General features: G+C 69.8%; 53 protein-coding genes and 3 pseudogenes. 26 read left to right on the plus strand and 30 right to left on the minus strand.

The features are described 5' to 3' along the window. Positions 1–174: 174 nt before the first annotated feature. Genes ACZ7HT_RS22140 through ACZ7HT_RS22150 form a run of 3 tightly spaced genes read left to right on the plus strand, consistent with a single transcriptional unit; the run spans position 175 to position 3,602 of the window. Positions 175–1,197 carry a carbohydrate ABC transporter permease gene (locus ACZ7HT_RS22140; RefSeq protein WP_471168408.1) on the plus strand — a complete coding sequence of 341 codons (1,023 nt, stop codon included), beginning with the start codon at positions 175–177 and terminating at the stop codon, positions 1,195–1,197. A 32-nt stretch (positions 1,198–1,229) separates the two neighbouring features. Next, complete coding sequence (locus ACZ7HT_RS22145; protein ID WP_471168822.1) at positions 1,230–2,066, plus strand: carbohydrate ABC transporter permease; 837 nt, start codon at positions 1,230–1,232, stop codon at positions 2,064–2,066. 9 nt (positions 2,067–2,075) lie between these two features. Continuing rightward, the gene (locus ACZ7HT_RS22150) at positions 2,076–3,602 is read left to right on the plus strand and encodes a glycoside hydrolase family 3 protein (RefSeq protein ID WP_471168411.1); all 1,527 of its coding nucleotides are present in this window, start codon (positions 2,076–2,078) and stop codon (positions 3,600–3,602) included. 105 nt (positions 3,603–3,707) lie between these two features. Here the strand turns inward: ACZ7HT_RS22150 and nagB are convergent, their stop codons facing one another. Both nagB and ACZ7HT_RS22160 read right to left on the minus strand, forming a co-directional pair. Next, entirely contained in the window at positions 3,708–4,493 is a 786-nt protein-coding gene (gene nagB / locus ACZ7HT_RS22155) for a glucosamine-6-phosphate deaminase (protein WP_471168414.1), read from the minus strand. Between the two features lie 330 nt (positions 4,494–4,823). Next, complete coding sequence (locus ACZ7HT_RS22160) at positions 4,824–5,588, minus strand: SDR family oxidoreductase (protein WP_471168417.1); 765 nt, start codon at positions 5,586–5,588, stop codon at positions 4,824–4,826. An 83-nt stretch (positions 5,589–5,671) separates the two neighbouring features. Between ACZ7HT_RS22160 and ACZ7HT_RS22165 the strand changes: the two genes are divergently transcribed. Continuing rightward, positions 5,672–6,268 (plus strand): TetR/AcrR family transcriptional regulator, encoded by a 597-nt coding sequence (locus ACZ7HT_RS22165; RefSeq protein WP_471168420.1) that lies wholly within the window; start codon positions 5,672–5,674, stop codon positions 6,266–6,268. A 385-nt stretch (positions 6,269–6,653) separates the two neighbouring features. After that, entirely contained in the window at positions 6,654–8,120 is a 1,467-nt protein-coding gene (locus ACZ7HT_RS22170; RefSeq protein ID WP_471168824.1) for a sensor histidine kinase, read from the plus strand. A gap of 149 nt (positions 8,121–8,269) precedes the next feature. Here ACZ7HT_RS22170 and ACZ7HT_RS22175 read toward each other — a convergent pair whose 3' ends face one another. Further along, positions 8,270–8,527 (minus strand): WhiB family transcriptional regulator, encoded by a 258-nt coding sequence (locus tag ACZ7HT_RS22175; RefSeq protein WP_003953983.1) that lies wholly within the window; start codon positions 8,525–8,527, stop codon positions 8,270–8,272. A 317-nt stretch (positions 8,528–8,844) separates the two neighbouring features. Beyond that, complete coding sequence (locus ACZ7HT_RS22180) at positions 8,845–9,813, minus strand: diacylglycerol/lipid kinase family protein (protein ID WP_116158909.1); 969 nt, start codon at positions 9,811–9,813, stop codon at positions 8,845–8,847. Between the two features lie 243 nt (positions 9,814–10,056). Here ACZ7HT_RS22180 and ACZ7HT_RS22185 point away from each other — a divergent pair, with 243 nt between their 5' ends. Continuing rightward, a complete protein-coding gene (locus tag ACZ7HT_RS22185; RefSeq protein ID WP_471168423.1) occupies positions 10,057–10,473 on the plus strand; it encodes a hypothetical protein in 417 nt (138 codons plus the stop codon). A 1-nt stretch (position 10,474) separates the two neighbouring features. On the opposite strand, the gene ACZ7HT_RS22190 is transcribed toward ACZ7HT_RS22185, so the two are convergent. From ACZ7HT_RS22190 to ACZ7HT_RS22200, 3 genes are all read right to left on the minus strand, one after another. Beyond that, positions 10,475–11,428 carry an RNA polymerase sigma factor SigF gene (locus ACZ7HT_RS22190; RefSeq protein ID WP_471168425.1) on the minus strand — a complete coding sequence of 318 codons (954 nt, stop codon included), beginning with the start codon at positions 11,426–11,428 and terminating at the stop codon, positions 10,475–10,477. Positions 11,429–11,505: 77 nt separating this feature from the next. Then, the gene (locus ACZ7HT_RS22195) at positions 11,506–11,919 is read right to left on the minus strand and encodes an ATP-binding protein (RefSeq protein ID WP_019889334.1); all 414 of its coding nucleotides are present in this window, start codon (positions 11,917–11,919) and stop codon (positions 11,506–11,508) included. 218 nt (positions 11,920–12,137) lie between these two features. After that, complete coding sequence (locus ACZ7HT_RS22200) at positions 12,138–12,398, minus strand: UBP-type zinc finger domain-containing protein (protein WP_471168428.1); 261 nt, start codon at positions 12,396–12,398, stop codon at positions 12,138–12,140. A gap of 39 nt (positions 12,399–12,437) precedes the next feature. Between ACZ7HT_RS22200 and ACZ7HT_RS22205 the strand changes: the two genes are divergently transcribed. Then, a complete protein-coding gene (locus ACZ7HT_RS22205) occupies positions 12,438–14,030 on the plus strand; it encodes a Na+/H+ antiporter (protein WP_471168431.1) in 1,593 nt (530 codons plus the stop codon). 30 nt (positions 14,031–14,060) lie between these two features. Here the strand turns inward: ACZ7HT_RS22205 and ACZ7HT_RS22210 are convergent, their stop codons facing one another. After that, positions 14,061–14,954, minus strand: a complete 894-nt coding sequence (locus ACZ7HT_RS22210; protein WP_471168433.1) for a 1-aminocyclopropane-1-carboxylate deaminase/D-cysteine desulfhydrase — start codon at positions 14,952–14,954, stop codon at positions 14,061–14,063. Positions 14,955–15,083: 129 nt separating this feature from the next. Then, on the minus strand, positions 15,084–15,674 hold the full coding sequence (locus ACZ7HT_RS22215) for an N-acetylmuramoyl-L-alanine amidase (RefSeq protein ID WP_471168436.1): 591 nt from the start codon (positions 15,672–15,674) through the stop codon (positions 15,084–15,086). A 264-nt stretch (positions 15,675–15,938) separates the two neighbouring features. Here ACZ7HT_RS22215 and ACZ7HT_RS22220 point away from each other — a divergent pair, with 264 nt between their 5' ends. Further along, the gene (locus ACZ7HT_RS22220; RefSeq protein WP_471168440.1) at positions 15,939–17,354 is read left to right on the plus strand and encodes a family 2B encapsulin nanocompartment shell protein; all 1,416 of its coding nucleotides are present in this window, start codon (positions 15,939–15,941) and stop codon (positions 17,352–17,354) included. Between the two features lie 113 nt (positions 17,355–17,467). Continuing rightward, the gene (locus tag ACZ7HT_RS22225) at positions 17,468–18,511 is read left to right on the plus strand and encodes a family 2 encapsulin nanocompartment cargo protein polyprenyl transferase (protein ID WP_471168443.1); all 1,044 of its coding nucleotides are present in this window, start codon (positions 17,468–17,470) and stop codon (positions 18,509–18,511) included. Here the strand turns inward: ACZ7HT_RS22225 and ACZ7HT_RS22230 are convergent, their stop codons facing one another. Beyond that, positions 18,512–19,087 carry a TetR/AcrR family transcriptional regulator gene (locus tag ACZ7HT_RS22230; RefSeq protein ID WP_471168446.1) on the minus strand — a complete coding sequence of 192 codons (576 nt, stop codon included), beginning with the start codon at positions 19,085–19,087 and terminating at the stop codon, positions 18,512–18,514. A gap of 148 nt (positions 19,088–19,235) precedes the next feature. Here ACZ7HT_RS22230 and ACZ7HT_RS22235 point away from each other — a divergent pair, with 148 nt between their 5' ends. From ACZ7HT_RS22235 to ACZ7HT_RS22245, 3 genes are read left to right on the plus strand one after another with little or no spacing between them, the layout of a single operon-like run. Next, positions 19,236–19,817 (plus strand): dihydrofolate reductase family protein, encoded by a 582-nt coding sequence (locus tag ACZ7HT_RS22235; RefSeq protein WP_471168449.1) that lies wholly within the window; start codon positions 19,236–19,238, stop codon positions 19,815–19,817. Between the two features lie 42 nt (positions 19,818–19,859). Further along, positions 19,860–20,099 (plus strand): hypothetical protein, encoded by a 240-nt coding sequence (locus tag ACZ7HT_RS22240; protein WP_471168451.1) that lies wholly within the window; start codon positions 19,860–19,862, stop codon positions 20,097–20,099. A 42-nt stretch (positions 20,100–20,141) separates the two neighbouring features. Continuing rightward, entirely contained in the window at positions 20,142–20,561 is a 420-nt protein-coding gene (locus ACZ7HT_RS22245) for a DUF6304 family protein (protein WP_471168454.1), read from the plus strand. 43 nt (positions 20,562–20,604) lie between these two features. Here ACZ7HT_RS22245 and snpA read toward each other — a convergent pair whose 3' ends face one another. Beyond that, positions 20,605–21,240 carry a snapalysin gene (gene snpA, locus ACZ7HT_RS22250; RefSeq protein ID WP_471168457.1) on the minus strand — a complete coding sequence of 212 codons (636 nt, stop codon included), beginning with the start codon at positions 21,238–21,240 and terminating at the stop codon, positions 20,605–20,607. A gap of 184 nt (positions 21,241–21,424) precedes the next feature. On the opposite strand from snpA, the gene ACZ7HT_RS22255 reads away from it, so the two are divergent. Both ACZ7HT_RS22255 and ACZ7HT_RS22260 read left to right on the plus strand, forming a co-directional pair. After that, a complete protein-coding gene (locus ACZ7HT_RS22255; RefSeq protein WP_471168460.1) occupies positions 21,425–22,393 on the plus strand; it encodes a LysR family transcriptional regulator in 969 nt (322 codons plus the stop codon). Continuing rightward, positions 22,390–22,866: a GNAT family N-acetyltransferase gene (locus ACZ7HT_RS22260; protein WP_471168463.1), complete on the plus strand. Its 477-nt coding sequence runs from the start codon at positions 22,390–22,392 to the stop codon at positions 22,864–22,866. The genes ACZ7HT_RS22255 and ACZ7HT_RS22260 overlap by 4 nt, the downstream gene beginning before the upstream one ends. A gap of 362 nt (positions 22,867–23,228) precedes the next feature. On the opposite strand, the gene ACZ7HT_RS22265 is transcribed toward ACZ7HT_RS22260, so the two are convergent. The 4 genes and pseudogenes from ACZ7HT_RS22265 to ACZ7HT_RS22280 all read right to left on the minus strand — a co-directional run bounded on the left by ACZ7HT_RS22265 (position 23,229) and on the right by ACZ7HT_RS22280 (position 26,344). Next, a complete protein-coding gene (locus ACZ7HT_RS22265) occupies positions 23,229–24,143 on the minus strand; it encodes a hypothetical protein (RefSeq protein WP_150503086.1) in 915 nt (304 codons plus the stop codon). Continuing rightward, a complete protein-coding gene (locus ACZ7HT_RS22270) occupies positions 24,133–24,372 on the minus strand; it encodes a hypothetical protein (protein ID WP_471168466.1) in 240 nt (79 codons plus the stop codon). The genes ACZ7HT_RS22265 and ACZ7HT_RS22270 overlap by 11 nt, the downstream gene beginning before the upstream one ends. A gap of 398 nt (positions 24,373–24,770) precedes the next feature. Then, positions 24,771–25,865: a DUF4238 domain-containing protein gene (locus ACZ7HT_RS22275; RefSeq protein WP_150503081.1), complete on the minus strand. Its 1,095-nt coding sequence runs from the start codon at positions 25,863–25,865 to the stop codon at positions 24,771–24,773. A gap of 67 nt (positions 25,866–25,932) precedes the next feature. Beyond that, positions 25,933–26,344 (minus strand): annotated as a pseudogene (locus tag ACZ7HT_RS22280) (ASCH domain-containing protein). A 303-nt stretch (positions 26,345–26,647) separates the two neighbouring features. Between ACZ7HT_RS22280 and ACZ7HT_RS22285 the strand changes: the two are divergent. Continuing rightward, positions 26,648–27,778: a DUF5677 domain-containing protein gene (locus ACZ7HT_RS22285; protein ID WP_150503079.1), complete on the plus strand. Its 1,131-nt coding sequence runs from the start codon at positions 26,648–26,650 to the stop codon at positions 27,776–27,778. Positions 27,779–27,997: 219 nt separating this feature from the next. On the opposite strand, the pseudogene ACZ7HT_RS22290 reads toward ACZ7HT_RS22285, so the two are convergent. Then, positions 27,998–28,128: pseudogene (locus tag ACZ7HT_RS22290) on the minus strand (IS5/IS1182 family transposase); the annotation flags it as partial. 262 nt (positions 28,129–28,390) lie between these two features. Between ACZ7HT_RS22290 and ACZ7HT_RS22295 the strand changes: the two are divergent. Next, positions 28,391–29,365, plus strand: a complete 975-nt coding sequence (locus ACZ7HT_RS22295; protein WP_471168471.1) for a hypothetical protein — start codon at positions 28,391–28,393, stop codon at positions 29,363–29,365. Between the two features lie 181 nt (positions 29,366–29,546). Here the strand turns inward: ACZ7HT_RS22295 and ACZ7HT_RS22300 are convergent, their stop codons facing one another. From ACZ7HT_RS22300 to ACZ7HT_RS22315, 4 genes are all read right to left on the minus strand, one after another. Then, positions 29,547–30,101, minus strand: coding sequence for a DUF5753 domain-containing protein (locus ACZ7HT_RS22300; RefSeq protein WP_471168473.1), 555 nt, complete (start codon positions 30,099–30,101; stop codon positions 29,547–29,549). Positions 30,102–30,269: 168 nt separating this feature from the next. Further along, positions 30,270–30,623 carry an ASCH domain-containing protein gene (locus ACZ7HT_RS22305; RefSeq protein WP_471168476.1) on the minus strand — a complete coding sequence of 118 codons (354 nt, stop codon included), beginning with the start codon at positions 30,621–30,623 and terminating at the stop codon, positions 30,270–30,272. Then, positions 30,620–31,735, minus strand: a complete 1,116-nt coding sequence (locus ACZ7HT_RS22310; protein WP_471168479.1) for a hypothetical protein — start codon at positions 31,733–31,735, stop codon at positions 30,620–30,622. Before ACZ7HT_RS22310 ends, ACZ7HT_RS22305 begins: the two co-directional genes overlap by 4 nt. Beyond that, entirely contained in the window at positions 31,732–32,232 is a 501-nt protein-coding gene (locus ACZ7HT_RS22315) for an ATP-binding protein (protein ID WP_471168482.1), read from the minus strand. The genes ACZ7HT_RS22310 and ACZ7HT_RS22315 overlap by 4 nt, the downstream gene beginning before the upstream one ends. A gap of 104 nt (positions 32,233–32,336) precedes the next feature. Here ACZ7HT_RS22315 and ACZ7HT_RS22320 point away from each other — a divergent pair, with 104 nt between their 5' ends. Continuing rightward, positions 32,337–33,674, plus strand: coding sequence for a helix-turn-helix domain-containing protein (locus tag ACZ7HT_RS22320; protein ID WP_443051646.1), 1,338 nt, complete (start codon positions 32,337–32,339; stop codon positions 33,672–33,674). Continuing rightward, positions 33,671–34,489, plus strand: coding sequence for a class I SAM-dependent methyltransferase (locus ACZ7HT_RS22325; protein ID WP_471168485.1), 819 nt, complete (start codon positions 33,671–33,673; stop codon positions 34,487–34,489). The genes ACZ7HT_RS22320 and ACZ7HT_RS22325 overlap by 4 nt, the downstream gene beginning before the upstream one ends. 2 nt (positions 34,490–34,491) lie before the next feature. Here ACZ7HT_RS22325 and ACZ7HT_RS22330 read toward each other — a convergent pair whose 3' ends face one another. Continuing rightward, positions 34,492–35,568, minus strand: coding sequence for a hypothetical protein (locus ACZ7HT_RS22330; RefSeq protein WP_150503062.1), 1,077 nt, complete (start codon positions 35,566–35,568; stop codon positions 34,492–34,494). Positions 35,569–35,737: 169 nt separating this feature from the next. Here ACZ7HT_RS22330 and ACZ7HT_RS22335 point away from each other — a divergent pair, with 169 nt between their 5' ends. Then, positions 35,738–36,547 (plus strand): leucine-rich repeat domain-containing protein, encoded by an 810-nt coding sequence (locus tag ACZ7HT_RS22335; RefSeq protein WP_329872585.1) that lies wholly within the window; start codon positions 35,738–35,740, stop codon positions 36,545–36,547. A 26-nt stretch (positions 36,548–36,573) separates the two neighbouring features. On the opposite strand, the gene ACZ7HT_RS22340 is transcribed toward ACZ7HT_RS22335, so the two are convergent. From ACZ7HT_RS22340 to ACZ7HT_RS22355, 4 genes are all read right to left on the minus strand, one after another. After that, a complete protein-coding gene (locus tag ACZ7HT_RS22340; protein WP_471168489.1) occupies positions 36,574–38,286 on the minus strand; it encodes a relaxase/mobilization nuclease domain-containing protein in 1,713 nt (570 codons plus the stop codon). Next, positions 38,276–38,851, minus strand: coding sequence for a MobC domain-containing protein (locus tag ACZ7HT_RS22345; protein WP_471168491.1), 576 nt, complete (start codon positions 38,849–38,851; stop codon positions 38,276–38,278). Before ACZ7HT_RS22345 ends, ACZ7HT_RS22340 begins: the two co-directional genes overlap by 11 nt. Before the next feature lie 319 nt (positions 38,852–39,170). Next, positions 39,171–40,313 (minus strand): DUF3631 domain-containing protein, encoded by a 1,143-nt coding sequence (locus ACZ7HT_RS22350; protein ID WP_471168493.1) that lies wholly within the window; start codon positions 40,311–40,313, stop codon positions 39,171–39,173. Between the two features lie 661 nt (positions 40,314–40,974). Further along, on the minus strand, positions 40,975–41,169 hold the full coding sequence (locus ACZ7HT_RS22355; protein WP_471168496.1) for a helix-turn-helix transcriptional regulator: 195 nt from the start codon (positions 41,167–41,169) through the stop codon (positions 40,975–40,977). A 121-nt stretch (positions 41,170–41,290) separates the two neighbouring features. Between ACZ7HT_RS22355 and ACZ7HT_RS22360 the strand changes: the two genes are divergently transcribed. Next, on the plus strand, positions 41,291–41,791 hold the full coding sequence (locus ACZ7HT_RS22360) for a helix-turn-helix transcriptional regulator (protein WP_471168498.1): 501 nt from the start codon (positions 41,291–41,293) through the stop codon (positions 41,789–41,791). 24 nt (positions 41,792–41,815) lie between these two features. Further along, a pseudogene (locus tag ACZ7HT_RS22365) lies at positions 41,816–42,968 on the plus strand (tyrosine-type recombinase/integrase). Positions 42,969–42,975: 7 nt separating this feature from the next. On the opposite strand, the gene sodN reads toward ACZ7HT_RS22365, so the two are convergent. Continuing rightward, positions 42,976–43,371 (minus strand): superoxide dismutase, Ni, encoded by a 396-nt coding sequence (sodN, locus tag ACZ7HT_RS22370; RefSeq protein WP_041131199.1) that lies wholly within the window; start codon positions 43,369–43,371, stop codon positions 42,976–42,978. A 161-nt stretch (positions 43,372–43,532) separates the two neighbouring features. Between sodN and sodX the strand changes: the two genes are divergently transcribed. Further along, positions 43,533–43,970, plus strand: a complete 438-nt coding sequence (gene sodX, locus ACZ7HT_RS22375; RefSeq protein ID WP_471168501.1) for a nickel-type superoxide dismutase maturation protease — start codon at positions 43,533–43,535, stop codon at positions 43,968–43,970. Here sodX and ACZ7HT_RS22380 read toward each other — a convergent pair. Continuing rightward, a complete protein-coding gene (locus ACZ7HT_RS22380; RefSeq protein WP_471168504.1) occupies positions 43,874–44,503 on the minus strand; it encodes a CGNR zinc finger domain-containing protein in 630 nt (209 codons plus the stop codon). The two genes, sodX and ACZ7HT_RS22380, sit on opposite strands and share 97 nt — an antisense overlap. Before the next feature lie 94 nt (positions 44,504–44,597). Here ACZ7HT_RS22380 and ACZ7HT_RS22385 point away from each other — a divergent pair, with 94 nt between their 5' ends. Then, on the plus strand, positions 44,598–45,347 hold the full coding sequence (locus ACZ7HT_RS22385) for a class I SAM-dependent methyltransferase (RefSeq protein ID WP_471168507.1): 750 nt from the start codon (positions 44,598–44,600) through the stop codon (positions 45,345–45,347). Positions 45,348–45,411: 64 nt separating this feature from the next. On the opposite strand, the gene ACZ7HT_RS22390 is transcribed toward ACZ7HT_RS22385, so the two are convergent. The 3 genes from ACZ7HT_RS22390 to ACZ7HT_RS22400 are packed head-to-tail and all read right to left on the minus strand — an operon-like array spanning position 45,412 to position 48,120. Continuing rightward, positions 45,412–46,179, minus strand: coding sequence for an amino acid ABC transporter ATP-binding protein (locus ACZ7HT_RS22390; RefSeq protein ID WP_471168510.1), 768 nt, complete (start codon positions 46,177–46,179; stop codon positions 45,412–45,414). After that, positions 46,176–47,126: an amino acid ABC transporter permease gene (locus ACZ7HT_RS22395; protein ID WP_471168512.1), complete on the minus strand. Its 951-nt coding sequence runs from the start codon at positions 47,124–47,126 to the stop codon at positions 46,176–46,178. Before ACZ7HT_RS22395 ends, ACZ7HT_RS22390 begins: the two co-directional genes overlap by 4 nt. Positions 47,127–47,157: 31 nt before the next feature. Continuing rightward, positions 47,158–48,120 (minus strand): ABC transporter substrate-binding protein, encoded by a 963-nt coding sequence (locus ACZ7HT_RS22400; RefSeq protein WP_471168515.1) that lies wholly within the window; start codon positions 48,118–48,120, stop codon positions 47,158–47,160. A gap of 535 nt (positions 48,121–48,655) precedes the next feature. Between ACZ7HT_RS22400 and ACZ7HT_RS22405 the strand changes: the two genes are divergently transcribed. The 3 genes from ACZ7HT_RS22405 (at position 48,656) to ACZ7HT_RS22415 (ending at position 52,479) form a co-directional block, all read left to right on the plus strand. Next, positions 48,656–49,864 carry an NAD(P)-dependent malic enzyme gene (locus tag ACZ7HT_RS22405; RefSeq protein ID WP_471168517.1) on the plus strand — a complete coding sequence of 403 codons (1,209 nt, stop codon included), beginning with the start codon at positions 48,656–48,658 and terminating at the stop codon, positions 49,862–49,864. Positions 49,865–50,053: 189 nt separating this feature from the next. Further along, positions 50,054–51,019, plus strand: a complete 966-nt coding sequence (locus tag ACZ7HT_RS22410) for a zinc-binding dehydrogenase (protein ID WP_471168520.1) — start codon at positions 50,054–50,056, stop codon at positions 51,017–51,019. Between the two features lie 89 nt (positions 51,020–51,108). After that, the gene (locus ACZ7HT_RS22415; RefSeq protein WP_471168523.1) at positions 51,109–52,479 is read left to right on the plus strand and encodes a cellulase family glycosylhydrolase; all 1,371 of its coding nucleotides are present in this window, start codon (positions 51,109–51,111) and stop codon (positions 52,477–52,479) included. Positions 52,480–52,590: the final 111 nt, after the last annotated feature.

Genomic DNA, 52,590 nt, shown 5'->3' on the forward strand with positions numbered 1-52,590 from the left:
GAAGCCCACAACAATCCCCACCCCCCCCCCCCCCCCCCCCTCCCCCCCCCCCCCCCCCCCCCCCCCCCCCCCCCCCCCACCGGCGCGTTGCAGCGATGCAGTGATCAGCGGCCCGCTCCCCCCGGGCCGTGCCCCGGTGGGCGCGGGAGCCCCAGAACCGCGAGGAATAAGACCATGACCGTGGACTCCCAGGGGACGGCGACCGCCGGTCCCCAGGACGCGCCCGGGAGGGCGGCAGGGAAGTCTCAGACTCCGCCACCCTCTTCGGGCCCGAAGGAAGTCCTTCAGCCTCCACGCGGCAGACGCTCCCTGCCCAGCGGGGTGCTGCCGTACCTGCTCGTCGCGCCGGCCCTGCTGTCCATGGCGGTGCTGCTGCTCTACCCGCTGATCCGCAATGTGATCCTCTCCTTCCAGCAGGTCAACCGGAAGGAGTTCATCACCCGCGAGACGGTCTGGACCGGCTTCGACAACTACACGGACCTCCTCGGCGACGGGGACTTCTGGACCGTCGTCGTCCGAAGCGTCGTCTTCACCGCCGTCAACGTCGCGCTGATCATGGCGATCGGCACGGCCATCGGCCTGCTGCTCAACCGCCTCGGCAAGAAGATGCGACTGGTCCTCTCGCTGGCCCTGATGTTCGCCTGGGCCATGCCGATCGTCGCCTCCGTCACGGTCTTCCGCTGGCTCTTCGACGAGCAGTTCGGCGTCGTCAACTGGCTGATGCGCACGCTGGGCTTCTCCGGCTACGACCAGCACAACTGGTTCGAGACCGGCTTCTCCACCCTGGTCATCGTCCTGATCCTGCTCGTCTGGGGCTCCGTCCCCTTCGTCGCCCTCAACATGTACGCCGGCCTGACCACCATCGGCTCCGAGCTGTACGAGGCCGCGAAGATGGACGGCGCGAGCGGCTGGCGCACCTTCTGGGCCGTGGTCTTCCCGAACCTCCGGTCCTTCTTCATGATCACGACGTTCCTGGAGATCATCTGGATCTTCAAGGCGTTCGCCCAGGTCTACGCCATGAACCTCGGCGGTCCCGACCGCGGCTCCGAGACCCTCCCGGTCTTCGCCTACATCGAGGGCGTCGGCCAGTTCCACTACGGCGTCGCCGCCGCCATCTCCATCCTGACGATCGTGATGCTCATCGCGGTCATGTCCTTCTACTTCCGCCTGATCCTGAAGGACGAGGAGGAGCTGTGAGCGCCGCCACCACCACCCCGACTCCGCAGAAGCTGCGCACCCGCAAGCCGCTCACGGTCGGTGCGGTCGCCAAGAACCTCGGCGCCCTCGTGATCGCCGTCGTGTTCGTCTTCCCGGTCTACTGGATGTTCTCGTCCTCGCTGAAGCCGCAGCACGAGATCATGACCAAGGACCCGGTCTTCGTCTTCACCCCGACGTTCGAGAACTACAAGACCGCGACCGGCGTCGACCTCTTCTGGACGTACGTCACCAACAGCCTCACGGTCACCATCGGCGCCGTCCTGCTCGCCCTGGTCGTCGCCCTCGCCGCGAGCTTCGCGATCGCCCGCCTCAGGTTCAAGGGGCGCAAGGGCATCGTCCTCATCGTGATGATGGCGCAGATGGCCCCCTGGGAGGTCATGGTCATCGCGATGTACATGATCTCCCGCGAGAACGACCTGCTGAACAGCATCCCCATGCTGACGCTCATCTACTTCGTCATGGTCCTCCCCTTCACGATCTGGACCCTGCGCGGCTTCATCGCCGCCGTCCCGGTCGAACTGGAGGAGGCCGCCCAGATCGACGGCTGCACCCGGGGCCAGGCCTTCCGCAAGGTGATCTTCCCGCTGCTCGCGCCCGGCCTGATGTCGACCTCGCTCTTCGGCTTCATCACCGCCTGGAACGAGTTCGCCATGATCCTCATGCTGAACAAGGAGAAGGAGTCGCAGACCCTGACGCTCTGGCTGACCCAGTTCCAGACCGCGTTCGGCAGCGACTGGGGCGCCACCATGGCCGCCTCCACGCTCTTCGCCCTCCCCGTGCTCATCGTCTTCCTGTTCCTCCAGCGCAAGGCCGTCGGCGGCATGACCGCCGGCGCGGTGAAGGGATAACGGACCCCCATGACCACACTCGTACACGGCTCGGACACCCTGACCCGTGACGCGCTCACGGTCCTCCAGCCGGGCTTCGTCGGCACCACCGCCCCCGACTGGCTGCTCCGCCGCATCGGCGAGGGCCTGTCCTCGGTCGGCCTGTTCGGCCGGAACATCGTCAGCCCCGAGCAGCTGGCCGCCCTCACCGCGCAGCTGCGCGCCGAGCGGGACGACGTCCTCGTCGCCATCGACGAGGAGGGCGGGGACGTCACCCGCCTGGAGGTCAAGCAGGGTTCGTCCTTCCCCGGCAACTACGCGCTCGGCAGCGTCGACGACGTCGAGCTCACCCGGGCCGTGGCCCGCGAGCTCGGTCGCCGGCTCGTGCAGTGCGGCGTCGACCTGAACTGGGCGCCCTCCGCGGACGTCAACTCCAACGCCGAGAACCCCGTCATCGGCGTCCGCTCCTTCGGCCCCGACCCGGACCTCGTCGCCCGGCACACCGTGGCGTACGTCGACGGCCTCCAGGGCGTCGGGGTCGCGGCCTGCACGAAGCACTTCCCCGGACACGGCGACACGAACGTGGATTCCCACGACGCGCTGCCCCGGATCGATGTGGACCTCGCCACACTGCACGCCCGTGAGCTGGTACCTTTCCGCGCGGCCGTCGCCGCGGGTACCAAAGCGGTCATGAGCGCGCATATTCTGCTCTCCGCGCTCGACCCCCACCGTCCGGCCACCCTGAGCCCGCAGATCCTCACCGGTCTGCTCCGCCAGGAGCTGGGCTTCGAGGGGCTGATCGTCACCGACGGCATGGAGATGCAGGCCGTCGCGGCGACGTACGGCATCGAGCGCGGATCCGTCCTCGCCATCGCCGCGGGCGCCGACGCCATCTGCGTCGGCGGCGGGCTGTGCGACGAGGACACCGTGCTGCAACTGCGCGACGCGCTGGTGAACGCGGTACGGACCGGTGAACTGCCCGAGGAGCGGCTGGCCGACGCCGCGGCGCGCGTGCGCGCCCTGGCGGCCTGGACCCAGGCGCACCGGGCCAGGGGGGCTGGATCGGTGCCGGGCGCGGCAGTGCAGGAGGGGACCGCGCCCGGCACCGACATCGGACTCGTGGCCGCCCGCCGGGCCCTCAAGGTGACCCGCGGGGAGCACCACCCCCACACGCCGATGACCGACGCCCCCTACGTGGCCTCCTTCACCCCGGTCGCGAACTTCGCGGTCGGCGACGAGACGCCCTGGGGCATCGCGGCCGAGCTGGAGCGCCTGCTCCCCGGCACCGAGACCGGCTCGTACGACGAGCCGTCCGTGGACGCCGTCCTGGCCGCCGCGGGGGAGCGGCGCATCGTCGCGGTCGTACGGGACGCCCACCGGCACCCGTGGATGATCCAGGCCCTCGACGGCCTCCTCGCGGCCCGCCCCGACACCGTCGTGGTCGAGATGGGCCTCAACGAGGCGGAGCCCCGCGGGGCCCTGCACATCGCCACGCACGGTGCGGCCCGGGTCTGCGGCCGCGCGGCGGCGGAGGCCGTGGTCGGCACCGGCGCCTGACGGGACGGGGGGCGAAGGGGGCCCGGCACCTGGAGGTGGATTCCAGGTGCCGGGCCCCTTCGCGCGCGTCCGCCGTACGTATCTCTACGTACCTCTACGGACCCCTTAGATGCCCTGCCAGGAGGGCTTGTTCGCGAAGGTGTGGCGGAAGTAGTCCGCGAGCTTCAGCTTGGAGGCGGCCGCCTCGTCCACGACCACCGTGGCGTGCGGGTGCAGCTGGAGCGCGGAGGCTGGCACGAGCGCCGCCACCGGGCCCTCGACGGTCTGCGCCACGGCCTCCGCCTTGCCCTCGCCGGTGGCGAGCAGCACCAGGTGGCGGGCCTCCAGGATGGTGCCGATGCCCTGGGTGATGACGTGGTGCGGCACCTGCTCTATGTCGTTGTCGAAGAAGCGAGCGTTGTCCACGCGGGTCTGTTCGGTGAGCGTCTTGATGCGGGTGCGGGAGGCGAGCGAGGAGCACGGCTCGTTGAAGCCGATGTGTCCGTCGGTGCCGATGCCGAGGATCTGCAGGTCCACGCCACCGGCCTCGGCCAGCGCCCTGTCGTAGGCCTCGCAGGCCGCCAGGACGTCCTCGGCGGAGCCGTCGGGGCCCATGAAGGCCTCGGGGGAGAGGCCGAGCGGCTCGACGACCTGGCGGAGCACGGTGGAGCGGTACGACTCCGGGTGGCCGGTGGGCAGGCCGACGTACTCGTCCAGCTGGGCGATCCGCGCCCGGGAGGCGTCCACGGCGCCGGCGGAGACCTGGGCGACAAGGGCGTCGTAGATCGGGATCGGGGTCGAGCCCGTGGCCACGCCGAGCAGCGCGTCGGGCTTGCGGCGCAGGAGGTCGGCGATGCCGTCCGCGATGAGTTCGCCGCCGGCCTTGGCGTCCTTGACGATGACAACTTCCACGCTGTGCCTGCCGATCTGGTGAGGGGCTGCTGAAAGGACCGTGTGGTATAGACCAATCTAAGTCCAAATCTAGCAGAGGGGAGGCCTTCCCCTCATGCCGTTCCGCCCCGCGGACGGCACCGCCTCCATCGTCGACCGCCCCCGCCCCACCAGCCACTCGAACCCCACCCGACCCCCCTGGTCGGACCGGTCGGGCCCCCGCACCGGACCGCCCCGGGCGCCTCGGGTCAGGTCGGTCTGGACCCCCGCGCCGGACCGCCCCGGGCACCTCGGGTCGGGCCGGTCTGGCCTCCCCTGCGCCCCGCGCCGGACCCCCCGGGTGCCGTGGTCTCAGGCCAGTGAGCCTCCCGTCGCGTCGATCCAGTCGCCCGTCACCCAGCGCGCTTCGTCGGAGGCCAGGAAGGCCACCACGTCCGCTATCTCCGGCGGCGTCCCGACCGCGCCCAGCGCCGACATCGCCGCCGCCCCGGCCCAAGCCTCCTCGTTCCCCCGCAGCCACCCCGCGTTGATGTCCGTGTCCACGATCCCCGGCGCCACCGCGTTGACCGTGATCCCGCGCGGACCGAGCACCTTCGACAGATAGCGCGTGAAGACGTCGAGCGCGCCCTTCGACATCGCGTACGCCATCAGGTCCGGCATGGCCGCCGCCCTGCTCAGGCCCGTCGAGATGTTGATGATCCGGCCGCCGTCCCGCAGCCGCTCCGCCCCCAGCTGCGCCAGGAAGAACGGCGCCTTCGTGTTCACCGCGAAGATCCGGTCGTACTCCTCGTCACCGATCGTCGCGAACGGCTGTGACGCCCCGATCCCCGCGTTGTTCACCAGGATGTCCAGGCCGTCCGCGTGGGCGTCGAAGGCGTGCCACAGCGCCGCCGCGTCCCCCGGCACCCCCAGCTCCTGCCCCATCGTGAAGGCCGAGCCGCCGGCCGCCTCGATCGCGGCGACCGTGTCCTTCGCCGCCGCCTCGTTCGTCCCGTAGTGCACCGCGACCCGCGCGCCCTCGCGGCCGAGCCGCTCGGCGATCCCGCGTCCGACGCCCCGGCTCCCGCCCGTGACCAGTGCCGTCTTCCCGGCCAGCCTTCCGTCGAGCACGCCCATGGCGACGCCCCCCTCTTTCTGTAGCGGTCGTTACGTAAAGACCGTACCCCAAGATTCATAGCGAGCGCTATAGAATTCACCCCATGGTGACGAGACAGCGCGGCCGCCCCCGCTCCTTCGACCGGCTCACGGCCCTGGAGCAGGCGACGATGGCCTTCTGGGAGCACGGCTACGAGACGACCTCCGTCTCCGACCTCACCCGCGTCATGGGCATCAGCGCGCCCAGCCTCTACGCGGCCTTCGGTGACAAGAAGACGCTGTTCGAAGAGGTCGTCGAGGCGTACGCGCTCGGTTACGGGGCCTACGGCAGCCGGGCCTTCGCCGAGGAGCCGACCGCCCGCGCCGCCCTGGGGCGCATGCTGCGCGAGGCCGCCGTGCTCTTCACCGAGCCCGGCCATCCGCACGGCTGCCTGATGATCTCGGCCGCCGTGAACTGCTCGACCCCGGAGGTCGAGGAGGCCCTGCGCGTCCGGCGCAACGACAATCTGGCCGCGTTCGAGAACCGCATCCACCAGGACGTGGAGGCGGGCGAGCTCCCGTCGGACACCGACCCGCACGCGTTGGCCCGGCTGACCGGCGCCGTCCTCCAGGGCATGTCCTTGCAGGCCCGCGACGGGGCGACGGCCGAGGAGCTGGCGGCGGTGGCGGATGCGGCGATGCGGGCCTGGCCCGCGGCTTGAGGCGGGGAGACCGAGAGGAAGCCGAGCCGAAAGCCCTGAAGCACTCGCGGGCCGAAAGGGCCCTGAAGCACCCGCGGGCCGCGGCGCCCGGCGGGACCCTCAGCCCGCCCGGCACCGCAGCCCGGAGTCGCCCGGCCGGGGGTGTGCGGTCCCTCGGCCGTGTGGGAGGTCTCGGCGCAGTCAGGGCAGAGAGCGCCGGGTACCTCGTTCCATCCTCCTGTGCGGGGAGGATGGAGGCTCTATGTTTTTCATTGTGGACTAGACCATTCTTGTCTGTCCATCCACAGGAACGCGGTGTTTCCCGGCCCATCCTCCAACACGCAGCCCCGGACATCCAGGTTCACGGCCGCTGTAATTCCGCAGGTACGCTCGCACCGTGCCCTCCATGAACGACCTCGTCCGCCAGCACACCGCCCTGAGCGACTCCGACCTCGAGTGGCTCCATCTGCTGGTGTCGGAGTGGCAGCTGCTCTCCGACCTCTCCTTCGCCGACCTCGTGCTCTGGGTCCCGACCCTCGACGGCACGCGGTACGTCTCCGTGGCCCAGATGCGGCCCAACACCGGCCCCACCTCCTACCAGGACGACATGGTCGGCCATCTGGTCCCGCGCGGCCGCCGTCCGCTGCTCGACGCCGCCCTCGACGAGGGCCGGATCGTCCGCGAGGGCGACCCCGAGTGGCGCGAGGAGGTCCCGGTCCGGGTCGAGTCCATCCCCGTGCGCCGCGAGGGCCGCGTCCTCGGCGTCATCGCCAGGAACACCAACCTGCTGACCGTCCGCACCCCCTCCCGCCTGGAGCTCACCTATCTCCAGTCGGCCTCCGACCTCGCGCAGATGATCGCTGCCGGAACGTTCCCCTTCTCCGGTGAGCAGGTCGACATGGACTCCTCGCCGCGCGCCGGCGACGGTCTCGTCCGCCTCGACGCCGAGGGCGTCGTCCAGTACGCCTCGCCGAACGCGCTCTCCGCGTACCACCGGCTCGGTCTCGCCGCCGACCTGGTCGGCCAGGACCTCGGTCAGATCACCGCCGAACTCGCCCCCTCCCGGGGGCCGGTGGACGAAGCCCTGGTCAAGCTGGCCTCCGGCTACGCGCCGCGCGAGTTCGAAGTCGAGGGCAACGGCGGGGTGATCCAGCTGCGGGCGATCCCGCTCAAGCCCAAGGGCACCCGGATCGGTTCGCTCGTCCTGCTCCGGGACGTCACCGAACTGCGCCGCCGCGAGCGCGAGTTGATCACCAAGGACGCCACCATCCGGGAGATCCACCACCGGGTGAAGAACAACCTCCAGACGGTGGCCGCCCTGCTCCGTCTCCAGGCCCGCAGGATGGACTCCGACCGGGGCCGCGAGGCCCTCAACGAGGCCGTGCGACGCGTCGGTTCGATCGCGATCGTCCATGAGACGCTGTCCCAGAACCTGGACGAGCGCGTCCAGTTCGACGAGATCGCCGACCGGGTCATCGCGATGGTCGCCGAGATCTCCCCGGGCAAGGTCAGCTGCCGGCGCAACGGCCGCTTCGGCATCCTCGACGCCGAGGTCGCCACCCCGCTCTCCATGGTCCTCACCGAGATCCTGCAGAACGCGCTCGAACACGCCTTCGCGCAGGGGGAGCAGGGCACGGTCGAGGTCAGTGCCGTCCGCGGCGAGAGCCGGACGGACGCCCGGCTCCTGATCACGGTCCAGGACGACGGCCGCGGCCTGCCCGAGGGCTTCGACCCGCAGCGGGCCGGCAACCTCGGCCTGCAGATCGTACGGACGCTGGTGGAAGGGGAGTTGGGAGGTTCCTTCGACATGCTGCCGGGCGCCGGGCGCGGCACGAAGGTGGTCCTCGACATCCCCGTGCAGTCGCAGAAGTAGTCGTACGCGCGCGTGCACAGCAGCGAGCCCCGGACCGAAGGGAATCGGTCCGGGGCTCGAATGCTGTGGGTTACTCTGCGTGCTGCGGCTCGAGCGCGGTGATTGCGTACGCGGTGTACGCGCCGCGCGCCTCAGGCTGTGCAGGTGGCTCAGGCGCTGGCGTTACGCGCCCGGTTGCGAGCGGCACGGCGCTTCATCGCGCGGCGCTCGTCCTCGCTGAGGCCACCCCAGACGCCGGAGTCCTGGCCGGACTCGAGCGCCCACTGCAGGCACTGCTCCATGACGGGGCAGCGGCGGCAGACGGCCTTGGCTTCCTCGATCTGCAGCAGCGCAGGACCGGTGTTGCCGATGGGGAAGAACAGCTCGGGGTCTTCCTCACGACAAACGGCGTTGTGACGCCAGTCCATGGCTGCTACCTCTCTCAGTGTTTCGTGCGAGTTGCTTGTGAATGTGAACGCTTTCACGAATCCCCCCGCAAGGGAAGGGCCGACTGCCAGGAGAACTGGTGTGGTCCTTGTGCTGAGGAGGGGTTCTGGCTCTCAGTGGAGGCCGGTCTTGCGGGCCGTCCCGATCGCCAAGAAGAGACTCCCAAACCCCAGCAACGGATACAACCCCTTCCGGAAAGTTTTTTTTGATTCCTCGGTGTCGGCTAGGTCACAGCCGTACTTCTAAGGGGTGGATGCGCGCCTAAACGTTCGAGTGAAAGGACTTTGGGCCCTTCCACTCACACAATCACACGCAGTGCACGGCGTACGCCTGTGAACGTCACGCTCGTACGCAGTCCGAGGTGGTCTCCGTCCATCTGCAGGGGGAGGGGAACCTTCGAATGCAAGGTGAAGTCGGTCAGGTCGTGCAGAGACACGGCATGCTTGCCGCGCGGACCCCGCTCCGGGGTCGAGGTGAGCAGCTGGGTGGCGTACCGGGCCACCGCCGGAGTGGAGAGCCGGCGCAGCCCGAGCACGTCGAGCGCCGTCTCGAAGGACGCCTCCGGGGACGCGTACACCGGACGATTGCCCAGGTAGGTCCAGGGGGAGGTGTTGCAGATTATGGAGAGGACCAGGTCCTCGACCGGCTCCGCGCCCGGGCGCTCCAGGGTGATCGTGCCGTGCCGGCGGTTCGGCTCCTCCAGGAACTGGCGCACCACCTGACGCAGATAGAGGGCGTGGGTCGATCTCTTCCCGCGCTCGCGCTGCTGTTCGACCCGGCCGATGACGCTCGCGTCGAAGCCGAGTCCGGCACAGAAGGTGAACCAGCGTTCGGGTACGGACTCGTCCTCGGTGCCGGGCGTCCCGGACGCGAGCCCGAGGCTCACCGTCCGTGTCCGCCGCTCACGCAGCGCGTCGAGCAGGGCGCCGGTCGCCTCCACGGCGTCGTTCGGCAGTCCGAGGGCGCGGGCGAAGACGTTGGTCGAGCCGCCGGGGACGACGGCGAGGCTCGGGAGCCGGTCCGGATCGGGGCCGCCGTGCAGCAGTCCGTTGACGACCTCGTTCACCGTGCCGTCCCCGCCGAGGGCCACTACCAGGTCGATGTTCCCGGCCTCGGCGGCCCGCCGGCCCAGGTCGCGCGCGTGCCCGCGGTACTCGGTGGTGACGGCCTCCAGCTTCATCTCGCTGGCCAGCGCGTGGATGAGCACGTCACGGGTGCGGGCACTGGTGGTGGTGGCTGCCGGGTTGACCACGAGAAGTGCGCGCATGAGCGCCAGCGTACCTACCCGGCGGTACCGGGCCCAGTCCAGGCCCGACGGGCGGACACGCCGGGCTGACTCGTACCCGGTGGTGGTCCGGCATCGGGGCAGGCGGCTGACTCGTACCCGGTGGTGGTCCGGCATCGGGGCAGGCGGCTGGCCCGTACCCGGTGGTGGTCCGGCATCGGGCCGGACGGCCGGCCCGTACCCGGTGCCCCCGGGGCACCAGGCGGCCCGGTTACCCTGCCCTCTATGAGCAGTGCGGAGCAGACCCCCCGGCCCACCCGTCTCGCCGCCGCGGCGGCCGTCGCCGGGATCGAGGCCCTCGGTCTTGTCGCCGGTGGTGTGTACATGGCGGTGAACGCCCTGACCGGGACGGCCGGCGACCTCACCGGTGCCGTCATGGGCGCGGTCACGCTCGTCGCCCTCGGTCTGATCCCGCTCGTGGCCGCGCGCGGCCTGTGGCTGCGCCGCTCCTGGAGCCGGGGCCCGGCCGTCATCACCCAGATCCTGGCCCTGCCCGTCGCCTGGCAGATGCTCCAGGCGAACAGCGCGATGATCCCCGTCGGCATCGCCCTGGGCGTCCTCGCCGTGACCGGGCTCGTCCTCCTCGTGAACCCGGCCACGACCGAGGCGCTCGGCATCCGGCGCCCCGGCCAGGAGGCCTGACCTACTCCTCCACCAGGAGCTTCTCCCGCAGCTGGGCGAGCGTCCGGGCGAGCAGCCGGGAGACGTGCATCTGGGAGATGCCCACCTCCTGCGCGATCTGCGACTGGGTCATGTTCCCGAAGAAGCGAAGCAGCAGGATCCGCTTCTCCCGCGGCGGCAGGTCCTCCAGGAGCGGCTTGAGCGACTCGCGGTACTCGACCCCCTCCAGGGCCTCGTCCTCCGCGCCCAGCGTGTCCGCCACCGCCGGCGACTCGTCGTCCGTGTCCGGGACGTCCAGGGAGAGCGTCGAGTAGGCGTTGGCCGATTCCAGACCCTCCAGGACCTCCTCCTCGGAGATCCCGAGCCGCTCCGCCAGCTCGTGCACCGTCGGCGAGCGGCCGTGCTGCTGCGAGAGCTCGGCCGTCGCCGTGGTGAGCGAGAGCCGCAGCTCCTGGAGGCGGCGCGGCACCCGGACCGCCCACCCCTTGTCACGGAAGTGGCGCTTGATCTCGCCGACGACCGTCGGCGTCGCGTACGTGGAGAACTCCACCCCGCGCTCCGGGTCGAACCGGTCGACCGACTTGATCAGGCCGATCGTCGCCACCTGGGTCAGGTCGTCCAGAGGCTCGCCGCGGTTGCGGAAGCGCCGCGCCAGGTGCTCCACGAGCGGCAGGTGCATCCGTACCAGACGGTTGCGCAGCTCCGCCTTCTCCCGGGAGCCCTCGGGAAGCTCGCGCAGCTCGATGAAGAGGGCGCGGGCGCCGCTCCGGTCGTGCGGGTCCGGGAGGGCGTCGTCCTCGTCGCCGTCCTCGGCCTTGTCCGAAGCGCCGGTCGGCGTCGCCCCGGCCTCGGCCTCGTCCGAAGCCCCGGTCGGCGTCGCCCCGGCCTCGTCAGGGATCCGCGGCCCGGGAGCCGCGGGGGCCTCGGAGGCCCCCGCTGTCCCGGGAACCTCGGGGTGCTGCTCGTGCTCGCTCATCTGGTCCGCCTGCTCCGTAGCGACCCTGTTCGGCCGCGCCTGCTGCTCAGGGATGCCGGCCGTCGCGTCCCCGCTCCTCACGCCGGGCCTGGCCCCGCGCCGCGCTGTTTGTACAGGCTGATCGAGACCGTACGGTCATCGGCGACCGACGACTCCACCTTTCCGGCCAGCGCCGACAGCACGGTCCACGCGAAGGTGTCCCGCTCCGGCGCCCTGCCGTCCGTCGTCGGGGCGGAGACCGTCACGTCGAGGGAGTCGTCGACCAGCCGGAAGACACAGCTGAGGACGGACCCCGGAACGGCCTGCTGGAGCAGGATGGCGCAGGCCTCGTCGACCGCGATCCGCAAGTCCTCGATCTCGTCGAGGGTGAAGTCCAAGCGCGCCGCGAGACCGGCCGTGGCCGTACGCAGCACGGACAGATAGGCACCCGCAGCGGGCAGCCGGACTTCCACGAAGTCCTGGGTCCCGGGCTCGCCTGCGATCTGGGACACCCTCACCTCCAAGGTGGCACAAGCTCATTCGGGGCTCGGGGGGAAAGCCCCCGAACCGGGCGGTACGCAGGGAGCCTGCGCGGTCCGCCGTGACGCTATCGCGATCCATCCTGCCGTGTCGCCGTGAGCCCCGGAGACAGAGGCTTCCTCGCCCCATCCCCAGTGCCCCCCGGCCCCGGCGGCCGCGGAGACCCGCGGAGGGTTGACGTACCCAGCCGTCAGACGATCGAACCGTCGACGAAGCACCAACGCCAGGCCTCGCCCGGCTCGAAGGTCCGCATCACCGGATGCCCGGTCGTGGAGAAGTGCCCCGTCGCGTGCCGCCCCGGCGAGGAGTCGCAGCAGCCCACGTGCCCGCAGCCCAGGCAGAGCCGCAGCTGGACCGGGTGCGTGCCGTCCGCCCGGCATTCGAGGCAGGTCTCGGCCAGCGGCTCCGGCTCCGGGCGCGGGATTTCGGCTACGTGCGGGCACTCGCTCATGATGGCCAGGTTACGTTGCGGCACGGGACGGGGTCAGGCATGGACGCACTACAGCTGGTGGCGCTGGTGGCGGCGAGCGCCGCCGTGGCCGGGTTCGCCCGCCGGTCCCCGGTGCCCGCTCCGCTGCTCCTGGTCGCCGTCGGTCTCGTCGCCTCGTACCTGCCGGGGGTCCCCGACTACACCCTCGACCCGCACATCGTGCTGCCGCTGATCCTGCCCCCGCTCCTCTACACGGCCGCCGTCGACTCCTCGTACCTCGACCTGCGGGCCAACATCCGGCCCGTCGCGCTGCTCTCCGTCGGGTACGTCCTCTTCGCCACCGTGGCCGTGGGCTGGCTCGCGTACGTCCTCGTGCCCGACCTGCCGCTCACCGCCGCCCTCGTGCTCGGCGCCGTGATCGCCCCGCCGGACGCGGTCGCCGCCACCGCCATCGCCCGCAGGCTCGGCCTGCCGAACCGGATCACGACGATCCTCCAGGGCGAGTCCCTCGTGAACGACGCCACCGCGATCACCGCGTACAAGGTCGCCCTCGCGGCCGCCGTGGGGGCGGGCATCAGCTGGGCCGGCGGCTTCGGGGAGTTCCTGCTCGCCGCGGTCGGCGGCATCGGCGTCGGCCTGGTCCTGATGGTGCCGATCCACTGGCTCCGCACGCACCTGCGTGAGGCCCTGCTCCAGAACACCCTTTCCCTGCTGATCCCGTTCATCGCGTACGCCGCGGCCGAGGAGGTCGGCGCCTCCGGCGTGCTCGCGGTCGTCGTCGTCGGCCTCTTCCTCGGCCACAAGGCCTGGAAGGTCGACTTCGCGACCCGGCTCCAGGAGGAGGCCGTCTGGAAGATGGTCGCGTTCATCCTGGAGTCCGCCGTCTTCGCCCTGATCGGCCTCCAGCTGCCCTTCGTCGTGCAGGGGCTCGGGCCGTACGGCGTGGGGGAGGCGGTCTGGTACGCGATCGGGGTCTTCGTCGCCGTGGTCGTCGTCCGGTTCGTCTGGGTCTACCCGGCGACCTTCCTGCCCCGCTGGATGTCCGCGCGCATCCGGGAGCGGGAGCCCGAGGTGGACTGGCGGGCGCCGCTCGTCGTCGGCTGGGCCGGCATGCGCGGCGTGGTCTCCCTTGCCATCGCCTTCTCCATCCCCGTCGTCACCGACGGCGAGGCGTTCCCGGCCCGGAACCTCGTCCTCTTCCTCACCTTCACCACCGTGATCGGCACCCTCGTCGTGCAGGGCCTCACCCTGCCGCCCCTGATCCGGCTCCTGAAGCTCCCCGGACGCGACCGGTACAAGGAGACCCTGGCCGAGGCGCAGGCCCAGAGCGAGGCCTCGCGCGCCGCCGAGGAACGCCTCGACGCGCTCCTCGCCGACGAGCGCAACGCCCTGCCGAAACCCCTCGCCGACCGGCTGCGCACGGTCCTGGAGCGCCGCCGCAACTCCGTGTGGGAACGCCTCGGCGCGGTCAACGAGGTCACCGGCGAGACCGCGGACGACACCTACCGGCGCCTCTCTCGCGAGCTGATCGACGCCGAGCGCGAGGTCTTCGTACAGCTGCGCGACGCCCGCCGCATCGACGACGAGATGATGCGCAGCCTGCTCCGCCGCCTCGACCTGGAGGAGGCGGCGGCCTACCGGGAGACGGACTGACGGACCAGGTCCTGACAGGTCCGACAGGCCCTAGGCGGCCTCCGGTGCTCCCGTGATCACCGCCGCGAGCCGGGTGCCGGCAGGGAAGGCGCCCTCCTCCGCGAGGGCCGTCAGGCCGTACAGCATTTTGGCGACATACAGCCGCTCGATGGCGAGTCCATGCCGCGCCTCGAAGTCCTGCGCGAACGCCTCCAACGCGGGGGACACGCGCGCGTAGCCCCCGCCGTGGAAGCGCTCGTCCAGGGACCAGTCCCCGCGCGGTCCGCCGAAGGCCGCCTCCTGGAGCGCCCGGACCTCCCCGCCGAGGAAGCCGCCCTTGAGTACGGGGACGCCGAGCGTCCGGCCGTCGAAGCCGGCCGCGAGCCCCGCCAGGGTGCCGCCCGTGCCGCAGGCGACGGCGGCCACGTCGGCGAGGCCGGCCAGCTCGCGGCCCAGCTCCACGCACCCGTGGACGGCGAGCGTGTTGCTGCCGCCCTCCGGGACCACGTACGCGCGCGCGGGGGCCCGCTCCAGGAGCGCGGCGAGCGTGGCCGGGTCGTTCTTCGCGCGGTACGTGGCCCGGTCCACGAATTCGAGACGCATCCCGTCCGCCGCGCACCGCGCGAGGGACGGGTTCAGCGGCCGCCCGGCCAGCTCGTCGCCGCGGACCACTCCGACGGTCGGGAAGCCGAGCAGCCGGCCGGCGGCGGCCGTCGCCCGCAGGTGGTTCGAGTACGCGCCGCCGAAGGTGAGCACGGGCCGGCCGGCCGCCTCGCGCAGGTTGAGCGCGAGCTTGCGCCACTTGTTGCCGGGCAGGTCCGGGTGGATCAGGTCCTCGCGCTTCAGCAGCAGCGTGAGGCCGCGCCGGGTGAAGCGCTCGTCCTCCACCGGCTCCAGGGGCGAGGGGAGCCGGGGCCGCAGACGGGAGAGGTCGAGCGCGTTCACCAGGCCATTCTCGCCGCTCGCGAAACGCCCCCGGGACTCGGCGCAGCGGGTCGGCGTCCTCGCGGGTCGGCGCGGCGCGGCGGGTCGGCTTTCTCGCGGGCCAGCGCGGCAGGTCCGCGTTCTCGCGGATCAGCGCAGCAGGTCCGCGATCCGCTCCCGCATCGACGCCATCGTGAACCCGCGCGGGTCCACCTTGCCCGGCTGCCACTCCAGGTGCCCGATGACCGAGCGGTGCGTCCAGCCGTGCGCCCGGCAGACCGCGGCCGCCGCCTTCGCGATGGCCTCCAGCTGGACCTTCGGCCACGGGTCCTCGCCGTCGCCGAGGTTCTCGCACTCGAAGCCGTAGAAGTGCCGGTTGCCGTCCGTGGTGGCCTCGTCGTCCGGCGGCAGCCGCCGCTCGGCGATGACCGCGCGGAGGACCTCGTCGTCGCCGAGGCCCGCGTGGTTGGCGCGCCCGTAGCCGACGAGGTGGACCGTGCCGTCCTTGGCGATCACGCCGTGGCAGAGCGGCCCCGGGAGGGCCTCGTAGCCGTCCCGGCAGATCTGGACCGTGTGGGCGGTGCCGCGGGTCACGGTGTGGTGGATCATCACGCCGTTCACCGGGCCCCAGGGGCCCTTGTGGTTGCGGTTGTGGGTGGACCAGTCGCCGACCTGGACGACCGTGAGGCCCTCGTCGCGCAGCGCGCGGAGGAACCTTTCCGCGGACATGGGTGAGGCCATGACCGACTCCTTCCGGAGGACGGGGTGAACTTCCGGAGTACCGGAGTCCGCCACTCCGCTGCCATCCGTTCGAGTCGTGTGCGAGCCGATCCGGTCAGATCCGGTCAGATCGTCAGGAGACATGCGGGGGTGCGCTGTTCGGATGGAAATCGCGTGACATGCCCCGAAGATCGTCGAACAGTCCCACCCGAAAGTGTAATGGCGCGGACACGCTCCGTGCTGAAAGGCTTCTCTCGAAGACTCAGGCATACGAGAGGGAGTTCCATGTCCGTTGGTTCGGTTGGCGACGAGGTCCGCGCGGAGCAGCAGGCCCCGCAGCAGAGTCTCGGCACCGCCGCCGCGCGGAACCTCGCCACGACCACCAAGTCGGCCCCGCAGATGCAGGAGATCACCTCCCGGTGGCTGCTGCGGACGCTGCCGTGGGTCCAGGTGCAGGGCGGTACGTACCGGGTGAACCGGAGGCTCAGCTACTCCGTGGGTGACGGCCGCGTCACCTTCGTGCAGACCGGAGAGCGCGTCGCGGTGATCCCCGCCGAGCTCGGCGAACTCCCCGCCCTGCGCGGCTTCGAGGACGAGAGCGCGCTGACCGAGCTCGCGTCCCGCTGCACCCAGCGGGAGTACGCGGCGGGCGAGATCATCGCCGTCGCGGGCGCCCCCGCCGACCGGGTGCACCTCCTCGCGCACGGCCGCATCGAGCAGATCGGCGAGGGGCCCTACGGCGACGAGGCCGTGCTCGGCGTCCTCGCCGACGGCGCCTACCTCGGCGAGTCCGCCCTGCTCGACGAGGACGCCACCTGGGACTGGACCGCCCGGGCCGCCACCGCCTGCACGGTCCTTGAGCTCACCCGCAGCGACGTGCGGAACCTCGCGGAGCGGGCCGGTTCGCTCGCCGCCCACCTCGCGGGCGTGGCGTCGATGCCCGAGCAGCACACCAACGCGTACGGCGAGGCCGCGATCGACCTCTCCGCCGGCCACGTCGGCGAGGCGGTCGTCCCGCACACCTTCGTCGACTACGAGGCCTCGCCCCGCGAGTACGAGCTGAGCGTCGCCCAGACCGTGCTGAAGGTCCACAGCCGCGTGGCCGACCTCTACAACCAGCCGATGAACCAGACCGAGCAGCAGTTGCGGCTCACGGTCGAGGCGCTCCGCGAGCGCCAGGAGCACGAGCTCATCAACAACAAGGAGTTCGGCCTCCTCTCCAACTGCGACTATGGGCAGCGGCTCCAGCCGCACGACGGCGCCCCCAGCCCGGACGACATGGACGAGCTGCTCTCGCGCCGCCGGGGCTCCAAGATGTTCCTCGCCCACCCGCGCGCCATCGCCGCCTTCGGCCGCGAGCTCAACAAGCGCGGCCTGGTGCCCGAGACGATCGAGATCGCGGGCAACCGCATCCCGACCTGGCGCGGTGTGCCGATCTACCCGTGCAACAAGATCCCGGTCTCGGACGCCCGGACCACCTCGATCATCTGCATGCGTACGGGCGAGGCCGACCAGGGCGTGATCGGTCTGCACCAGACCGGCCTCCCCGACGAGATCGAGCCCAGCCTCTCCGTCCGCTTCATGGGCATCGACGAGCAGGCGATCATCTCCTACCTCGTCACGGCCTACTACTCGGCGGCGGTGCTCGTCCCGGACGCCCTGGGCGTCCTGGAGAACGTCGAGGTCAGCCGCTGGCGCTGAGCCGGCGACACCCGGGGGCGGGCACCGAACCGGCCCGCCCCCGGGCGCTCCCCGCCCGCCACGGCTCGTGCCGGCTCGCGTCGGCGAAGGATACGAAGGAAATCACCGTGACCATGACCAGCACGGATGCCGTCGCCGACGGCCAGGGGGCCGTGACGCTCCTGGACCGGACGCGTACCGCCGTCAATCCCCAACTGCGCTCGACCGTCGAGTCCCTGCCGGACTCCATGAGGCGCGTGGCGATGTACCACTTCGGATGGGAGCGCGCCGACGGCACCCCGGACGCGGGGCAGTCGGGCAAGGCGATCCGGCCCGCCCTGGTCCTCGCGGCGGCCCGCGCGCTCGGCGCCGACGAGACCCGCGCCGTGAAGGCCGCGGCGGCCGTGGAGCTCGCGCACAACTTCACCCTGCTCCACGACGACATCGTCGACGAGGACCCGACCCGGCGGCACCGGCCCACCGCCTGGACCGTCTTCGGGATCCCCGACGCCCTCATGGCCGGCGACGCGATGAGCGCGCTCGCCCTGCGGCTGCTCGCCGAGGACCCCCACCCCGCCTCGGCGGCGGCCGCGGCGCGCCTCGCCGCCTGCGTCATCGAGCTGTGCGCCGGACAGCAGGCCGACTGCGCCTTCGAGCGGCGCGACCCGCGCGAGGTCTCCCTCGACGAGTGCCTGGCCATGGCCACCGCCAAGACCGGCGCGCTGCTCGGCTGCTCCTGCGCCCTCGGCGCGCTCTACGCGGGCGCGGGTGAGGAGGAGGTCGCGGCGATGGACGCCTTCGGCCGGGAGGCCGGCCTCGCCTTCCAGCTGATCGACGACCTCATCGGCATCTGGGGCGACCCGGACCGCACGGGCAAGCCGGCCGGTGCCGACCTCGTCGCCCACAAGAAGTCGCTGCCCGTGGTGGCGGCGCTCACCTCCGGAACCGCCGCCGGGGAGGAGCTGGCCGAGCTGTACTCCCGTCCGACCCTCGACGCGGCGGCGGTACGGGCGGCGGCGGACGCCGTCGAGCGGGCCGGCGGCCGTGACTGGGCGCAGGCCCAGGCGGCCGAGCGCATGGGCCGAGCCGTCGAGCACCTGGCCCAGGCGGTGCCGGACCTGTCGGCGGCGGAGGACCTGCTCGCCCTCGCGGAGTTCGTCACGCGGCGCACGCGCTGATCACATCTCCGGGACGATCCGGGTGACCACGGTCTCGATCATGTCGTCCAGGTCCCGGTCGCCGAGGAGGCCGGGGACGGTGAAGTGGTCGAGGAGCAGTCCGGTGAGGGCGACGTAGAGCACCCGGACGGTGTCCGCGTCGCCCGGCATGCCGGCGTCGAGGTGGAGCCGGATGTTCAGGTCGAGGTCGGCCTTGAGTACCTCGGTGAACCGGTTCTGGAGCTCGGGGCGGCGCGCGGCCTCCAGGCGCAGCTCGAAGAGGCCCAGGTAGCAGGTGCGCTCGGCGGTCATGCGCCGGGCGAGCCAGCGCATCAGCTCGACGACGAGGGCGCGGCTGGGCGGTGGCAGGAGAGCGGTGTCGATGGCGCCGGGCTCCGGGGTGAGGCGTACGAAGATCCGGTCGGCGACCTGGGAGAGCAGCTGGTCGCGGTCGGTGAAGTAGTTGGACGAGGTGCCCGTGGGGACCGCCGCCCGGGCGTCGACCGCCCGGAAGGTCAGCCCGCGGGCGCCTTCGTCGGCCAGGACCTCGATCGCGGCGTCGAGCAGGGCCGTACGGCGTTCGGGGTTTCTCGCCACATCGGGCTCCTTGAGTACGGAAACGGTTCTTCGGAAGGGGTCTTCGAAACGGGTCGTGGAAAGAGGCCTTGCGTAACCACTACAGATGAAGCACTATAACTGTCGTGGTTGCGATCGCAGCCGCTTCCCGAGGACGAAGAGGACCGGTTTGCGCAAGCTCACCTACTACATCGCCTGCACGATCGACGGCTTCATCGGCGACCCCGAAGGCGATGCCACCTCCATGTTCAAGTACGCCGAAGGGCCGTACATGGCGTGGATGGGTACCGAGTACCCGGAGACCATCCCGACGCAGGGCCGCGAGATGCTCGGCGTCGACGGCGAGGGCCGGCACTTCGACACCGTCATCCAGGGGCTCGGCTCGTACCGGCTCGCCCTGGACATCGGCGTCACCAGCCCGTACGGCCATCTGCGCGAGTTCGTCGCCACCCGCTCGCTCGCCGAGTCGCCGCACGCGAACGTCGAGCTGATCGCCGACGACCTCGTCGGCCGCGTCCGCGAGCTCAAGGCCGAGGACAGCCCCCTGGACATCTGGCTCTGCGGCGGCTCCACCCTCGCGGGCGAGCTCATCGAGGAGATCGACGAGCTGGTCATCAAGACCTATCCGCAGGTCTACGGCTCCGGCATGCCGATGTTCGGCGCCGGCTTCGAGCCCCGCGACTTCGAGCTCGGCGAAGTGCGCACCTTCGACAACGGCGTGCTCGTCCGGACGTACACCAGGAAGCGGTAGCGGCGGCGGGCGGCGTCGCGCGGGGCGATCTACCCTGGACGCATGAGTGAGGAGACGCCTCGCACGACGCGCGACCCCCTCGCCGAGCGGCACTGTCCGGCCTGCGGCCGGCCGCTCGGCACGGTGGCCACCCGGCACAAGGTCCTCGGGGCCTGGGTGCCGGAGTGGGAGGTGCAGCCCTGCCGCAACCCCGACTGCCCGCTCTACGAGGGTGCGGAAGCCGCTACCACGCACGTGACCGGCAAGAACGGCGAGATCGGGAGAAGTCCGGCCCCGGGGTGACCGGACGCGCGGCGGAGCCGGTCAGACCGCTACAGTCCGCGCATGTCATCGGAGTCGACAGAAGTCTGGACCGGCTGGTACCGGGACCGCAGCGGCGCGGAAGCGATCGTCATCACGGCCGACGGGCGGCACGTCGCCACCCGGATCAGGGGCGTCGAGTACGCGGGCGAGAGCTTCGCCGCGCTCGTCGCCGCCGAGGGGAGCGGGGCGGCCCTCACGGGCTGCGTCCTGGAGTGGGACCTGCCGCTCCCCGTCGTCGTGGACGGCGAAGCCCAGCAGGCCACGCTGGCCTGCCTGCTGACGCTGGGTGAGCGCCCCGACCTCAGCCTGACGCTGCACTACGGCGGCGCCGCCTTCGAGGCGTGTGTCGCGGGGGGCGACTTCGAGGGGGCCCTGGAGCGGGTACGGAGGCAGCTGCCGCCCGGCGCGGACTTCGGCCGCAGGCTCCTCCAAGCGGCCTGAACGCACGGGTGGCGCCCCGGGGAGGGGGCGCCACCGCGGGGTCTCAGCCCTTGAACGCGGAGGCGAGACCGTACCGCCACAACTGGTCGACGCGGGACCGCTCCTGCGCGTTCGGCTGGGCGTTCTGGCAGGACGTGCCGGGTCCGCCGCCCGACATCAACTCGCTGCACGGGCCGCTGTAGTGGTCCGGGAGCCCGAGGACGTGCCCGGTCTCGTGGGCCGTGACCCGGGTCGAGTTGTACTGCTGGTTCTGCCGGTAGTCGAGGAAGATGTAGCCGCTGCCGTGACCGTCGGTGCTGGCGTACGAGCCACGGGAGTCGTTGCCCTCGTAGTACGCGAAGTCGGGGTTGCTGCCCTCGACGAGCCGGACGTTCACCACCGAGCTGTTCCATATCTGGGCGGAGCGGGAGATCTGGGTGCGGAAGCTCGGCGCGTTGGCGGTGCTGTAGACGACGGTGACGGTGGTCGCGCCGGGGGCGGCGGCCCGCTTCTTCGCCACCGACTTCACGACGGCGTCGAAGAAGGCCTGGTTGGCCTTGGCCTCCTCGGCCGAACCGGCGTACTTCTGTGTGAGGGTGCCCGTGCCGACCGCTGCCGCCGGGGCCGTACCGAGGGAAGCGGCGAGACCGAGACCGAGGGCGGCGGTCAGCACGGAGGTGAGGACCTTGGGGTGACGCATGGGGGGCTCCTCCTGTTGGTGTCGGGGAGAGTCTCGGGGGAGCGGGCCCGCGCGGGGATGATGCCAACCACCGATAACCCCAACGCATCACGAGATCGAACCCACCCAACTGCCTTGAAATGAAAGGCAGTTGACGGGTCCCGGTCGTCTGGTGCGACTCCCTCGCCCGCCCTACCCTCGGGGCATGGAGCTGGAGGTGAGACACCTGCGCGCGCTCTGCGCCATCGCGGACACGGGCAGCCTGCACAAGGCGGCCCGGCAACTGGGCGTGAGCCAGCCCTCGTTGACCACCCAGCTGCGCCGGATCGAGAACTCCCTCGGCGCCGAACTCTTCTCCCGCGGCCGCACCGGCTGCCGCCCCACCCCACTCGGCCGCTCCCTCCTGAGCCGCGCCCGGCCCCTGGTCGCCGACATGGCCGCGCTCGTCACCGAGACCCGGGCCGCGGCCGCCCGCGCCGACGGACCCGGACTCCGCGTCGGCTCCACCGCCAGCCGGGCGCTCCCGGGCTGGCTGCGCAGGCTCCGGCAGCGGCTCCCGGGCACGGACGTCGGCCTCCGGGTGGACGTCTCCGCCAACGCGCTGCTGCGCACGGTCGCCGCCGGGCAGCTCGACGTGGCCTTCGTGCACGAGGTGGAGGGCTGTCCGTTACGGGTCCCCGAAGGCCTGACGGGCCGGATCCTGGTCGCCCGCGAACCGCAGTTCATCTCCATGGCCCACGACCATCCGGCCGCCGCCCGCCCCGTCGTGGACCTCGCCGACCTCGCCGCCGACCACTGGATGGTCGACCCGACCGTCGACGGCGAATGGGACGGCCTCCGCCGGGTCCTCGACGCCGCCGGCATCGACCCGCCCCTGCTGCACGGCGACTACCACACGGCCGCCTCGCTCATCGCCCTCGGCGAGGCCGTGGCCCCCTGCCAGCCCACCTCGGGCCCGCGCGAGGACATGGCCATCCGGCCCCTGCGCGGCGACCCGCTGGGCGTCCGGCTCCTGCTGTACGTGCGACCGGGCGCGCCCCTCGACCTGCTGTACGGCGAACTCGCCGCGGCCTACCGGGAGGTGGCCCTGCGGGCGGCCCCGTACCGCGAGTGGCTCCGCCGCCAGGGCGAGACGGCCACGCTGTCGGTGGGACCGTGCATGATGACCGTATGAGCGAAGATCCCGGCCAGGCAGAGGCGCGCCGCGCACGCCCGGAGGACCTCCCGCGCGTCGTCGAACTCATCGCCGAGCACGCCGCGTACGAGAAGGCCGCGCCCCCGGCCGCGGGCCTGGCGGACCGCCTGGCCGGCCTCCTCTTCGGCCCCGAGCCGCCCCGCCTCCGCTGCTTCGTCGCCGTCCTCCCCGACGGCACCCTCGCGGGCTACGCCACCTGCGCCCCGGAGCTCTCCACCTGGGACGGCACGGAGTACCTCCACATGGACTGCCTCTACCTCGCGGAGCCCTCCCGCGGCCACGGCCTCGGCCCCCTCCTGCTGGAGGCCCTCCGCACGGAGGCCCGAGCCCTCGGCCTCCCGGAACTCCAGTGGCAGACCCCCGCCTGGAACGAGGACGCGATCCGCTTCTACGACCGCCTGGGCGCCACCGCGAAGGAGAAGCGGCGCTACACGCTGCCGACGGAGGCGTAGGAACGCCCGGAGGCGCAGGAACGCCCGGAGGGGTACGACCGCCGTGCGGTCGTACCCCTCCGGAAGGGAGTCGGAAGGTCAGGCCTTCTTGGTCTCCTAGTAATGGGCTGGGTCGGTGACCTGCGGTGATGATGGCCGCAGGTCGCTGACCTGGTCTTTTGGTGATGGGTGGCGATGGGGTGCGACGGTCTTGATCGGGTGTCCTGCGGACTGTGTGCGGACTGGTGCGGGACCGCGCGCGAGCGTGGGAGCCACCGGGTGTGAGTCGTTGAGGTACCTCGTGGTGCTCGTGTACCGGCTGGCGGAGGTTCAGTACGTTGTTCGATGCAGCTGTCTTCCTTCGGCGGCCAAGACCGCCACGGTCAGGAGCGCCGTATGGCTCCCGACGCGAACAGCTGGACCAGGGTCGAGGCGAGGTGCACCGCCATGACCGCCTCCTGCACGGTCTCGTCCCGGGTCTCTTGCAGATTGCCGTGACGGCTAGTCTGTCCCGTCCACAGCAGGTCCATCATGCTCTCGACTACCGCCAGGCCCTCTGTCCCGGACGTCCCGATGATCGGCACGCTGAGCTTGGCCTGCACCTGGCGGAGTTCCCCGAGCATCGTGCCCAGCGTCGCCTTGGCGTGCTTCGGCTGCAGGGTGGCGTGCGCAGCCGACTCGACCGCCTTGATTGCCTCGCTGTACGCCTTCACCGGATCGGGCTGCAGCGCGTACGCGGCGTCGAGGGCCTGCCGCAGGTGACGAGTGGCCGAACCGCGCTCGGGCTGGTCCGCTGCCTTGGCGGCCTCGCCAGTGACCGCCGCTACCACCGAGTTGACGCGCCGCACCAGGGCCCGCCCGTCGGCCCGGATCGTGTAGAGAGAGCCGGCGTCGTCGAGGAGCCGCTGCAGCGGGACGCGGTACTGCATGTCGGGCAGGGAGTTCGCCGTGATGAGGGCAGCCTGCCACGTCGGGAGGCCGGCGGTCAGCGGAGTGTTCTGCCATCCGCCGGTGGGCACCAGGTCGAGCAGTGCGTCAGTAACGTCCAGCAGCTTCTCGGTGGGAGTCCAGTAGGCGATGCGCTCGCTGGTGCCGAGGTCCTCATGCCCGCTCTCCTCGGTGTACAGAACCACGTCGATCCGGACGGCGGCCCGCTCGGCGGCACCGTTATACCTTTCGGCGGTGGTGCAGACCCACTCCCTGAGCGGGAGTTCGAGGCTGGCAGGGACGCCGTCTCGCAGGGTACGGGCAGCAGGAGCATCGCGGTCGGACAGAGGCGTCCACTGGTCATCGGTCACCTGGCAAACGGTAGAGCTCCGCGTGGTTACCGCATACGGGTTTCCGTGCGACCGCGTGCACCGTCGTCCGCGTCAGCGCCGCGAACAGACCCCGGACGTCATCGACCGCCTGCGCCTCTAGCTGCCGCACCACCGCTGTCAACAGCACGGTCCGCCGCGGCTTCGGCGCCCGCTCGCTCGTCTGCGCCTTGCTCAGCGCGAACGCGGAGATCTCCTCCATCCGCTCCATCGCGGTCCCCGTCGACTTCACCGGAGGCGTCCGCAGCCCTCCAGCTCCGAGACCCGCCTGCCTCCGGCGCCAGCTACCGTACGGCCAGTGCCGGCGCGAGACCGGGATCGCCCTGGCCACCACGTGGTACAGGCGCCGCTCGGCCGCCGTCATGGCCTCCGACACCTGCCGGGCCAGCACCGAGACACCCGGCAGCAGAACCCTGTTCTTTCTCAGCCGTCGTCACCGCGTGGTTGAACAACGACACCGGCCCCTCGGCGTGCGTCCAAGCCCGTCCGTACAAAGCTGCGAAACTCCTGCCCCCACTTTCGGTCGGTGAAGTCGGGGTACTTGAACCGCTTCTGGATCTCGTCGGCGTGCACTCACCCCCGGTCAGGCCCTCTGGGCGGCCGCTGGTCTCACCCGTCAGCTCCTGGTCGGCGGCGCCCAGGGATCGGCCAAGGCAGGTCGTCGATCGTCATTCCATTTTCCCGATCTCCCGGAGGAGATGCCTCTGACATGGCTCGCAGACTTGCTTCCGGGATACCAGTAAAGAGCCCCTCTTCGCGAATAAGTCCGTCGGCGTTAGACATCGCAGGCCGGTCGCGCATCACGGGCTGAGGGAGATGGATTCCTTGAAGCGGTGACTCCTCGGGATGCTGGTATATGTACTTCCGAGCCCCCATAGCTGTTTCTTGGTTGATACTCCGCGCGATCTTCGTCGATCCCGAAACAGTGAAGTCGGGGATCTCCATGCCCTCCCGGAGGTTTTTTGGTTGGATTGTGAGGGCGTGGCGGCGGCTGAGTGGAACCAAGAATAGGTCGGCTGTGAAAATGCCAACTCCTTGCCATTCGGGATAATCAGGTGCGACGGCGAGTGAAACGGGGTGGTCGGATGTAATGATGGAGCGTCGGTTGAATTTGAACAGCGTCCACTGGCAGTCGTTGAGGTAGGCGGCGGTGCTGGGTAGGAGATTCATCAGCAATCGGATGTGGTCGTTGGCGTCGGCGGCCATGTCGGGACCACCCGGCTTAGTCAGGTCGCGCCACTCGATGTCAAGCTCCTCGTCGCCGACAACTCGCCCCTCGGCCTCCTGAATACGCGAGCGCAGCGCCTCTTTCCCCGAGACTCCGACGAGGAGTCGAATCATTTCAGCGTTGTGATTCTTCTGATTCTGCCGTATCTGCTCGGCCCTTAGGTGCTGCAGGGCAATCCATGCGGCGAAAGATTTCCGGTGTTCACCCTGGATCGGCCAAGTCCCTGAGAGGATAAGTTTCAGCGCCTCGGCGGCAGACCCTTCGATCCTACTGAAGGCCCTCTCGAAGAAATCTGACAAAGAGCCATCGGGAAGCGTTACCGTATAGAAGTCCTTAATGACGCTCGCATCGCCAGTTGAAAGAACGGGTGCGGGGTCGCCAGGGAGTGAAACTCGGCGAATTCTACCAGCGTCATCTGCGAAGCCATTCAAGTAGAACTTGGAGACGGTGTGCTGTCGCCTAACTCGGTTGCTCAAGCCTTACTCCTGTGTTTGGTTGAGGAAGTGAATGGGCAGTGGGGCGTGGGTGAGGATCGTGTCGGGCTTACGAGAATGAGATTGAGGGTGAACCAACCTTCTTAGTTAACGCGCGCTTGGATCCTGACAGGTCGCGCTCAATCCGGATGGCGAGGGCGCCGAGGGCTTCCTCTTCGGGGCCGTAGATAGTGCGGATGTCAGCCAGTTGCTGGTCGCGGCCAGCGGTGGGGTTGACGTTTGCCGGGCCCTCGCCGTCGAGGAGGGCTTCGACGTCGGGGTACTCGGTAACGCAGAGGACGCTCACGTCGCAGGTGTCGTCGGTGCCTTTGGTGCGGAAGCGGATGCTATCGCCCGTGGCGAGGTCGGCGAGGCGCGGATGCTTGACCCGCACCTCGATCGTCTTGGTGTCAGCGGCGACGAGCTCGAAGTACTGGTCGGTAGAGGTTGAGCTCGCGGACGCTGGCGGTGCGGTCAGGCATCGGGAGGGAACGCTCCTGGGGTCTCGGCGGCCGAGTTCAAGCGGAAGAAGTGGCGGAAGTCGGGGAGCAGGGTCTCGGCCATGGCGAGCAGCTAGTCGGGTGTACTGGGTGACGGTGCCGGATCAGTGCGGGTGTCGAGCATCTAAGGGGCGATGCTCTCGGGCAATGGGGGACACGGCTTCAGTGGCTTGAAGCCGCCGGCCAGCAGCCTCGCTCCTGCCCATTCGATCAGGATCGGAAAATGAGTGCAGTCTCGTCCGTCCCGAGCTAAGGTACGGCAGAACTCACATCAGAAGGACCATCATGCTCGGAAAGTTCAAGCGTAAGCGTCACGTCAACAGCGATTTCCTCACGGGTGCAATCGAAGATGCTGTGCTGGACCAGATCCGAAAAGGTTTGGACCCTGAGCGCGTCAGTGACCTTATCTCCACTGCGGTCCCCGATGTGATTGACGAATTGGCGCCTCAATTGGCTGCTGCGATGATGAAGGACAAGCGAACTCTCCGAGCGAATAAGCGCATAGATCGGCGGTTCGATCGGAGACTCCAGAAGAAGTGGGGTAAAGCCCTCGATCTTTACTGGGTCCTTCATTCGGTGTGTGCCGAATTGGGTGAGAAGGAAGCGCGCAAGAAGAGGGAGAACCTGGCGCCTGCTCAGGAGCACACGCTGGAAGCCCTTACAGGTCTTCATGTCACTGCCTGCCGCGTAGCAGGTGAGGTTCTTACCCTTCTCTCGCATGGGCATCCACGGGGCGCCATGGCGCGATGCCGCACGCTTCATGAGACGGCTGTCATCGCTTGCGTGATTGCAGACGCAGCTGCCGACCCTGACCATCATGACCTCGCCGAACGATTTCTTGATCACGAAATCGTTGGATTGAGGCGTGACGCTCTCCAGTTCCAAAGGGATCACGCGAATCTTGGAGAGGAGCCGCTTGAGCAGGCGTACGTTGACGAACTCGAAGGGCGATACGCTGAAGTACTCGCGAAGTATGGGCAGAGCTTCAAGCGCGATTACGGATGGGCCAAGAGATTTTCACCGGACGATAACCTTCGCAAGCTGGAGGAGAAGACCTCCCTGAGTCACGTGCGCCCCTATTATCAGTGGGCAAGCAGTGAGGTGCATTGTGGTGCCAGGGGGCTCGGCCAGAACTTCATAGAATACCGAGGGATTGTCCTGCGGGACGTCGGCAAGGTTAATGTAGGGCTTATCGATCCGGCGATCATGGCGCTCAACTCATTGATTCAGGTTACGTTCTCCCTTGCAGTTAGCGGAGCGCCGGAAGGTCCGGATATTGAGGCACTTCTTTGCGTCCGGGCGATTGAGGAGATGAGGTCGGCTTGTTCGCACGCCTTTGAGGATGCGCAAGTCGAAATTGATCGTGCCGAGGAGCGAATCGTGAAGCGTCTGCAGAGGAAGAATGTCAGCGGCTGACTGGCAGCGTCTGCTTGCCACTGGCTTTGCGTCGGGTGGGTACGGGGTCAGTTTTCCCAAGCTCGCACCGGCGTCCTCGACGAGGGGTTCTGCTGTCCTCCCCTCATACATGCGCTGAGAACGGATCGCCACCCCACCAGGAGGCGTGGCCAATGGGTGCAGGGCCGTCCTGGCGACTGGTCGCGCAGCAGCTGACGCTTCCAGGACCTGTCCGGCCGATCATGTTCGAAGCCAGATGACGATAGCTGCGACGGTCGCGGTGCCGGGGTAACGAAGAGGCGCTTGTCGTAGTGGGTGGCCACTGCCCGGAGCTGTTTCAGGCGGTTGATGGTCTGCTCGACAGTGTTGCGCTTCTTGTGCCGCTGCTCGTCGAAATTGGGTGCGTGGCTGACTCAACGGCGCCGCAGGTACTCGCGGAGGGGCCCGCACTGAGCCACCCTCCCTGAAGATCGTGAACGGGCGAACGATAGAGATGGGGACTGACAACGCCGCGGCCTGACTCCGGGCTCTGATCGCCGTCCCGGATTGAGGTATCCAGGCGGTCGACCGCATCACGGAGATCGCGCGGACAGGTCCTAGGAGGAACTGCCCTGGCTGCTTACGCTGTTGGCTATGAAGGCCAAGACCTGTGTGTTCTGCGGGAGCCCCGTCGCCAAGAAGGGCGCGGGCGAGCACGTCTACCCGAGCTGGTGGCTTCAAATGTGGAGGGAAGCCGACTGCGGCCCGTTCTACGCACAGCTCGGCGACGAATACATACGCCGCCGCGAGCAGGACGGCGGGGAACTGCTAGGCATGCCGGAGTTGCAGCCCATCAAGCTGTACGAGGTCTGCGGGAGTTGGAAGGATTCCCCGAACTGCAACGGCAAGCTCAACGAGCTCTTCGAGACTTCGGGGAGGTCAGCCGTCGAGGCCGTGTGGCGCTCGCAGGCGGTGCTCGTGCAGGAGCAGGTGGCCGCCTTCGCCGCCTGGTGGGTGAAGACCCTGCTGCTCGCGAACCATCCGCTGACCAAGCACACGTTCCCCCGCTTGGAGAAGGCCAGGGAGAGGGAACAGGCTCGGAAGGAGCGGGAGCGGTCGTATCCGGCGGTGCCCGGCAGTGGCCTTCCGCTCCTTCCACTGCTGTGCGGGTCGGAGCTGATTCCCCCAGATCTCTCGCTGTGGCTGGCCGTGGGCGATGACAGCGACGGGCAGCACTCCCTAGACGGGCACCAGCCGATCGGCCTTCCGACGATTCATTACGGCGCCCGGCCCGCCGGCCGTGGAACAGCGATGGGTGACGGCCCCAACCTGCTGCACTCCAGCCGACGCGTGCTGCTGGGGCTCCTCCACCACCCGTACGCGACGGTCGCCCACCCCTTTGAGCGGGCCGGCCTGGCCATCCGGCTGTGGCCGGACCCTCCCGAGCAGCTCGACATCAATGCCCTGCCGGTGCTCGACAGCACCGGAATCCGCCAGTTCGACCGCCAGTTCGCCCTAAGGGGCGGTGACGAAATCGGCAGGGACGAGTCGGAGGGGCCGCTCCTGCTTCACGCCTGCTCAAACGACCAGCTTGGGGCTCCCTGGCCGTACTGCGGGTGTGCGGAGTAGCGCCAGCGGCCGCGTGATCGACCGGACAAGTCCTAGTGACAGTCGTGGAGGGAGACCTCCTGGCCTCCCGTGAGATATTGGTGAAGGGCGCTTGAAGCGGCGTCGACCCGCCAAACCTGGGAGCGCTTGCGGGGTTCGCGGTTCGCGGTTCTCGGGTTCGCCGGGCCCATTCGTGGGCGGCCTACTGCCGGAGCGGGGTGTTGGTCCAGAAGAAGTGGGCCTTCTCCAGGAGCTCCTCAGCGGCGTCGCCGTACGCTGCCGCGCTGCTCAGCGCGGCGAAGGCTTTGTTGTAGAGGTCGAGTTCGCTCTGCTCCGTGATGTCCACGGAGGAGGAGACGAGTTCGACGTGGGCCCGGTCGCCATCGCCGTAGATGTTGAACGCGTGGACGGGGAACAGGTCCACTCGCGCGGTGGAGGGAAGGATCCCGAGGGTGAGGGAAGCCAGGCCGAGCTCTCGCAGGAGGCGCTCGATCTGTTCTCGCATGACCTCGGGTCCACCGATGTTCGTGTAGAGAGCCTGCTCCCCGAGGAGGACGTCGTAGTGGTGCTCGCCGTCGTACAGAACTTCCTGTCGCTTCATGCGCTTGGCGACGCCCGCCGGCACGTCGTTCGGAATGCCGAGGAAGTCGACGACCTGGCCGAGGATCACGGTGGCGTACGCCTCGGTCTGGAGCGTGCCCCAGATCATCGTGGGCACGTACGCCTTGCCCTCGCGCGTGCTCTGATACCAGCGCACCACGTCGTCCTGAGTCGCTTCTGTACCGGTGGACAGACGATCCGTCCAGGGAACTGAACTGGTCACCGCAGCCCCTCCTGCGTGGTGCCGCCGGGGCGGCTTCCATGGGTTTTGCCGTTCCGGTCGAGGATGGCTCCGAGTGTCCGATCTTGTAAGAGCGGGAATCGGTCAGGCCATGCGCTTCATCTCGATGGCGAGTGCGCCGAGGGCTTCCTTCTCGGGGCCGTAGATCGTGCGGATGTTGGCGAGCTGCTGGTCGCGGGTGGCGGTCGGGTTGACGTGGGACGGGCCCTCGCCGTCGAGGAGGGCCTCGAAGTCGGGGTACTCGGTGACCCGGAGGACTTCGACGTCGCAGGTCTCGTCGGTGCCCTTGATGCGGAAGCGGATGGTGTCGCCGGCGGCGAGGTCGGCGAGGTGCGGGTACTTGACCCGCACCTCGATGGTCTTGGTGCCCGCGGCGACGAGCTCGAAGTACTGGCGGTAGAGGTTGAGCTCGCGGGCGCGGGCGGTGCGGTCGGTCATCGGGAGGGAACGCTCCTGGGGGACGGTGCGGTGATCAGCCGGCCGATCTCGGCGGCCGAGTACGAGCGGAAGAAGTGGCGGGGGTCGGAGAGCAGGGTCTCTGCCATGGCGAGCAGCTGGTCGGCGTACTCGGGCACGGTGCCGGGCCACTGCCGGGTGTCGAGCATCCAAGGGGCCGCGCCCTCGGGCAAGGGGGCACGGCCTTCTCGTATGAGGGATTTCGACAGCTTGGCGCCGGTGTCGGTGACGACCTGGGGGCAGAACAGGCGGGCCGGGAGCTGGGCTCGGGTGAGGCCCACGGCCTGGAGGGCCTCGTCGACGAGGTGGGAGCCGAAGACCCAGTCGCCGCCCTTGACCATGACGTGCAGGGTGCCGATGGGGCTGGTCAGGGCGAGTTCCTTGACCAGGTTGCGGTACAGGGTGGCCAGGTCCAGGTACGCGCCGGCGGTAGGCGTGATCGCGGCCTCGTGCGGGCCGTGGTGGAGGCAGACGGCGGAGACCACCGCCGACTCGGGCCCGGTGAGGCGGACCCGGGTGCGTTCGGCGTGCTTCTCCGCCCAGCCACAGTCGGGGTGAGGGCAGGGGACGCGGAGGTGAGGAGTGCCGGTGGAGGGGGCGAGCCACCAGCGGGCGGCGTCAACGCGGGGGAGCAGGCGGAGCCAGGTGCGGCGGTAGTGCTCGCCGGCCTGCTGCTGGGTGTACGTCTCGATGCGGTGCGGGATGCCCAGGCGCCTGGACAGGGCGGTGAAGAGGGGCTGGTAGAGGGCGGTGACGAGGTCGAGCACGGCCTGCTCGCCGAGGGCCTGGGCGTAGGCGCGCTGGTAGCGCTTGCCGCTGGCCGGGTCGGTGGCCAGCTCGTACGGGGCGTTGTCGAGGGCGCTGAAGAGCACCTCGGTGGGGAGACCAAAGCGGTCGCGCAGGCGGGCGGCCATGGCGAAGGCCAGGGACTGCACGAGCGAGGTGCCGATGTGCGGGGCGCCGTTGATCTGGGTGCCGACGACCAGCACGATCCGCTCGGGCGGGGCAGCCAGGATGCGCGGGGTCAGGACGTCCTCGGCGTGGTGGAGGGCGTTGGCGAGAACGGTGTTCGGCGAGACGGGATGGGTGGTCACGAGGTGCCTCCCTGGGAGCCGGTGGTGTGGGGCGGCAGGGGCGCGGCCCCGTTCTTGGCACGGTCGAATGCGGCCCAGACACACTTTCCAGGGCCCGTCCGCTCCTTTACGCCCCAGCTGTCGGCGGTCGCGGCGACGATCAGCAGACCGCGGCCGTCGACGGCGGACTCCTTGGGAACGCGCTTCGTCGGCCTGTTCTCGCCGCTGTCGTGGACCTCGATCCGCAGCTCCTCATCGAGGGACTCGACGCGTACGAGGACCAGCCGGCCCACGGGCACCCCGTGAAGCACGGCGTTGGTGACGAGCTCCGAGGTGCACAGCCGCATGTCGTCGAGGCGGCTCGTCTCACCCCATTCGGTCAGGGTGGCGGCGACGAAGTCGCGAGCGGTACGCGGCGTAGTCCGGCGACGGGGAAAGAGCATGGTGCGGTGCCGGCCCGTGCTCGGAAGGAGGTCCGGGGCGGCGCCGGTCGCCTGGTTGGTGAGTCTGCTTGCCATGGCCAACAGCAAAGCGACTTAACTCATTTGGGTCGGGAGCCAGCACGGGGGCCAAGGCGGGGGCCACTATGGGGGCCAGAGGTCACGTGTTCCTGGGGGACGGCATGGGCGACACCGGGATCGGCGCCTTGCTCGTCCGGCTGCGTACCGAGCGCGGCTGGAGCCAGCAGAGGGTTGCCGACGAGTACAACGCCCTGGAGGGGCGCTCCGCGAAGACCGGCAAGGAGATCGGGCGGTACGAGCGTGAAGCCCGAGTCCCTGTTCCCTACACCCGGAAGTACCTGGCGCAGGTCTTCAGTGTCGACGTCGCCGTGCTCGACCAAGCTGTTGCCGTCAGCAAGGGGCAGCGGGACGGGTCCGATGCCGCCAAGGTCGAGATTGTGCCGCCGGTGATGCCGCCCGAAGACACCCACGTCCGTGGAGACCCACTCTCCGAGGACGCGGTGCGGTCGGCGGACTTCGCCCGCTTCATCGCGCAGCGGAACGCCGACGAGTTCGTCGTGGAGCAGCTGGAGGCAGACGTCGGCCGGCTCGCCCGTACGTACGTCAGCCACCCGTTGATGGAGCAGTACGTCGAGATCAGGCGGTTACGGGACGGGGTGTTCGAGCTGCTGCGCGGGCGCCAGCACCCTCGGCAGACCACTGACCTCTATCTCTCCGCCGCTCGCCTCTGCGGCCTGTCCGCGCACGTCTGCCTTGACCTCGGCGCCTACGACTCCGCCGCCACCCACGCCCGCACCGCACGGGCCTGTGCCGAGGCGGCGGGGCACGAGGGGATGCTGGCCTGGGTACGGGCCGTGGAGTCGTTGATCGCGTACTGGACCGGCCGGTACGCGCAGGCGGCCCGGCTGGCGCAGGCCGGTCGGCGGCACAGGGCGAACGGCAGCATCGGCGCACGGCTGGCGAGTCTGGAGGCGCGGGCGTTGGCGATAGTCGGCGACTCGACAGGAGCGCTCGCTGTCCTGTCGGATGCCGAACGATCGCGCGAGGCGCTCTCGGGTGGGGACGAGTTGCTGGGAGTCTTCGACTTTCCTGCGGCCAAGCAGTTCGCTTACGCCGGAACGACCCTCCTGGCCGTGGGCGGGCAGGAACACGTCCACCGGGCCATCGTCAGCGCGGAGACGGCGATCCGCCTCTATCGCAGCGCGGACGGAGACGACCAGTCGGTCGGCGACCTGTTCGCCGCGCACCTCGATCTCGCCCGCGGACACATGCTCCTGGGTGACCTGGACGGCACTGAGAAGATGCTTGGCTTCGTTCTCCAGTCCGCGCCGGAGCGCATGTCGGCCAGCATCGTGCGCCGGCTCACCGTTCTCGGGCGGGAGCTGGAAGGGCCGCAGTACGGTGGAGCCGCGCAGGCGGTGCACCTGCGTGACCGACTCCAGCACACGGTCGTCCGTGCGTCCTTGCCCGCCGCCCACCCTCCGGAGTTGCCAACGTGACCGACCTGCCTGCCGCCCACGACGCCGCCGTCACCGATCGGGCCCGCTTGGCGGGCAGCGCCTACAACGGAGACCGGGACCTGGCCGCCCGGCAGTCGCTCTACCAGTGGCAGACGCCTCGGTACGACCTCCCCGGCCTCGTGGCCGAGCGGCTGGGTGATGTACGCGGACGCGTCGTCGATATCGGCTGCGGCAACGGCAAGTTCATCCAGCGGATCCGCCTGGACCGTCCGGACCTGTCCCTGCTCGGCCTCGACATCGCTCCCGGCATCCTTACCGGCGTCCCCGGCCCGGTCGCCGTGGCGGATGCCACGAGGCTTCCGCTCGCGTCGGGCAGCGTCGACGCCGCCCTTGCGCTCCACATGCTCTACCACGTGCCCGACATTCCCCAGGCGGTCAGGGAACTGGCCCGGGTCGTGGCACGTGACGGGCTGGTGGTCGCCTCCACCAACGGCGAGCGCGACAAGGCCGAACTCGACGACCTCTGGCAGCGGGCCGCCGGTGACATCCTCGGCATCGACCGCGGGCCGGCCAGGATCTCGCTCAGCGCCCGCTTCTCCCTGGAGAAGGCTCCGGCTTTCCTCGGTGAGGCGTTCAGCCGGGTGGAGGTCGTCGAACTGCCGGGGACCATCGCGGTCCACGACCCGGAGCCTGTCATCGCCCACATGGCTTCGTACCGCGCCTGGGCGGATCAGCACGACGTGCCCTTCGACGCGACCATCGACCGCGCCCGCACACTCGTTGCCGACCACATCGTCCGCTACGGCGCGTACGAGATCACCTGCCTTGGAGGGATCCTCGTCTGCCGCCGGTGAGATCAGTCCAGCGGTGGCCAGGGCCCGTCCAGCAGACGGCCCGCCTCCTCGACGATCTGTTCCGCCAGGTGTTCTCGGTCTCCTTGTCGGATCGCCGCCCAGTCGTTGTAGGCGTCGGTTTTCTCGACCAGTGGCTTGAGCTGCTGCGGGCGGGCCAGTGCGCCCCATCCTTCGTACGTGATCAGGTCACCGCCGGCACCGGGGTCCAGGCTGCCGTTCACGATCAGATGGAGCCACCAGCGCACGAGTTCCCAGCGGGCCGCTTCCCAGGGGAGGTCGGTGGTGTCGGCCGGGAGTTCCTGGAGCAGGCCGAGTTCGCCCAGCACCTGGTCGAAAAGGGCGTCGGCCTGCTCATGCTCGGAGCGTGACAGGCCGGCGAGGAGGGGGAGGGACTCCGTCTCGATGTCGAGGACCAAGGCCGTGAGGCCGGCTCCGATGAGCTGGCCGGGGTGGTGTCGGCGGCCGATCAGGCGTTCCAGGGCCAGCATCCGGATGCAGTCGACGGCCTCCTGCGCGGTCATGGCGTACGGCGCGAACGGCGTGGGCGCGGTGACGTCGATACCCGGTCCGCCCTCCACGAAGTACGACCAGAAGTCGACGGTCGCGTGGGCGAGGAGGCCGCTCGACCGGCCGGCGAATTCGTGGTGGATGTAGTCGGTGAGGTCGTTCCCGTACAGGATGATGTCGGTCTGGTAGACGGACAGGACGGGGTGACCGTGCTCGCCCGCTGTGCCGGGCAGGTAGCGGTGCCCGTAGACCGGGACCAGCTGCGGCACGCTCTCCAGTTCGGTCCTGGCGACGCGCAGTGCCTCGGATTTCTCCGCTGGCCTCGACGGCCAGGCGGGATGCCAGAACCCGTTGCGCTCCACGTCGAAGAGCACCCCGTTCACCGGCCACGCCAGGCGCCCGGCTAGGTCCTCGGGGTCGCCGTCGCGCCAGTCGGGCCACCCTGAGGAGCCCTGCGGGAGCCCGGCGGCAAGGAAGACCCGGTGATCCGCCGCGAAGGTGAAGCCGAACCGTGTCTCGACCGCGTCGAGCTCTCGCGCGGTGAGGCCCGGACCGATCTCGGTTCGAAGCATCCCTTGCAGGGCACGGGCGGCTTCCAGGGTCAGTCGTGGGGGCGACGGCGTGTTCACGCCTGCCAGCGTAGTGAGCGGTACGACTGCACATGCCAGGAGGTTGTCGCTGTCCGCTACCTCATCGCGTATTCGCTGCGACGGACTGCGACGATCTCGGTACCGTGGCGCCATGACGGACAGGGGAGAGCCGCCGGTCGTTGCGAACCGATGGGCCGATGTTTCGGATCCGGTGTCGGGAGGGCGCGTGGTCTTCCGGGATTTCTGCTCCTGCTTTGACCAGTCCAGGCCCCATCCGCGAGCCCGCGTCGGGTTTCACGCGGAGCGGCAGGACCCCACCGCACCGGGCTGGCGGCGTCTTCTGGAGCTGGTCGAGGAGGCTGCCGCCGACGGGCGCGAGGAGTTCAAACCGCTGATCGAGTTGAGCCCGGAGGAGCGCCGGCAGGTCATTACCCTGCCGCCGAGCATCGCCAAACTGACGGCGGTCAAGCACCTCGTGCTCTACGGCAGCAACCTGGTCCGGGTTCCGCCCGAGATCGGGGCTATGAGCAGCCTGGAGGAGTTCACCCCGTACACCTCCTACCGGCTGCACTGGTTCCCCTACGAGATCACCCGCTGCCGACGTCTGGCCCGCAGTACGGTGAGCACGCGAGCCCTCTTCGGCAACTTCAAGCTCCGGCCGCCCTTCCCGAAGCTGACGTCGTCTCCGGACTCCCTCACGGGCCTCGATCCGGAACGTCTGGATCCCGGGCGCTGGGGTCCCACAGCCCTTCAAGGCTGCAGCGTCTGCGACGGCCCGATTCCACAAGGCGGACTCCAACAGGTGTGGATCTCCCTGCGCGTGGCCACAGACGTGCTGCCGCTGCTGGTCAATGCCTGCTCGTTGGAGTGCGTCGCCTCCCTCCCCGGCGGTGCTGACAACTACATCCCCACAGCCCACAGGGGCGGTCGAGTCGACCAGCCGCCGTCCTACTGGGACTGATCGGGAGGACGGCTCTGGAAGCTCCATCACCGTCCAGAGCGTGGTCCTTCCGCAGGCGGTGTTCGGTTTGGCTTCACGGACGGTGGGGTGGATGCGGCGCGGGGCGCGGGCTTCGATCGGTCGATGCCTACGGTTCCTTGCCGGCGTGCCGCTTGTACCCGCTTGTTGGGCTGCGCCGTGATGCGCCAGATCAGGACCTGGGCCGGGTGCTCAGCCGTGTCTAGTTCGCGTTCGGCCGCGGCCTGGGCCAAGAGCTGGCGCGGGTGATTGCCGCCGGACTCGGCACGGGCGAGGGCAGTGACGAGGGCCGGCCAGGTTGGGTCGGTGAGGATGCGCTCGGCTTGGGCGGGGATGGCGTGGCGGATCGCGGCCTCGAAGCGATCGGCGGTTTGTTGGCGGGGTGTGCTGCGGGCGAGCTCGGTCAGGACAGGAGCGGCGGCCTGCTCGTAGCCGGCCTGGAGGTGGTGGAAGGCCTGTTCGGCAGCGACTGCTTGCTGTTCGTGGCCGCGTTGGGCGTGCCAGTGGGCGGCGGCTCGGGCCAGGTGGAGGGCGGCGAAGAGCACGGCGACGGCGAGGCCGCCTGGGGCGTGCGAGGCGTAGGCGAGTTCCTTGGCAGCTTCTCGGAGGGCGGTGGCAGCTTGGTGGTCGGCGCGGATCGCCGACCGGCGAGCTCGGTTGAACGCCACTGCCGCTGCTCGGAGTTCTGCCCGGTGCGGACCATGTGTGGTGAGGGCCAGGTTATGGAGGAGGTCGCCGAAGGCGGCCAGGTGGGCCTGGGTAATGGCGTCGTTGGCGGAGTCGACTGCTGTGTGGGTGGAGTGCAGGGCGGATGCGACCCTGTGCCATGCCTGCACCGGGTCCGCCACATACCGGGGGTGGTCGGCCACCTTCTGGTCGGGGAGGCGTTCGCGCAGGCGGTTGATGGAGAGGTCGGGGGCGAGTTTGGAGCCGCCGTACCAGACGGGTTCGCCGGCCGCGTTGGTGTCGCCGGGTGCGGCGAGGCTGTAGCCGATCACGTCGCCGGTCTCGGGGCCGAGTCGTGTCTTGACCTTGATGCCGAGGGAACCCAACACGGTGAAGTAGTCGGCTTCGTTGTGTACGGCGGCGGCGACCGCGTACGCCTGCTCTCGCAGCCAGTGCCGTGCCGTGACCGTCTGGCCCTGGCGCTCGGCCTTGGCGCGTTCGGCGCCGGTGGGGGTGCGGGGCGCGGTGAGGTCGCCGGACTTCAGGCGGCGCAGGCCGAACTCGGCCTCGATCTTGCGGCACTCGGCCTGGGCCCGCTGTCCGTCGCGGTGGGTGCGCGGGCGGCGCCCGTCGGCGCGGACGGTGGTGGCCATGAGGTGGATGTGGTCGTCGGCGTGCCGCACCGCGATCCACCGGCATGCCTTCTCGTCGCCTTCGGGAGCAATGCCGGTGGCGTGAACGATGCGGCGGGCGACCTCGGCCCACTCGGCGTCGGTGAGGTAGCGGTCGCCGGGCGCGGTGCGGACCGGGCAGTGCCAGACGTGCTGGGATGGTTTCTTGCCGCCCAGTTCACGGGTGCGCAGGTCGACGTGGGTGTCGAGGCGCTTGGCGAGCCGGGTGTAGGTGGCTGCCGGGTCGCGGCCGGGGTCCGGGGCGCCGGCCATGTCCCAGGCGGCGACGATGTGCGGGTCGGTGTGTTCGTCGCGGCGGCCGGGGCCGAAGAGGTAGACGATCAGTCCGCGGGTGTCGGAGCCGGTGGAGACGTCAGGAACCATGCGGGGTGCCTTCCGTCAGGAGCTGGTCGATCAGTCGGTAGCTGCTCTCGGCCGCTTGCTCGACGCGGTCCAGCACCGCTTCGGCACGCTCGGGCACCGTTCCTCGGTGGATGGCTGCGGTGATCTGGTTGAGGTTGCCGCCGATGCGGTTCAGCGCGACCGTGTGTGCCTCGACGGCCTCGATCAGCGGGCGGATGGGATCGTCCTCCGGGCTGCCGACCAGCCTTGCCTTGCCCAGGGCAACGGCGAGGGCGGCGTCCCCGACGAAGCCGGCGAACTTCTGGCCGCGCTGGTGAGCGGCGGCGCTGATCACGCTCACAGCCGTCCGTGTGAAGCGGATGGTCTTCTCCTGGTCGCGCTTCTCCACGGTGCGCTTGCGGTTCATCAGTGCGGGCAGGACGGGGGCGTCGAGGTCCCGCCAGGAGGGCTGCTCGGCGGGCGGGCGGACATCTGCCGGCGGCTGGGTGCGAGGGGCGACGGAGTCGGCTGCGGGCGGGCAGCTGGCCTCGGCTATGCCCTCCTCCGGCTCGGGCGCCCCCTGGCGCTCGGCCTTCTCCTCCGCCACCCCTGGGGCGGGGGCAAGCGCGGACGAAGCCTCGTTAGAGGCTCGTTCGCTCCAGCTTGCTGCTGATCGGCGGGGCAGGCCGAAGAATCCTTTGCGACGGCGGGTGGGGGCGTTGTCGGTGCTCGTTTCGGGCATGGTGGTGCTCCGGTGGTCGTGTGGGGTGGGGCTTCGTCACGTCCGTTGCATCCGTCCCGTAGCTGGTCAGGACAGGTACGGAGGCGGGCGCAGGTACGGAGTGATCCGTATCGGCGAGGAACCCCGTCCCCGCGCTGACCTGCGCGGGGACGGATGCGACGGAGTGATACGGACCTGGGGGCGGTCAGCGGGTGCGTGCGGAGCCGGTGCCGTTACGGGGCGGGCCGACAGGGAGGGTGCCTGCTGGCGGGACCGGAGGCTTGCCCCATGTCGGGCGTACGGGCGGGACCTCCTGTACCGGGCTGGCAGCCGGTGGGACAGGGTCCGGGCAGTAGCGGGCCCAGGCGTCGAGGAACTGGTTGCGGGCGTACGCCTTGGCCTGCCTGCCGTTCTCGAAGCGGTGGTTGGCAGGACTGATGTCGAAGTCACGCAGCAGGTTGGCCAGGTGGTAGGCGTTCAGACCCTTCGTCCCGTACTCGGCCCAGGGCGCCTCTGCGTCCTGGATGAGGGCGGCGAGCAGGTCGTGGCTGCGCAGCGCCTCCGTGTCGCCCTGTTGCTCGAACACGCGGCGGATGTCCCGCAGCAGCCGGGTCTTCAGCGTCGTCTGTTCGTCCTGGACCAGCTCGGTGCGGGTCATCGCCAGGCAGGCGGCGCGGGCCTGGGCGGGCCAGTGTCCGCCGGCCAGGTCGGCGACGATGACCAGGGGCTCCCAGGTGTCCGCGGCCCGGTCTTCGACCGGCATCGGTGGCACCAGCCGGTGTGCTGCCCCGCGCAGTGGGGTCAGCCATGCGGCCAGTCGGTCGCGCAGCGCGTTCAGTTCCGGGACGGAGTGCCGGGAGCGGAAGGGAGCGACGTTCTCGCCGGGCTTGCGCTTCTGCATGCGGAGCACGACGGCGCGGTCCATGATCGTGTCCGGCAGGTCTCCGATGCCTGCGAGCGCGGCCATGGCGAAGGTGGGGAACGCGGTCGGCTTGTGCTCTGGGCCGGAGATCCGCCAGGCGGGGCGGTTGCGCTGGTGTCCGGCGTTCAGCAGGCCACGGAGGTCCTCCTTGTCGCCGGCTTTGGGGCCGAAGATGGTGTCGGCCTCGTCCACCAGCAGCGTCGGAGGGTCCTCGCCGATGATCCGGAAGACCACTGCCGGTGAGGTGTTCACGGTCATCATCGGCTTGTGCACGGTCTCGTGGAGCACGTCCAGGACGCGGGACTTGCCGCATCCCTTGGTCGGTCCGACCACCGCCAGGCGCGGGGCGTGCTGGAGGGCGGGCTGGATGTGGGAGGCCGCCACCCAGAGGGTGACCGCGGTCAGGGCCTCCTCGCTCGGCAGCACGACGTACCGGCCGATCGCCGCACGTAGGTCGTCCAGTACGACGGTCCCGTCCTGGTCCCGGTCCGCCTTGGGACCGGCGTGCTTGCGGTCCCCAGTTTCCGGTCCGGGTTCGGGGACCGTCCCCGGAGCACTGTGGTGACCGTGGTCAACCCGGACTGTCGGTCCGGGTTCGCCGGCCGACTGACCGGAACTCTCCGCCCGGTACTCGACTTCCGGACCAGATCCACGGTCCGGGTTCCCGGTCCGGTCCGGTAGGCCGCTGAGCTGCGCGTTCTCCGTCCGTCCGGGTTCCTGGTCCGGGTTGTCCGGAACTCCGGTCCGGGTTTCGGTCGCGGGTCGGTCCGGTCCCGGACCGACCGGACCTGCGGCACGGTCCGGTCGGTCGCCGGTCCCCGGAGAGGGGGACCGGTCGTTCCCTCGGTGCCACGGGATGCCCTGGCCGGGGACCGCAGCGGCAGGCCAGACGACCTTGTGGGATGTGTTCGAGGTGGCGGGGGACGTAGAGTCCTCCATCGACGTTCCTCTCAGGTGAGGGATGGGACGGGCAAGGTCCCGCCTCTCACCGGTTCGTTCGTTCAGGGATGGGCGGCGTGCAGGGGAATCTCCGGCCCTCGGCGTTGGCGCGCCGGGGGCCGTTGCTGTGTCCGGGGCTGCCGGCGGCTCACGAGGCCAGGCCCCATTCCTCCTGGCCGGCGATCAGCGTGCGCTCGTAGCGCAGCAGCTCGGCCTCGGGGTACAGCACCCGCTTGCCGACCTTGATCCCGCGCGGCCCCTTCTTGATCTGGCGCCAGTAGCGGACGGTGCTCTCGGCTGTGCGGTAGCGCTCGGCAACCTCGGTGGTGGTCAGGTATCGCATGCATTCCCATTCGGCTAGGTGGCGATTCGATCTGCATAGAGTTGTACCCGACGATCCCCGGTTACCCAAATCGGGAGGCCCATGTTTCAATTTGGATAGCGATGGTCACGATGGAGGTTCGATGGCAGGCGACAGGCCCGATGGCGGCGAAGTGCCGCTGCTCTACAGCGAGGGGAACGTGGCCGCGCGCGTGGCCCTGGAGCGCGAGGTCAGAGGGTGGAGCACGACCGAGCTGGCCGAGCGGGTGACCAGAGCGGGCGTCAAGATGAACCAGACGGCGGTCTGGCGCATCGAGAACGGCACCCCTCGCCGGCGCATCAACCTCGACGAGGCCCTCGCCTTCAGCCGCGTCTTCGAGCTTCCCCTCGAAGAGCTGATGTCACCGCCCCTGGAGGGGCTCGACATCGCCAGCCGGCGCCTCGTCCAAGAAGCCGTCGAAGCGTTCTACGCGACCCGCGACGCGCGCGACCGCCTCCATCACGCCGTGGTCGCCATCGCCGACCACATCAAGGCCCACCCCGACAGCTCGCGGGCGATCCACGAGCAGTGCCTCCGCCTCATGGGCGACGAGCGCGACGCTCGCACGCTCAGCAACGACATCGCGGACGGCGGCCACTACTGACTACCGACACGAAGGAGAGGCCACTTGGCCAACATTCAGAAGCGCCCCAACGGCAAATGGCGTGCCCGCTACCGCGATCTCGACGGCAAGGAGCACGCCCGCCACTTCGAGCGGAAACTCGACGCCCAGCGATGGCTCGACGAGGTCACGGCCAGCATGGTCACCGGCCAGTACGTCGACCCGCGCGCCGGCCGCGTCACCTTCGAGAAGTACGCCGAGAGGTGGGAGGGCTCGCTCATCGCGAGCAAGGCGGGTGAGCGCATCACCGACAACGCGCTCCGGCTTCACCTCGTACCGGCACTGGGCGCCCGCTCCATGGCGGCGATACGCCGCAACGACATCCAGGTGCTCTTCAAGCACCTCTCCGACCAGCTCGGCCCCGGCAGCGTGCGGAACGTCTACGACGTCCGTACGCGTCATGACGGCGGCCGTGGACGACAAGGTCATCGCCTCCAGCCCGTGCCGTCGGATCACCCTCCCCGCCATGCCGGACGAGGAGGTCACCCCGCCCACGGTTGAGCAGGTTCAGGCAATGGCGGGCGTGATGCCGCCGTATATCCGCGCGGCGATCGTCACCCTCGCCGGATCAGGGCTGCGCATCGGTGAACTGCTCGGCCTGAAGGTGTCGGACGTCGACTTCAAGGCCGGCACCATCCGCGTCGAGCGGCAGCGGCTCCAGTCCGGGAAGATCGGCCCGCCGAAGACCGCGAAGTCCCGGCGCACGGTCCCGGTCGGCGAGGTCGTCATCGACGCGCTCCTCACGCACCTCGCCGCACGCCCCTCCAAGGAGTGGCTCTTCACGATGGAGGAGGGGGAGCCGCTCAACTACCGGCGGTGGAAGACCGAGTGGAACGGGGCTCGCAAGGCGCTCCAGGCGGCCGAGAACGGGGCCGCCGAGCGGGAGGGCCGTAAGGCCGTCGAGCTGCCGCACATGGTCACCCACGACCTGCGGCACTTCTACGCCTCCGCGCTCATCGCCGGTGGCGCGAGCGTCAAGCAGGTGCAGTTGGTCCTCGGGCACGCGTCCGCTGTCATCACGCTGCGGATTTACGCGCACCTCTGGCCCGGGGAAGAAGACCGCACCCGGGCCGTCATGGACGCCGTGCTCGGCGGCCTGCGGACCGGGTGCGGACAGGTAGGCGGCATGACCCGCGAAACCGCAGGTCAGAACGCCTAACCAGAGATCAAGCCTTCTTGGTCTCCCAGAAGATGCGGTCGATCTCGGCGATGAGCTCCAGCGCCTTCTCGCCCGTCTTCGGGTCCGTCGACGCCTTGGCGGCCGAGAGGGCCTTCAGGGTGTCGTTGACCAGCTGGTTGAGCTCGGGGTACTTCTCGAAGTGCGGGGCCTTGAAGTAGTCGCTCCAGAGCACCGAGACGTGGTGCTTGGCGAGCTCGGCGCGCTGCTCCTTGATGACCGTGGCGCGCGCGCGGAAGTGCGGGTCCTCGTTGGCCAGGTACTTCTCCTGGACAGCCTTGACGGACTCGGCCTCGATGCGGGCCTGGGCGGGGTCGTACACACCGCACGGGAGGTCGCAGTGGGCGCTGACCTTCACCTTGGGGGCAAACAGGCGGGAGAGCATTGAGCTGTCCTTCCTCGTGATCGTCTTCTCAGGTGGGACATTACTCGGTGAGAAAGGCGTTTTCGCGGGCGCCCCCTGGGGCTTAGGTCAAAAGTCCAGGGTCAGTATGGGTCGAGTGGACGAGTGGACGAGTCGACTCGGTGTGGAGCGGGAGGTGCCCAGTGACGGGATCGGGGCGGGAGCGGGTGGCCGAGGCGAGTTCACCGCCGTTCGGCATCGCCGAGGTGACCGGGATTTCGATGGTGCCCACGCTGTTGCACGGGGATCAGCTGCTCGTACAGTACGGGGCGCGGCTGCGGGCCGGCTGTGTGGCCGTGCTGCGGCATCCGCTCCAGCAGGATCTGCTCATCGTGAAGCGGCTGATCGAGCGACGTGACGGCGGCTGGTGGGTGCTGGGTGACAACCCGGATGCCGAGGGGGACAGCCGGGTCTTCGGGGCCGTACCGCCCGATCTGGTTCTCGGGCGGGTGCGGGCGCGGTACCGGCCGGTGACGCCGGGGCGTCAGCGTTCGCCGGCCGTGATGCTCTCCTGGCTGGTGTCCTCGGTCAGGCCCGTCCGGTCCGACCGCTCGGCCTCCAGGCGCTTGCGGGCCCGGTAGGCGGCCACGTTGGCGCGGGTCGCGCAGCGGTCCGAGCAGTAGCGGCGGGAGCGGTTGGTGGAGGTGTCCAGGTAGGCGTTGCGGCAGGGCGGCGCCTGGCAGAGGCCGAGCCGGTCAGCGCCGAACTCGGTCAGGTGGAAGGCGAGGCCCATCGCCGAGATGGCGGCGTAGCCCGTGGTCGCGTTCGAGGAGTGGTCGGCGAGGTGCATGTGCCACCGGGGCCGGCCCTCCTCGTCGAGGGTGTCGTGGCCGGAGATCTGCGGGCTGACGGGGAACTCCAGGAGGAGCGAGTTGAGGAGGTCGACCGCGCCCGTGTGGTCGCCCTCGTCGGCCGCGGCGAAGACCGCCCGGAGGCGGGCCCGCACCGTGCGGAAGCGCGGCAGGTCGGCCTCCGTGACCCGCCTGGCCATCTGCGTGGCGGGGCCGAAGAGGTCCCGGAGCACCTCGACGGAGGTCAGGGCGTCCTTGTTGCGGGCGGGCTCCTCGGTGTTGACCAGACGCACGGCGAAGTCCGAGTAATGGGCCAGTTCCACTTGTAGTCCTTACTTCGGAGGGCTAGTGTCTCGCTCGGAGGGGGTAACGCCTGTTTCCCCTTCGAGGGTATTACGAACGCGGGGAGGACAGGTCATGACCGGAACCGACTGGGCGGGCTGGCAGCAGAGCTGGGACCGTCAGCAGGAGTGGTACATGCCGGACCGTGAGGAGCGGTTCCGCGTGATGCTCGACATGGTCGAGGCCCTCGTGGGACCGAAGCCCCGCGTCCTCGACCTCGCGTGCGGTACGGGGAGTATTACGAGCCGGCTGCTCCGGCGGTTCCCCGACGCGACCAGTATCGGCGTCGACCTGGACCCGGCCCTCCTCGCCATCGCCGAGGGCTCCTTCGCGGGCGACGAGCGCGTCACCTTCGTGACCGCCGACCTCAAGGACCCCTCGTGGGCCGAGAGCCTGCCCCAGGGGCGGTACGACGCCGTTCTCACCGCCACCGCCCTCCACTGGCTCCACAGCGAGCCCCTGACCGCCCTCTACGGGCAGCTCGCGGGTCTCGTCCGCGACGGCGGGGTCTTCATGAACGCCGACCACATGATCGACGAGGCCACGCCCCGCATCAACGCCGCCGAGCGCGCCCAGCGGCACGCCCGGATGGACCGGGAGAAGGCCGCCGGAGTCCTCGACTGGGCCGATTGGTGGGCCGTCGCCGCGAAGGACCCGGTCCTCGCCGGGCCCACCGCCCGCCGCTACGAGATCTACGGCGAGCACGCCGACGGGGACATGCCCTCGCCCCGCTGGCACGCCGAGACCCTCCGCGCCGCCGGCTTCGGCGAGGCCAGGACGGTCTGGGCCTCGCCCTCCGACACCCTCCTCCTCGCCGTGAAGTAGCCGGGGAGGGACGCGGAAGGGGCGGTGCGGGCCTTCCAGCCCGTACCGCCCCTTCCGACGCGTCTTACAGCACCTTCGAGAGGAACGCCTTCGTCCGGTCGTGCTGCGGGTTCGTCAGGACGTCCCGCGGGTTGCCCGACTCGACCACCACGCCGCCGTCCATGAAGACCAGCGAGTCGCCGACCTCGCGGGCGAAGCCCATCTCGTGCGTGACGACGATCATCGTCATGCCCGACTCGGCCAGGTCCCGCATGACGTCGAGGACGTCACCCACGAGCTCCGGGTCGAGCGCCGAGGTCGGCTCGTCGAAGAGCATCAGCTTCGGCTCCATCGCCAGCGCGCGGGCGATGGCCACGCGCTGCTGCTGGCCGCCGGAGAGCTGCGACGGGTAGTTGCCCATCTTGTCCCCGAGGCCGACCCGGTCGAGCAGGCGCTCGGCCCGCTCGCGCGCCACCGCCTTGGACTCGCCCTTCACCTGGATGGGCGCCTCCATGACGTTGGCCAGGGCCGTCATGTGGGGGAAGAGGTTGAAGCGCTGGAAGACCATGCCGATGTCACGGCGCTGGACCGCGACCTCACTGTCCTTCAGCTCGTAGAGCTTGTCGCCCTTCTGCTTGTAGCCCACCAGCTCGCCGTCGACCGAGAGTCGGCCGCCGTCGATGCGCTCCAGGTGGTTGATGCAGCGCAGGAAGGTCGACTTTCCGGAGCCGGAGGGGCCGACGAGGCAGAAGACCTCGCCGTTCTGCACCTCCAGGTCGATGCCGCGGAGGATGTGGGCCGCGCCGTAGGACTTGTGGACGCCTTCGGCCTTGACCATGGGCTGACCGGTCATGCCGCACCCTCCGGGGAACGCTTGAACGTGATCACATTCTTCTTGACGCGCTGCCACGGGGTGGGCGGCAGGTTGCGCGTCGAGCCGCGGGCGAAACGCCGCTCCAGGTAGTACTGGCCGACGCTGAACACGCTGGTCAGCGCCAGGTACCAGATCGATGCCACGAAGAGCATCTCCATGACGGCGCCCGCCGTGTTGCCGATGTTCGACGAGGCCCGCAGGAGCTCGGTGTACTGCACGGCCGAGACCAGGGACGAGGTCTTCAGCATGTTGATGAACTCGTTGCCCGTCGGCGGCACGATCACCCGCATGGCCTGCGGGAGCACGATGCGGCCCATGGTCTTCGTCGAGGACATGCCGAGCGCGTGCGCCGCCTCGGTCTGGCCCTCGTCGACCGACTGGATGCCGGCGCGGACGATCTCCGCCATGTAGGCGCCCTCGTTCAGACCGAGGCCGAGCAGGGCCACCATGAACGGCGTCATGACGTCCACGGTCTCGTTCTTGTAGATCGGACCGAGGTTGATGTAGTGGAAGATCAGCGACAGGTTGAACCACACCAGCAGCTGGACGTACACCGGGGTGCCGCGGAAGAACCAGATGTAGAGCCAGGCGACCGCGCCGGTCACCGGGTTCTTGGAGAGCCGCATCACGGCGAAGACGACGCCGAGGACGAGGCCCAGCGCCATCGACGAGATGCTGATGATGATGGTGTTCCACATGCCGCTGATCACGGACGGGTCGAACACCTTGTCCCACACCGTCGCCCAGACGACATCACCCTGGGAGAAGGCGTAGACGAGCCACCCGAGGAGGACGACGACCACGACGGCGCTGACCCAGCGGCCGTAGTGCCGCACGGGGATGGCCTTGATCGCCTCGTACGGGACGCCCGAGGGGGTGGGACCGGCCGGAGCGGCGGCCGGTTCCTTGCTGATCTTGTCAGTCATGACGACTGCCCTTCAGTGGTACGAGGAGAGGTCACTTGCCGGCGTTGATCGTGGCCGACTTGACCGCGCTGTCCTCGACGTCCCACTTCTTCAGGACCTCAGCGTACGACCCGTCCTTGATGATCGCGTCGAGCGCTTCCTTGACGGCGTCGCGCAGCTGGGTGTTGTCCTTCGAGACGCCGATGCCGAAGAGGCCGACGTCGCTCTGGCTGCCGACGACCTCGAAGTCGTTGCCGCCGCCCGAGGTCTTCGCGATGTACGCGGCGACCGGGTAGTCGTTCAGGTCGGCGACCGCGCCGCCGGCCTTCACGCGGGTCTGGGCCTCGGCGTCGGTGTCGAAGGCCTGGATGGTCAGCTTCTTGTCGCCGCACTTGGTGGCCTGCGCCTTGAAGGTGTCCTCGTAGATCGTGCCGCGCTGGACGGCGACGGTCTTGCCGCAGAGGTCGTCGAGGGAGTTGACGCCCTGCGGGTTGCCCTTCTTGACCAGCAGGGAGACGCCGGAGCTGAAGTAGTCGACGAAGTCGATGCCCTTGCCGATCTTCTTCCCGTTGTCGTCCAGGCCCTCCTGGCGCTTCTTGTTGTCCGTCATCGAGGACATGATCAGCTGCTGGCGGCCGGTGTAGATCGAGGTGATCAGGCCGTCGAAGGTGCCCGAGACGAACTCGAGCTTGACGCCGAGCTGCTTGCTGAGGGCCTCCCCGAGGTCCGGGTCGACACCGACGATCTTGCCGCCGTCGGTGAACTCCATCGGGGCGTACGAGGCGTCCGTGCCGACCTTGATGACGCCCGCCTTCTGGATGTCGGCGGGGAGCTTCGAGAAGAGCGGGGCCTTGCTCGCGGCGGCCGAACCGGTCTCCTTCGTGGTGTTCGCGCTCTCGGTCTGGTCGCCACAGGCGGTCAGCAGCATCGAGCCGGCGACCGCGATGGCGGCGACCGCGGCAAGACGGGAGGTGCGGGTCTTGGCGGTCGTACAGCGCGTGGAGCGTGCGGTCATGGTCGGGTTCCTCCGGCGTGTGAGGTGCTGCCAGGTGTCGCGTACACATCTTCGAGTGTCGCGACCTCGTGTGATTACGGCATCTTGCCATTCGGACTGCCACAAACCGACGGCCTCGGATGTCAAAATCGGGTAACGGGTGATCCCGAAATCGCTACAGGCCGGTACATCAAGACCGGATCTTCTGCGGAATCCCTTCCCCATCACCGGAAAATCTGCTGTTCATCTCGCCATTCGGACGACGGGAAGGCCGCCAATCGGGTGTGGAATGCATCTATCGGGACATCGGGTGACGTGTCGTTCTCCGTACCCGTCCGGACGCACTCGGTATGAGTCGTGTCACCGAGCGGATATGGACTCGTCTGCGGTGCCGTCTGTCCGGTAAGAAGGATCCTTACACCCCTCATCCGGGGCTCAGGGCGCGTTGTGCGGCGCGCCCGCGCGGCTGCCAGACACGGCGGCCGCGGGACCCGCCCACCGCTCCGCACCAGGAGCGGCCAACCCTCAAATGCAGCAGACTCAAGGGGTCAACCCAATGGCAGCGGAAATCGTCAATCCTCACAACGACAGCGGTACGGAGGCTCCCGAGGAGCCCTTCGATCCTGTCTTCGCCCTTCACCGGGGCGGCAAGATGGCCGTGGCGGCCACCGTCCCCCTGCGGGACAAGGACGACCTGTCCCTCGCGTACACGCCCGGCGTCGCCAAGGTGTGCACCGCCATCGCCGAGCAGCCCGAGCTGGTCAACGACTACACCTGGAAGTCCCAGGTCGTGGCCGTCGTGACCGACGGTACGGCCGTTCTCGGTCTCGGCGACATCGGCCCGGAGGCCTCCCTCCCGGTCATGGAGGGGAAGGCCATCCTCTTCAAGCAGTTCGGCGGCGTGGACGCGGTCCCGATCGCCCTCGCCACCACCGACGCCGACGAGATCGTCGAGACCGTCGTCCGGCTCGCCCCCTCCTTCGGCGGAGTGAACCTGGAGGACATCTCGGCCCCGCGGTGCTTCGAGATCGAGCGCAAGCTCCAGGAGCGCCTCGACATCCCGGTCTTCCACGACGACCAGCACGGCACCGCGATCGTCACGCTCGCGGCCCTCCGCAACGCGGCGAAGCTGACCGGCCGGACCCTCGGCGACCTGCGCGGTGTCATCTCCGGCGCCGGCGCGGCCGGTGTGGCCATCGCGAAGTTCCTCCTGCAGGCCGGCCTCGGCGACGTCGCCGTCGCCGACCGCAAGGGCATCGTCAGCCGCGACCGCGAGGACCTCACGGACGTCAAGCGCGAGATCGCCGAGCTCACCAACAAGGCGGGCCTCAGCGGCTCCCTGGAGAGCGCCCTGGCCGGCGCGGACGTCTTCATCGGCGTCTCCGGCGGTACGGTCCCCGAGGCTGCCGTCGCCGCCATGGCCCCGAACGCCTTCGTGTTCGCCATGGCCAACCCGAACCCCGAGGTCCACCCCGACGTCGCGCACAAGTACGCGGCCGTCGTGGCGACCGGCCGTTCGGACTACCCGAACCAGATCAACAACGTCCTCGCGTTCCCCGGCATCTTCGCCGGCGCGCTCCAGGTCCGGGCCTCCCGGATCACCGAGGGCATGAAGATCGCCGCGGCCAACGCCATCGCGGACGTCGTGGGCGACGAGCTCGCCGCCGACTGCGTGATCCCGTCGCCGTTCGACGAGCGGGTCGCCCCGGCCGTCGCGGCCGCGGTCGCCGCCGCCGCCCGCGCCGAGGGCGTCGCCCGCCGCTGACGCGCCTCTGGCCATGCCGAAGGGCCCCGTCCCCGGATCACACCGGGACGGGGCCCTTCGGCGTCCGGGGCCCTTCGGCGTGCGGGGTGCGTCGGCGCATCGGGCGATCGCGTGAGGGTTGTCCGGGCGACGTGGGTCACACCCGGGTGTGGTTCCGTCACGTACCGGAGGCGCCCTAGGGTCGGGGCCATGTTCGCTGCCTACGCTGCCCGAATCGACCGCGACCAGCCCCTGAACGGCCTCGAATTGGGCGAACGTCCCGAACCCGAGGCGCGGCCCGGGTGGACCACCGTCACCGTCAAGGCCGCCTCGCTCAACCACCACGACCTGTGGTCGCTGCGCGGGGTCGGCCTGCCCGAGGAGAAGCTGCCGATGATCCTCGGCTGCGACGCCTCCGGCATCGACGAGGACGGCAACGAGGTCGTCCTGCACTCCGTCATCGGCCAGACGGGCCACGGCGTCGGCCCGGACGAGCCCCGGTCCATCCTCACCGAGCGCTACCAGGGCACCTTCGCCGAGCGGGTGACCGTCCCCCGCTGGAACGTGCTGCCCAAGCCGAAGGAACTGTCCTTCGAGGAGGCCGCCTGCCTCCCCACCGCCTGGCTGACCGCGTACCGCATGCTCTTCACCAACGCCGGCGTGCGGCCCGGCGACTCCGTGCTCGTGCAGGGCGCGGGCGGCGGCGTCGCCACCGCCGCGATCGCCCTCGGCAAGGCGGCCGGCCTGCGGGTCTTCGCCACCAGCCGCGACGAGGCCAAGCGGAAGCGGGCCGTCGAGCTCGGCGCCGTCGAGGCGTACGGGCCGGGGGCGCGGCTCCCGCAGCGGGTGGACGCCGTCATCGAGACCGTCGGCGCCGCCACCTGGTCGCACTCGGTCAAGTCCCTGCGGCCCGGCGGCACGCTCGTCATCTCGGGCGCCACGAGCGGCGACCGCCCCGCGCACGCCGAGCTGACCCGGATCTTCTTCCTGGAGCTGAAGGTCGTCGGCTCGACCATGGGCTCCAAGGACGAGCTGGAGGACCTCCTCTCCTTCTGCGCGGCGACGGGCGTCCGGCCGGTGATCGACGAGGTCCTGCCGCTGGACCGGGCTCGTGAGGGCTTCGAGAAGATGGCCTCCGGCGAGCTCTTCGGAAAGATCGTTCTGAAGACCTCCTGACCGACATCTTGAAGTGGGTCGGTTGACCTGATGGGATCTCCGGCACGCGAGACGTGAACATCGCTCACCTTGTCGTGCCGGAGGCCTCCTTGTTGCGAACCACCCTCGCGGCGACCGTCGTCGTCGCCTCGCTGCTCGCCCCGACCGCCGCCAGAGCGGAGACCGGCGGTGACGCGATTCCCGCCCTCACCGACTCACGCGGCCGGGTCCTCACCCTGCGCGGCTGGAACGTCGGGGACAAGACGCACAGCGGCGACACCGCCCTCTCCTGGATCACCGAGAAGCACTTCCGCGACATGCGGGCCAAGGGCTTCAACACCGCCCGGGTCCTGGTCTTCTGGGACGACCTGGAGCCCCGGCCCGGCCAGTACAGCCAGGTGTACCTGAGCAAGATCGAACGGGTCCTGGACTGGGCCGAGAAGTACGACGTCAAGGTCATCCTCGACGCCCACCAGGACGTCTTCGGTCCCGCCTTCGGCTCGCGTGGCATTCCGGCGTGGGCGACCAGGACCGACGGGCTGCCGTTCACCCCGCACCCCGACGACTGGTTCTCCCAGTACTTCGAGCCCGCCGTCCAGCGCGCCTTCACCCACCTCTACGAGGACGCCGACCTCCAGCGCGCCCAGGCACGCATGTGGCGGGTGCTCGCCGACCGCTTCGAGGACCACCCGGCCGTGCTCGGCTACGACCTCATCAACGAGCCGATGGGCGAGCTCCGCGAGGGCGAGGACCTCGCGACGGCCGCCCGGCGCATCGAACGCGACCAGGTCACCCCGATGTACAACCGGATCGCGGACGCGATCCGCTCGGTCGACAAGGACGGGTGGGTCTTCGTCGAGCCGACCCCGATCGTGGGCGAGGGCGTGCCCACGGGTCTGGGCCGGATCGACGACCCGAAGGTCGTCTACGCCCCCCACTTCTACAACAGCACCATGGAGGCGGGCGGCGACTACGACCCGTCGGCCGGCTGGATCGAGAACTACGAGGCGGCGGTCACCCAGTACCCGAAGGAGTACAAGGTGCCCGTGGTCGTGGGGGAGTGGGGGCCGCTCAACAACTCCCTGCCGAACATGAACCGCTTCTACCGCGAGGCCATGGCCTCCCTAGGCCGCTACGGCTCCGGCTGGACCGGCTGGGAGTGGTGCTACGGCGGCGGCTACTGCGCCGTGGACGGCGCCGGGGCCTTCCGTACGAACAAGGAGCTGACCGCCGAGCCCTACGCGGAGGCGGTCGCGGGCCGGGTCCGCTCCGCCGCGTACGACCCGTCGTCCGGGGTCTACCGCCTGTCGTACGACGCGGCCTCCCGGCGCGGCTCCCGCGTCACCGAGCTCTCCCTGCCGCCCGGCGACTGGCGCGTGACCGCCCAGGGCGCGGCGCGGGTGCTCCGCAAGGACCGAGGCCGCGCCTGGATCCTCGCGACGCCCGGCGCCCGCGTGACCGTCACGGCCACGCGCGGCTGACGGGCCGGGGGGCGTGGGGGGGGGGGGGGGGGGGGGGGGGGGGGGGGGGGGGGGGGGGGGGGGGGGGGGGGGGGGGGGGGGGGGGGGGGTGGGGGTCGCTTGTGTACTTAG

This window comes from Streptomyces sp. NPDC037410, from assembly GCF_055602235.1.

What these genes read in the sequence shown, in the direction of transcription:
- ACZ7HT_RS22140 (WP_471168408.1), top strand. Translation starts at nt 175, where the DNA reads ATGACCGTGGACTCCCAGGGGACGGCGACCGCCGGTCCCCAGGACGCG.
- ACZ7HT_RS22150 (WP_471168411.1), top strand. Translation starts at nt 2,076, where the DNA reads ATGACCACACTCGTACACGGCTCGGACACCCTGACCCGTGACGCGCTC.
- ACZ7HT_RS22160 (WP_471168417.1), bottom strand. Translation starts at nt 5,588, where the DNA reads ATGGGCGTGCTCGACGGAAGGCTGGCCGGGAAGACGGCACTGGTCACG.
- ACZ7HT_RS22165 (WP_471168420.1), top strand. Translation starts at nt 5,672, where the DNA reads ATGGTGACGAGACAGCGCGGCCGCCCCCGCTCCTTCGACCGGCTCACG.
- ACZ7HT_RS22170 (WP_471168824.1), top strand. Translation starts at nt 6,654, where the DNA reads ATGAACGACCTCGTCCGCCAGCACACCGCCCTGAGCGACTCCGACCTC.
- ACZ7HT_RS22175 (WP_003953983.1), bottom strand. Translation starts at nt 8,527, where the DNA reads ATGGACTGGCGTCACAACGCCGTTTGTCGTGAGGAAGACCCCGAGCTG.
- ACZ7HT_RS22180 (WP_116158909.1), bottom strand. Translation starts at nt 9,813, where the DNA reads ATGCGCGCACTTCTCGTGGTCAACCCGGCAGCCACCACCACCAGTGCC.
- ACZ7HT_RS22185 (WP_471168423.1), top strand. Translation starts at nt 10,057, where the DNA reads ATGAGCAGTGCGGAGCAGACCCCCCGGCCCACCCGTCTCGCCGCCGCG.
- ACZ7HT_RS22190 (WP_471168425.1), bottom strand. Translation starts at nt 11,428, where the DNA reads ATGAGCGAGCACGAGCAGCACCCCGAGGTTCCCGGGACAGCGGGGGCC.
- ACZ7HT_RS22200 (WP_471168428.1), bottom strand. Translation starts at nt 12,398, where the DNA reads ATGAGCGAGTGCCCGCACGTAGCCGAAATCCCGCGCCCGGAGCCGGAG.
- ACZ7HT_RS22205 (WP_471168431.1), top strand. Translation starts at nt 12,438, where the DNA reads ATGGACGCACTACAGCTGGTGGCGCTGGTGGCGGCGAGCGCCGCCGTG.
- ACZ7HT_RS22215 (WP_471168436.1), bottom strand. Translation starts at nt 15,674, where the DNA reads ATGGCCTCACCCATGTCCGCGGAAAGGTTCCTCCGCGCGCTGCGCGAC.
- ACZ7HT_RS22220 (WP_471168440.1), top strand. Translation starts at nt 15,939, where the DNA reads ATGTCCGTTGGTTCGGTTGGCGACGAGGTCCGCGCGGAGCAGCAGGCC.
- ACZ7HT_RS22225 (WP_471168443.1), top strand. Translation starts at nt 17,468, where the DNA reads ATGACCAGCACGGATGCCGTCGCCGACGGCCAGGGGGCCGTGACGCTC.
- ACZ7HT_RS22240 (WP_471168451.1), top strand. Translation starts at nt 19,860, where the DNA reads ATGAGTGAGGAGACGCCTCGCACGACGCGCGACCCCCTCGCCGAGCGG.
- ACZ7HT_RS22245 (WP_471168454.1), top strand. Translation starts at nt 20,142, where the DNA reads ATGTCATCGGAGTCGACAGAAGTCTGGACCGGCTGGTACCGGGACCGC.
- snpA (WP_471168457.1), bottom strand. Translation starts at nt 21,240, where the DNA reads ATGCGTCACCCCAAGGTCCTCACCTCCGTGCTGACCGCCGCCCTCGGT.
- ACZ7HT_RS22255 (WP_471168460.1), top strand. Translation starts at nt 21,425, where the DNA reads ATGGAGCTGGAGGTGAGACACCTGCGCGCGCTCTGCGCCATCGCGGAC.
- ACZ7HT_RS22260 (WP_471168463.1), top strand. Translation starts at nt 22,390, where the DNA reads ATGAGCGAAGATCCCGGCCAGGCAGAGGCGCGCCGCGCACGCCCGGAG.
- ACZ7HT_RS22270 (WP_471168466.1), bottom strand. Translation starts at nt 24,372, where the DNA reads ATGGAGCGGATGGAGGAGATCTCCGCGTTCGCGCTGAGCAAGGCGCAG.
- ACZ7HT_RS22285 (WP_150503079.1), top strand. Translation starts at nt 26,648, where the DNA reads ATGCTCGGAAAGTTCAAGCGTAAGCGTCACGTCAACAGCGATTTCCTC.
- ACZ7HT_RS22295 (WP_471168471.1), top strand. Translation starts at nt 28,391, where the DNA reads ATGAAGGCCAAGACCTGTGTGTTCTGCGGGAGCCCCGTCGCCAAGAAG.
- ACZ7HT_RS22305 (WP_471168476.1), bottom strand. Translation starts at nt 30,623, where the DNA reads ATGACCGACCGCACCGCCCGCGCCCGCGAGCTCAACCTCTACCGCCAG.
- ACZ7HT_RS22315 (WP_471168482.1), bottom strand. Translation starts at nt 32,232, where the DNA reads ATGGCAAGCAGACTCACCAACCAGGCGACCGGCGCCGCCCCGGACCTC.
- ACZ7HT_RS22320 (WP_443051646.1), top strand. Translation starts at nt 32,337, where the DNA reads ATGGGCGACACCGGGATCGGCGCCTTGCTCGTCCGGCTGCGTACCGAG.
- ACZ7HT_RS22330 (WP_150503062.1), bottom strand. Translation starts at nt 35,568, where the DNA reads ATGCTTCGAACCGAGATCGGTCCGGGCCTCACCGCGCGAGAGCTCGAC.
- ACZ7HT_RS22335 (WP_329872585.1), top strand. Translation starts at nt 35,738, where the DNA reads ATGACGGACAGGGGAGAGCCGCCGGTCGTTGCGAACCGATGGGCCGAT.
- ACZ7HT_RS22340 (WP_471168489.1), bottom strand. Translation starts at nt 38,286, where the DNA reads ATGGTTCCTGACGTCTCCACCGGCTCCGACACCCGCGGACTGATCGTC.
- ACZ7HT_RS22355 (WP_471168496.1), bottom strand. Translation starts at nt 41,169, where the DNA reads ATGCGATACCTGACCACCACCGAGGTTGCCGAGCGCTACCGCACAGCC.
- ACZ7HT_RS22360 (WP_471168498.1), top strand. Translation starts at nt 41,291, where the DNA reads ATGGCAGGCGACAGGCCCGATGGCGGCGAAGTGCCGCTGCTCTACAGC.
- sodN (WP_041131199.1), bottom strand. Translation starts at nt 43,371, where the DNA reads ATGCTCTCCCGCCTGTTTGCCCCCAAGGTGAAGGTCAGCGCCCACTGC.
- ACZ7HT_RS22385 (WP_471168507.1), top strand. Translation starts at nt 44,598, where the DNA reads ATGACCGGAACCGACTGGGCGGGCTGGCAGCAGAGCTGGGACCGTCAG.
- ACZ7HT_RS22390 (WP_471168510.1), bottom strand. Translation starts at nt 46,179, where the DNA reads ATGACCGGTCAGCCCATGGTCAAGGCCGAAGGCGTCCACAAGTCCTAC.
- ACZ7HT_RS22395 (WP_471168512.1), bottom strand. Translation starts at nt 47,126, where the DNA reads ATGACTGACAAGATCAGCAAGGAACCGGCCGCCGCTCCGGCCGGTCCC.
- ACZ7HT_RS22400 (WP_471168515.1), bottom strand. Translation starts at nt 48,120, where the DNA reads ATGACCGCACGCTCCACGCGCTGTACGACCGCCAAGACCCGCACCTCC.
- ACZ7HT_RS22405 (WP_471168517.1), top strand. Translation starts at nt 48,656, where the DNA reads ATGGCAGCGGAAATCGTCAATCCTCACAACGACAGCGGTACGGAGGCT.
- ACZ7HT_RS22410 (WP_471168520.1), top strand. Translation starts at nt 50,054, where the DNA reads ATGTTCGCTGCCTACGCTGCCCGAATCGACCGCGACCAGCCCCTGAAC.